General features: G+C 55.9%; 49 protein-coding genes, 1 pseudogene and 2 riboswitches. Of the genes and pseudogenes, 28 read left to right on the top strand and 22 right to left on the bottom strand.

What is annotated here, in order from left to right:
* Nucleotides 1–239: hypothetical protein (locus OS189_RS12175; RefSeq protein WP_267167597.1), on the bottom strand; the 239-nt coding region annotated here is incomplete at its 3' end.
* 724 nt (nt 240–963) lie between these two features.
* Here OS189_RS12175 and OS189_RS12180 point away from each other — a divergent pair.
* A complete protein-coding gene (locus OS189_RS12180; RefSeq protein ID WP_267167598.1) occupies nt 964–1,587 on the top strand; it encodes a hypothetical protein in 624 nt (207 codons plus the stop codon).
* Between the two features lie 371 nt (nt 1,588–1,958).
* Here OS189_RS12180 and cobF read toward each other — a convergent pair whose 3' ends face one another.
* From cobF to cbiE, 7 genes are all read right to left on the bottom strand, one after another.
* A complete protein-coding gene (gene cobF, locus OS189_RS12185) occupies nt 1,959–2,696 on the bottom strand; it encodes a precorrin-6A synthase (deacetylating) (protein ID WP_267167599.1) in 738 nt (245 codons plus the stop codon).
* Between the two features lie 57 nt (nt 2,697–2,753).
* Nucleotides 2,754–3,431, bottom strand: a complete 678-nt coding sequence (locus tag OS189_RS12190) for an energy-coupling factor ABC transporter permease (protein WP_267167600.1) — start codon at nt 3,429–3,431, stop codon at nt 2,754–2,756.
* 55 nt (nt 3,432–3,486) lie between these two features.
* Nucleotides 3,487–3,667, bottom strand: a riboswitch (cobalamin riboswitch).
* A gap of 22 nt (nt 3,668–3,689) precedes the next feature.
* On the bottom strand, nt 3,690–4,418 hold the full coding sequence (gene cobA / locus OS189_RS12195; protein ID WP_267167601.1) for a uroporphyrinogen-III C-methyltransferase: 729 nt from the start codon (nt 4,416–4,418) through the stop codon (nt 3,690–3,692).
* A complete protein-coding gene (locus OS189_RS12200) occupies nt 4,415–5,731 on the bottom strand; it encodes a cobyrinic acid a,c-diamide synthase CobB (protein WP_267167602.1) in 1,317 nt (438 codons plus the stop codon). The genes cobA and OS189_RS12200 overlap by 4 nt, the downstream gene beginning before the upstream one ends.
* Nucleotides 5,724–6,518, bottom strand: coding sequence for a precorrin-4 C(11)-methyltransferase (cobM, locus tag OS189_RS12205; RefSeq protein WP_267167603.1), 795 nt, complete (start codon nt 6,516–6,518; stop codon nt 5,724–5,726). The genes OS189_RS12200 and cobM overlap by 8 nt, the downstream gene beginning before the upstream one ends.
* Entirely contained in the window at nt 6,515–6,898 is a 384-nt protein-coding gene (locus OS189_RS12210) for a cobalamin biosynthesis protein (RefSeq protein ID WP_267167604.1), read from the bottom strand. Before OS189_RS12210 ends, cobM begins: the two co-directional genes overlap by 4 nt.
* Nucleotides 6,880–8,079 (bottom strand): precorrin-6y C5,15-methyltransferase (decarboxylating) subunit CbiE, encoded by a 1,200-nt coding sequence (cbiE, locus tag OS189_RS12215; RefSeq protein ID WP_267167605.1) that lies wholly within the window; start codon nt 8,077–8,079, stop codon nt 6,880–6,882. The genes OS189_RS12210 and cbiE overlap by 19 nt, the downstream gene beginning before the upstream one ends.
* Here cbiE and OS189_RS12220 point away from each other — a divergent pair.
* Nucleotides 8,078–8,833, top strand: a complete 756-nt coding sequence (locus tag OS189_RS12220; protein ID WP_267167606.1) for a cobalt-precorrin-6A reductase — start codon at nt 8,078–8,080, stop codon at nt 8,831–8,833. The genes cbiE and OS189_RS12220 overlap by 2 nt on opposite strands.
* Here the strand turns inward: OS189_RS12220 and cobJ are convergent.
* From cobJ to OS189_RS12255, 7 genes are read right to left on the bottom strand one after another with little or no spacing between them, the layout of a single operon-like run.
* Nucleotides 8,806–9,558: a precorrin-3B C(17)-methyltransferase gene (cobJ, locus tag OS189_RS12225; RefSeq protein WP_267167607.1), complete on the bottom strand. Its 753-nt coding sequence runs from the start codon at nt 9,556–9,558 to the stop codon at nt 8,806–8,808. The genes OS189_RS12220 and cobJ overlap by 28 nt on opposite strands.
* On the bottom strand, nt 9,555–10,286 hold the full coding sequence (locus tag OS189_RS12230; RefSeq protein WP_267167608.1) for a precorrin-2 C(20)-methyltransferase: 732 nt from the start codon (nt 10,284–10,286) through the stop codon (nt 9,555–9,557). Before OS189_RS12230 ends, cobJ begins: the two co-directional genes overlap by 4 nt.
* A complete protein-coding gene (locus OS189_RS12235) occupies nt 10,283–10,912 on the bottom strand; it encodes a precorrin-8X methylmutase (RefSeq protein ID WP_267167609.1) in 630 nt (209 codons plus the stop codon). Before OS189_RS12235 ends, OS189_RS12230 begins: the two co-directional genes overlap by 4 nt.
* Complete coding sequence (locus OS189_RS12240) at nt 10,909–12,042, bottom strand: ferredoxin-like domain-containing protein (RefSeq protein WP_267167610.1); 1,134 nt, start codon at nt 12,040–12,042, stop codon at nt 10,909–10,911. The genes OS189_RS12235 and OS189_RS12240 overlap by 4 nt, the downstream gene beginning before the upstream one ends.
* Nucleotides 12,039–15,344: a cobaltochelatase subunit CobN gene (gene cobN / locus OS189_RS12245; RefSeq protein WP_267167611.1), complete on the bottom strand. Its 3,306-nt coding sequence runs from the start codon at nt 15,342–15,344 to the stop codon at nt 12,039–12,041. The genes OS189_RS12240 and cobN overlap by 4 nt, the downstream gene beginning before the upstream one ends.
* Nucleotides 15,345–15,348: 4 nt before the next feature.
* Nucleotides 15,349–16,407 carry a cobalamin biosynthesis protein CobW gene (cobW, locus tag OS189_RS12250; protein ID WP_267167612.1) on the bottom strand — a complete coding sequence of 353 codons (1,059 nt, stop codon included), beginning with the start codon at nt 16,405–16,407 and terminating at the stop codon, nt 15,349–15,351.
* Between the two features lies 1 nt (nt 16,408).
* Entirely contained in the window at nt 16,409–16,792 is a 384-nt protein-coding gene (locus tag OS189_RS12255; RefSeq protein ID WP_267167613.1) for a DUF1636 family protein, read from the bottom strand.
* Nucleotides 16,793–16,894: 102 nt separating this feature from the next.
* A riboswitch (cobalamin riboswitch) is annotated at nt 16,895–17,105 on the bottom strand.
* Nucleotides 17,106–17,308: 203 nt separating this feature from the next.
* Here OS189_RS12255 and OS189_RS12260 point away from each other — a divergent pair.
* The 3 genes from OS189_RS12260 (at nt 17,309) to OS189_RS12270 (ending at nt 20,557) form a co-directional block, all read left to right on the top strand.
* Complete coding sequence (locus tag OS189_RS12260; RefSeq protein WP_267167614.1) at nt 17,309–17,599, top strand: hypothetical protein; 291 nt, start codon at nt 17,309–17,311, stop codon at nt 17,597–17,599.
* Nucleotides 17,600–17,914: 315 nt separating this feature from the next.
* The gene (locus OS189_RS12265) at nt 17,915–18,103 is read left to right on the top strand and encodes a hypothetical protein (protein WP_267167615.1); all 189 of its coding nucleotides are present in this window, start codon (nt 17,915–17,917) and stop codon (nt 18,101–18,103) included.
* A gap of 333 nt (nt 18,104–18,436) precedes the next feature.
* The gene (locus tag OS189_RS12270) at nt 18,437–20,557 is read left to right on the top strand and encodes an AAA family ATPase (RefSeq protein ID WP_267167616.1); all 2,121 of its coding nucleotides are present in this window, start codon (nt 18,437–18,439) and stop codon (nt 20,555–20,557) included.
* Between the two features lie 155 nt (nt 20,558–20,712).
* Here the strand turns inward: OS189_RS12270 and OS189_RS12275 are convergent, their stop codons facing one another.
* A complete protein-coding gene (locus OS189_RS12275; RefSeq protein WP_267167617.1) occupies nt 20,713–21,066 on the bottom strand; it encodes a hypothetical protein in 354 nt (117 codons plus the stop codon).
* Nucleotides 21,067–21,281: 215 nt separating this feature from the next.
* Between OS189_RS12275 and OS189_RS12280 the strand changes: the two genes are divergently transcribed.
* Genes OS189_RS12280 through OS189_RS12290 form a run of 3 tightly spaced genes read left to right on the top strand, consistent with a single transcriptional unit; the run spans nt 21,282 to nt 24,716 of the window.
* The gene (locus OS189_RS12280) at nt 21,282–21,890 is read left to right on the top strand and encodes a hypothetical protein (RefSeq protein WP_267167618.1); all 609 of its coding nucleotides are present in this window, start codon (nt 21,282–21,284) and stop codon (nt 21,888–21,890) included.
* Complete coding sequence (locus OS189_RS12285) at nt 21,887–23,659, top strand: phage terminase large subunit family protein (RefSeq protein ID WP_267167619.1); 1,773 nt, start codon at nt 21,887–21,889, stop codon at nt 23,657–23,659. Before OS189_RS12280 ends, OS189_RS12285 begins: the two co-directional genes overlap by 4 nt.
* 49 nt (nt 23,660–23,708) lie before the next feature.
* The gene (locus OS189_RS12290) at nt 23,709–24,716 is read left to right on the top strand and encodes a DUF2806 domain-containing protein (protein WP_267167620.1); all 1,008 of its coding nucleotides are present in this window, start codon (nt 23,709–23,711) and stop codon (nt 24,714–24,716) included.
* A 381-nt stretch (nt 24,717–25,097) separates the two neighbouring features.
* On the opposite strand, the gene OS189_RS12295 is transcribed toward OS189_RS12290, so the two are convergent.
* Both OS189_RS12295 and OS189_RS12300 read right to left on the bottom strand, forming a co-directional pair.
* The gene (locus OS189_RS12295; RefSeq protein ID WP_267167621.1) at nt 25,098–25,352 is read right to left on the bottom strand and encodes a hypothetical protein; all 255 of its coding nucleotides are present in this window, start codon (nt 25,350–25,352) and stop codon (nt 25,098–25,100) included.
* 94 nt (nt 25,353–25,446) lie between these two features.
* Complete coding sequence (locus OS189_RS12300) at nt 25,447–25,713, bottom strand: hypothetical protein (RefSeq protein ID WP_267167622.1); 267 nt, start codon at nt 25,711–25,713, stop codon at nt 25,447–25,449.
* Nucleotides 25,714–25,952: 239 nt separating this feature from the next.
* Between OS189_RS12300 and OS189_RS12305 the strand changes: the two genes are divergently transcribed.
* From OS189_RS12305 to OS189_RS12340, 8 genes are all read left to right on the top strand, one after another.
* A complete protein-coding gene (locus OS189_RS12305) occupies nt 25,953–26,441 on the top strand; it encodes a hypothetical protein (RefSeq protein ID WP_267167623.1) in 489 nt (162 codons plus the stop codon).
* A 2-nt stretch (nt 26,442–26,443) separates the two neighbouring features.
* Entirely contained in the window at nt 26,444–27,793 is a 1,350-nt protein-coding gene (locus OS189_RS12310; protein WP_267167624.1) for a phage portal protein, read from the top strand.
* Nucleotides 27,783–29,615 carry a prohead protease/major capsid protein fusion protein gene (locus tag OS189_RS12315; RefSeq protein WP_267167625.1) on the top strand — a complete coding sequence of 611 codons (1,833 nt, stop codon included), beginning with the start codon at nt 27,783–27,785 and terminating at the stop codon, nt 29,613–29,615. Before OS189_RS12310 ends, OS189_RS12315 begins: the two co-directional genes overlap by 11 nt.
* On the top strand, nt 29,616–29,840 hold the full coding sequence (gene gpW / locus OS189_RS12320) for a gpW family head-tail joining protein (protein WP_267167626.1): 225 nt from the start codon (nt 29,616–29,618) through the stop codon (nt 29,838–29,840). It abuts the gene before it with no gap.
* Nucleotides 29,837–30,163 (top strand): DUF2190 family protein, encoded by a 327-nt coding sequence (locus OS189_RS12325; protein ID WP_267167627.1) that lies wholly within the window; start codon nt 29,837–29,839, stop codon nt 30,161–30,163. The genes gpW and OS189_RS12325 overlap by 4 nt, the downstream gene beginning before the upstream one ends.
* A gap of 4 nt (nt 30,164–30,167) precedes the next feature.
* Nucleotides 30,168–30,413 carry a hypothetical protein gene (locus OS189_RS12330; RefSeq protein WP_267167628.1) on the top strand — a complete coding sequence of 82 codons (246 nt, stop codon included), beginning with the start codon at nt 30,168–30,170 and terminating at the stop codon, nt 30,411–30,413.
* Between the two features lie 6 nt (nt 30,414–30,419).
* A complete protein-coding gene (locus OS189_RS12335; protein ID WP_267167629.1) occupies nt 30,420–31,556 on the top strand; it encodes a tyrosine-type recombinase/integrase in 1,137 nt (378 codons plus the stop codon).
* A 265-nt stretch (nt 31,557–31,821) separates the two neighbouring features.
* Entirely contained in the window at nt 31,822–33,171 is a 1,350-nt protein-coding gene (locus tag OS189_RS12340; protein WP_267167630.1) for a tyrosine-type recombinase/integrase, read from the top strand.
* A gap of 432 nt (nt 33,172–33,603) precedes the next feature.
* On the opposite strand, the gene OS189_RS12345 is transcribed toward OS189_RS12340, so the two are convergent.
* Nucleotides 33,604–34,065, bottom strand: coding sequence for a hypothetical protein (locus OS189_RS12345; RefSeq protein ID WP_267167631.1), 462 nt, complete (start codon nt 34,063–34,065; stop codon nt 33,604–33,606).
* A gap of 7 nt (nt 34,066–34,072) precedes the next feature.
* Nucleotides 34,073–37,378, bottom strand: a complete 3,306-nt coding sequence (locus OS189_RS12350; RefSeq protein ID WP_267167632.1) for a DEAD/DEAH box helicase — start codon at nt 37,376–37,378, stop codon at nt 34,073–34,075.
* Between the two features lie 508 nt (nt 37,379–37,886).
* Here OS189_RS12350 and OS189_RS12355 point away from each other — a divergent pair.
* From OS189_RS12355 to OS189_RS18720, 11 genes and pseudogenes are all read left to right on the top strand, one after another.
* Nucleotides 37,887–38,621, top strand: coding sequence for an SEL1-like repeat protein (locus tag OS189_RS12355; protein ID WP_267167633.1), 735 nt, complete (start codon nt 37,887–37,889; stop codon nt 38,619–38,621).
* 60 nt (nt 38,622–38,681) lie between these two features.
* Nucleotides 38,682–39,533, top strand: coding sequence for a leucine-rich repeat domain-containing protein (locus OS189_RS12360; protein WP_267167634.1), 852 nt, complete (start codon nt 38,682–38,684; stop codon nt 39,531–39,533).
* Nucleotides 39,534–39,606: 73 nt separating this feature from the next.
* On the top strand, nt 39,607–40,233 hold the full coding sequence (locus tag OS189_RS12365; protein WP_267167635.1) for a hypothetical protein: 627 nt from the start codon (nt 39,607–39,609) through the stop codon (nt 40,231–40,233).
* Between the two features lie 522 nt (nt 40,234–40,755).
* Nucleotides 40,756–41,376, top strand: coding sequence for a DUF1819 family protein (locus OS189_RS12370; RefSeq protein ID WP_267167636.1), 621 nt, complete (start codon nt 40,756–40,758; stop codon nt 41,374–41,376).
* Entirely contained in the window at nt 41,373–41,975 is a 603-nt protein-coding gene (locus OS189_RS12375) for a DUF1788 domain-containing protein (RefSeq protein ID WP_267167637.1), read from the top strand. The genes OS189_RS12370 and OS189_RS12375 overlap by 4 nt, the downstream gene beginning before the upstream one ends.
* Nucleotides 41,976–41,978: 3 nt before the next feature.
* On the top strand, nt 41,979–45,500 hold the full coding sequence (brxC, locus tag OS189_RS12380; RefSeq protein ID WP_267167638.1) for a BREX system P-loop protein BrxC: 3,522 nt from the start codon (nt 41,979–41,981) through the stop codon (nt 45,498–45,500).
* Nucleotides 45,500–48,973, top strand: a complete 3,474-nt coding sequence (gene pglX / locus OS189_RS12385; protein ID WP_267167639.1) for a BREX-1 system adenine-specific DNA-methyltransferase PglX — start codon at nt 45,500–45,502, stop codon at nt 48,971–48,973. The genes brxC and pglX overlap by 1 nt, the downstream gene beginning before the upstream one ends.
* Entirely contained in the window at nt 48,973–51,483 is a 2,511-nt protein-coding gene (gene pglZ, locus OS189_RS12390) for a BREX-1 system phosphatase PglZ type A (RefSeq protein ID WP_267167843.1), read from the top strand. Before pglX ends, pglZ begins: the two co-directional genes overlap by 1 nt.
* Nucleotides 51,484–51,490: 7 nt before the next feature.
* Nucleotides 51,491–53,563, top strand: a complete 2,073-nt coding sequence (gene brxL, locus OS189_RS12395; protein WP_267167640.1) for a BREX system Lon protease-like protein BrxL — start codon at nt 51,491–51,493, stop codon at nt 53,561–53,563.
* 542 nt (nt 53,564–54,105) lie between these two features.
* Complete coding sequence (locus tag OS189_RS12400) at nt 54,106–54,441, top strand: hypothetical protein (protein WP_267167641.1); 336 nt, start codon at nt 54,106–54,108, stop codon at nt 54,439–54,441.
* Nucleotides 54,426–54,839, top strand: a pseudogene (locus OS189_RS18720) (relaxase/mobilization nuclease domain-containing protein); the annotation flags it as partial. The gene OS189_RS12400 and the pseudogene OS189_RS18720, both read left to right, overlap by 16 nt.
* 42 nt (nt 54,840–54,881) lie before the next feature.
* Here the strand turns inward: OS189_RS18720 and OS189_RS12405 are convergent.
* A complete protein-coding gene (locus tag OS189_RS12405) occupies nt 54,882–55,256 on the bottom strand; it encodes a hypothetical protein (RefSeq protein WP_267167642.1) in 375 nt (124 codons plus the stop codon).
* Between OS189_RS12405 and OS189_RS12410 the strand changes: the two genes are divergently transcribed.
* Complete coding sequence (locus OS189_RS12410) at nt 55,249–55,608, top strand: hypothetical protein (protein ID WP_267167643.1); 360 nt, start codon at nt 55,249–55,251, stop codon at nt 55,606–55,608. The genes OS189_RS12405 and OS189_RS12410 overlap by 8 nt on opposite strands.
* Before the next feature lie 504 nt (nt 55,609–56,112).
* Here OS189_RS12410 and OS189_RS12415 read toward each other — a convergent pair.
* Nucleotides 56,113–57,486, bottom strand: coding sequence for an MATE family Na+-driven efflux transporter (locus OS189_RS12415; protein ID WP_267167644.1), 1,374 nt, complete (start codon nt 57,484–57,486; stop codon nt 56,113–56,115).
* Nucleotides 57,487–57,671 lie beyond the last annotated feature (185 nt).

Genomic DNA, 57,671 nt, shown 5'->3' on the forward strand with positions numbered 1-57,671 from the left:
CCCTTCGTACCGCCAGAGCCGGAACCCTTCGTGCCACCAGAACCGGAGCCCTTCGTGCCACCAGAGCCGGAGCCATTCGTACCGCCGGATTCGGAACCATCATAGTGAGATGCGAGGAACGTGTCATACCACTTCGCAAAGCTGTCCCCCTCAACGCCGCCATTGTGATAGGATTTGGTGCTGCTTGCGCTTTCGACCCCAGTTTCAGCCGCATCAAACGAATTGTATTGCTTTCCCATATTTGCTCCAGTTCGATTTCACTTTACGGGAGAGGTCAGGCCGAATCGCGACACTGGCGGTTTATCCCATGATCAAGGTCACAAATTCGTCACATTGTGTCTATAGTTTCAACATAATCTCTAAAATTCGGTTAAATTGCCGATATCCGAGGCTCGCTGAGGAAACAATCGCAGACAAACCCGCCAACAGTATTCAATAAAGAAACGATCGTGAACATCTCGAATCGGAAAATGGACACAGATATGACACATGCGCAGCACATCTTCCGGTGCCGTTTCTGTTAGACTTTGACGAAGAATCAGAAGCAGGATGAACTTTTTCATGGGCAAAACTTCAAAACCAAGCGCACGGGAACAAATCGTCGCCGCCGCTGAAAAACATTTTGGTTTAACCGTAAGGAACGTATCGGCCCCCGGCGGGGAGGACCGCGCCAGCCTGTTGCTTGATCTTGGTGAACGGGACGTATTTGCAACTCTGCGGCCGAACTTTCGGCGCACTCATCTCGAAGCATTTGTACTAACGGAATTGGGCAAGCACTGTGATGACATCCCGCAATGTCTGGGCGTCGCGGGGGAAATCATGTTCCAGACCAATGTTGGCGACCGGCGTCTAAATATTGAAGTTGCCAAGGTTGGCGGTGCAAAACGCGCGGCGATGGCGCAGGACGCGGTATCCGCAATTTTCCGTATCCACAGCGCAGCACGACAGACCGATTTGCACACAATGCTGCCGCATCTTGGCAACAACAAAGAATGGATGGATAATTTTGTCGGGGCTGTCCATTTCTTCAGAGATATGCCCGGAGGAATTTCAAAACAGTTCGATGCGGCATCGGTATCTGAATATCTTTCCGGTCACACCCGCCAGTTCGTGAAGTGGGACTGTCGCTCCGGAAATGCTGCGATCGATGGCGAGGGCCGATTGCGCTGGTTTGACTTCGAATATTGCGGCATGCGCCATGGTGCAGAGGACTTCGCGTGGTTGATCGGGGATGAAGCGTGGCCACTGCGTCCTGATCACATGGTAGATGTGATTATCGATGCCTTCGACCCAACCTGTGGTCACACGATAGAAGAGTATCTGGACTACCTTTCTGTATATCTGACCTTCCATGTTATCCAGCGAATCAAGCTGATTTCAAAGGAGGCTCAAAAACGCGGCTGGCTGAGCAAAACACGCATTCGTAAATACGACGATGCGGGTGTTCACCCCGATTTTGCGGCGCAAGCCTGCAATGTGGGGGCCTATTTTTCGGCTCAATCCCCCCTCACCGCCCCGTTGACCGCGAATTTCTTGGCCGCTGAAAAGGGATTTTCTTCTATCGCACTCAATCGCAAATCGGCTTGAGCTATACGAAGATGACAGGCCATGTTGTAGGTTGGTGCTGCGATGGGCAACGTTTAGAACGGGGTATCTGTGTGAGAATCCCTAGCGAAGACCCTCGGCGTGAGCGATCAACGGCTTCTTAAAACCAAACAGCGGACGCGTTTCATCTGGCCCCCCACTATTGGGTCTTCACGCACATTTATCTGAGGCACATATTGACGCATAGCGTCCATAATAAAGTGTCTCATCGCAGCGATTCAGCGTAACCAAGACGGCTAAAAAACGGTGGCACCACCTTGCCGATACCACAGGTGAGTCGTCAAATATTCTAAAAACACCTTAGGGGCGTATTAGAAGTCACATCGCTCCTGAACTCACTGAGAATTTTGCCATTACGTCCGCCTAAGCAGATAAGTATCCATGATCCATCCATGCTCAGCTCTGGCAGTTTGACGAATAGCCTCGATTTGGTCGGCTGCCTCTGCGAGTGGCCCGTGAAACAACACCTGTTCTTCCATTCCAAGGAAAGCACCCCACCAGATCAGTAGGCCCTCAGGGTCGAGCGTACGAAAGCTGCACTCACTATCAAGCATCACGACGACCGTCTCGGCACGGGAAGGCCAGCCTTGCGCACGCAACTGCCGTCCGGTTGTGATCTGAACAGGCCCTCCCAGAGTGTTCAACGGGATCGCATGCGCCGCCGTAAGCGCCTGTATTGCAGTAATTCCCGGAACAATCCGGATTTTCGGTAAAGGGTCCAAACGCTCTGCAATCCGCATTGTACTATCATAGAGAGAGGGATCACCCCAAACCAGCAATGCAACAGGACCACCGACAATGGCGTCCTTCAAAGCGTGCTGCCAGCGCAGCGCAATCTCGTCATGCCATGCCGTAACACGCTCGATATAGGGAAGCGACGGATCACGGACGGGATACTCAAACGCAATCACCTTCGCATATGTGCCGCTCGCCGTGACAATCGCGTGCCGAAGCGCGGCCAAATCGTCTTTTCCTGCTCCTTTGGTCGGAACAAGAATAACGGCCGCGTCGCGCAGCGCCTGCATGCCTTCGCCCGTTACATGCAGCGGACTGCCTGTACCGATCCCGATCAACCAAAGGTTTTCAATCATAGTATCATTCCATGCATCTTCGGGCCTACTTATCGGCCCGAAGATGGGGTCAACGGCTCAAGCCGCGTTATAAAGACGATGTGTCAGGAACCCTGTTCCACGTCCGTCGCGCAGTGCTTTTGCGCCTGCCAGAACGGCAAGGTCAGCAATAGGTTCAATCAAAACTACCAACATGTAAGCGGCACCAAAGGTCAGAACCGCGCTCAGATTGTCTGCGCCAACGCCTTGACCATAGATGGCCCAGAACGCGACCCATCCAACAACCCCGCCTTGATAGACAGCTGACATCTTCAACACCTCCACATAACGCAGATCGACATAAGCCTGAGCCTGCGGGATCATACGGCGCGCCAAGGCATCAATGGCAAACAGCGGGACCAAGAGCGTCGTCACGTTGACGAAGAACATCGGCATATCAGAGGGTGCAAAAAACATGCCTTGCACCAAAAGACCCAGCGTCAAGCCAAGTGCGGCAGGCGCCGAGCCAAGTAATAAGAACAGCGTTGTCCCGAGGATGAAATGCACCTCCGACACGCCCACGGCGAAATGTGGCATGACCTCAAAGAAGATGAACACCCCGATGGTGGCCAAAACTGTTCGCGCTGCGAAAGAGACGACATCGTGCTGCCTCAGATCATCCGCGATCAGTTTGAACGAATAGCCCGCCGCAGCAGCAGCCGTGCCATAAGCAAAAACCATTTTTGCGCCATCCACGACGCCCGGTTCGATATGCATAGTAATAGTCCTTTCTCGTACCGCCCCACCGGCGGCGTTGGGTTGATGAAGGCAATAAACCTTCGGTTTCACGGCAGGTCTCCTGACTTGCGGATCAATGCGCGCGGGCCCTTCCCGGCTGTGAGGCCAGTGGTCTTGCCGTTGCACTCACCGCTTACAGTTGCGGGGGCAGTTCGGGCCTTTCACCCTATTCCCTTTCAAGCCACAGATGTGGCACCGTGTTTTCAGGTTACGCAGATGCAGTTCGCACTGCAAAAGCTAAACCATCTCTTCGTCCGCAAGCGGACCGTAAAGGATCAGCGCTGCCGCTTCCCCAATCTCGTTACCCAGCTGTTCGGCCAGCGCCGCAACACTCATGCGTGTGAGCCGCTGATCAGGCCCGCTGATGTCTTCGGCCAACAATGCGGGGGTATCTGCGGGTAAACCATGCGAATGCAACGCCGCATAGAGCTTCGGAAATGTACGCTTTCCCATAAAGACAACGGTCGATGCCGTCGGATCAGCCAGCGCAACCATGTTCATATCCTCTGGCAATTTGCCGCTGACGTCATGGCCAGTTACAAACTGCACGCGTCGCGCAGTTAGACGGCGGGTGAGCGGAATACCCGCAGCCGCCGCAGCCGCGATAGCCGAAGGCACACCGGGAATAATCTCGTAGGGAATGCCTGCGGCGCGCAAAGCGACCAACTCTTCCTCCAACCGTCCGAACAGCCCCCCGTCGCCGGATTTAAGCCGCACAACACGCTCGTTGATCTGCGCATGCTCTACCAGAAGGCGGCTCACGTGATCCTGCCTTGGAGAGGCCCGCCCCGCCCGTTTGCCTACTCCAATCAGATCCGCACCGCTGCGCGCATGGCTCAGGATCGGACCAGAGGAGAGATCGTCAAAGAGCACCGCATCGGCACGGCGCAATCTGTCCACAGCCTTGAGCGTGAGCAACTCGGGGTCGCCTGGACCAGAGCCTACGAAGCTGACAAAGCCGGTCATGCCTCCTCCGCCGTGATGAGGTGGAAGAACGTGCCTGACACGTTGCCGCGAATCGAGCCTGTCTCGGGCACAGGGTTGCCATCTGCATCACCCACGTCAGCAAGCGGCGCGTCGGGTTGCTCCAGAATGGTGGAATAGTGATATTCATGCCCCCGCAGGCGCGCGCCCGCCGGATGCCCACCCGCCAAGGGGGACAGAAGCCTTGCCTGACGGTAGCCCAGATGGAATTTCCGCTTCTCGAAGCTGGTCACAAGTCCCAAAAGCCCCGCCATTGCGTGGCGCTGCCCCGCTTTGTCAATTAGCGCATCGCCAAGCGCCATGTAGCCACCACACTCCCCATGTACGGGGCGCGTTTCAGCATGGTGTCGAAGACCAGCCATGAAGGTCTGCGCCGCCGCCAGCTTGCCCGCGTGCAATTCAGGATAGCCGCCGGGCAACCAGACGAGATCGGCACTCGGGTCGGGTGCCTCATCCGCCAGAGGCGAGAACGGGACAACTTCGGCCCCCGCATCGCGCCAGCCTTTGACAAGATGTGGATAGGTAAAGGAAAATGCCGCATCGCGCGCCAATGCGATCCGCTGTGCAGGGGGAGTTGGCAATGCACCGCCCGAAGGGAGCCCCCCGCCACCAGCCGCCGCCCTGAGCGCCGCCAGATCGACATGTTCGCGCAGGAATTCCGCGTAGCCCACGATTGCTGCCTCAAGGTCAGGATGCTCGACTGCCTGAACGAGACCCAGATGCCGCTCTGGCAATGCCAGATCACCACGCCGCGGCAGTGCGCCCAGCACGTTGATCCCCGCCTGCTCCATCCCCAGCGAGGCAAGCCGCGCATGTCGCGGGGAAGCCACACGGTTCAGGATCACGCCCGCAAAAGGTACATCCGGGTTATACATCTTGAAACCCAGCGCCACCGCCGCCGCAGATTGCGCCTGCCCGCTGACATCGACGACCAGAACCACGGGCCATCCCATACGCGCTGCTGTCTCGGCACTGGAGCCAAATCCACTCTGCCCGCGCGTGGCGACCCCGTCATACAGGCCCATCGATCCTTCAGCGATGCACAGATCGGCACCCTGTGCCTGCGACGCGATTGCGTTCAGTAAACCATCGCCCATCGCCCATGTATCAATGTTAAACGACGCACGCCCCGATGCCACCAAGTGAAACGCAGGATCGATGTAGTCAGGACCTGATTTGAACGGCTGCACGCACAATCCGTCATCTGCCAACGCCCGCAATAGGCCCAACATCACAGTCGTCTTGCCCGTACCTGACGAGGGCGCAGAGATCAAAAGACCCGGTATTTTATTCATCTTTATCACTCCAGTTTGCCCAAGGGCTGCCCGCAGTTTGCGGGCGGTAACGACGGTCATAATCGGTGGCATAGAGACAACTGTCGTCAAACCCCTCCGCTCCCAAAGCGGGCCCGACAAGGATCAGCGCTGTGCGCGTAATCGCGGCATCCAGACGCCCTTCGATATCTGCCAGCGTGCCGCGAATGATCTGCTCATCAGGCCAACTGGCGCGAAATACGATAGCGACAGGGCAATCCGCACCGTACGCAGGCGTCAAAGATTGCGTCACATGCGCCAGGTTCTGGACCGACAGGTGAATGGCCAAGGTCGCACCCGTGGCTGCAAAATTTGCCAACGTCTCGCCCTCGGGCATTGAGCTGGCCCGTCCTGGCGTGCGTGTCAGCACCACAGATTGCGACAACCCCGGCAAGGTCAGTTCGGAGCCCAAAGCAGCTGCGGCAGCGGCGAAAGATGGCACACCCGGCGTAACCGAGACGGGGATATCCAGCGCGCGCAGACGGCGCATCTGCTCCCCCATCGCAGACCACACCGAAAGATCGCCCGAGTGAAGCCGCGCAACATCGTGGCCCTCATCCTGTGCGCGCTGCATCTCAGAGATGATAGCATCCAAATCCATCGACGCTGTGTTTACAATACGCGCACCTGTCGGACAGTGGCCAAGGATCGCTTCGGGTACCAGCGACCCCGCGTATAGGCAAACAGGACAGGATGCGATCAGATCGCGGCCCCGCAGCGTCAAGAGATCCGGCGCACCCGGACCTGCACCAATAAAGTGAACCGTCATTTTCCATGTCCTTGTGCAAAAGCGCATGTTGCCATGCGATCAGGTGAGATGTGCCGCTGTCCCAGCAGGCGTCCGTTTGGGCCAACCGCTGCCAATGCCGCAGCTTCGGCCACGCTGCCAGTGCCGTAGGCGGCCTGAGATGTTGGCGAATGTGTTAAAGTGCTCTGGGCGCGCAATTGCGCAAGCGGCACAGCTGTTACCGACAACGCCAGCTCATCTGCCAAGGCACGCAAAGCGGCACTCTCTTCCTTGCCTGCTGCTGTCGCCAGAATGTCTGGCAACCTCTCTTGGCACGCCAGCAACAGCGCCGTGCGCAGACTGTTCAAATCCGCATCAACCCGAAACCCCAGCCCCGCCACGATCATAATACCGCACTCCATTGCACCAGGGGATAGCTGGATTTCCAGCCACGCAACTTGCCCAGCGGTGCCGCCTGCGCCAGTTCGATCCGCAGCAAATCCCCCCCTAAACGGGCATGGGTTTGGGCGAGCAGCGCCTCGCTTTCAAGCGTCACCGCATTGGCCACGATCCGCGTGCCAGCAGGCAAATGCACCTCAAGCCATTCCAAAAGCGCGAACGACAAACCACCCCCGACAAAAACCACATCAGGCGGCGTCAACCCTTCCAACGCGTCAGGCGCCACACCTTGCACGACGTGAAGCCTGTCCACCCCCAGCGTCGCGGCATTCTGCACAATCCTTGCGGCACGATCCGCGCGCGGCTCGATGCAGGTTGCCGATAAAGACATATCGGTCAAAAGCCATTCAATCCCAACGGAGCCAGACCCACCGCCGATGTCCCACAAATGCTCGAACGGGCGCGGCGCCAAGGCCGAAAGGGTCAGCGCGCGCACCGGACGCTTGGTCATCTGGCCATCGCTCTCGAACCATACGTCAGGTCGCCCGGAGGCACGCGGCAGCACGGCGCCCTGTCCCGTAACCTCAAGGGCCACACAAACAGGGTGGGCAAATTCCGTTTCGGGCAGCGTGCTTGCGATAGCGTTGGTTTGGCGCGCACGCGGCCCACCTACTGCCTCGAAAACTGTCAGAGAACTATCCCCGAAACCGCTCTCGCACAGGTAGGCGGCCAGCGCATGCACCGCCGCCCCCTCGCGCAGCAAGACGATCATGCGCACACCACAGGCCAATTCGGGGCGCAAGCGGGTCAAAGGCGCTGCATGAAGCCCGAAACATTCCGTCTGCTCCAGAGGCCACCCCATGCGCGCAGCAACCAGCGAAAAGGTAGAAGGGCCCGGCAGCGCCACCCATTCGTCCGGCTCAAGAAGCCGTGTAATGCTGCTGCCGGCCCCGAACCAGAACGGGTCACCCGACGCCAGCACCACCACACGCCGTCCGCGCAGTGCGATCAACCGCGCAATACCGTCGGCAAATGGCACCGGCCATGCGATCTGTTCCGCATCCACATCAGGCAGCAGCGACAGGTGCCTTGCAGGCCCCATCACGATTTCCGCCGTATCAAGCGCGGCAAGGCTTGCGCGCGAGAGGCCCTCCGGCGCATCTTCGCCCAACCCTACGATGGTCAACCAAGGAATCTCAGACATGGAGCCAAACCTTCTGGTGCTGGGCGGCACGACCGAAAGCTCCGCGCTGTGCCGCGCTCTGAGCGAGGCGGGCATCAGGGCCACTGTCTCTCTCGCCGGTCGTGTGGCGCGGCCCATCCGCCAGCCATTGCCCCAACGCGTAGGCGGCTTTGGCGGCGTTGCGGGTCTGACAGCATACCTGAAGGCCCATGCCATTACCCATGTTGTGGACGCGACCCATCCCTTCGCCGCACAGATGAGCACGAACGCCGTAGCTGCGTGCACGCAAACGGGCGTGCCCCTGATCGCGCTGACGCGTTCCCCTTGGAGCGCTGACAAGGGCGACAATTGGGCAACTGTCCCTGACATCGCCGGAGCAGTCGCCGCTCTTGACCGGCCTGCTGCCCGTGTAATGCTGGCCGTAGGCCGTATGCATCTGGCCCAATTCGCGCCGAACCGTCAGCACCTTTATCTGCTTCGGCTGATTGACGCACCTGATGCACCGCTGCCTTTTTTGAACTGCAATACTGTGCTGGATCGTGGCCCTTTCACCATTGAGGGTGATCTGGCGTTGATGCAAGAGCACCGCATCGATCTGGTCGTGTCCAAGAATTCCGGCGGCGGCGGTGCCTACGCAAAAATCGCGGCGGCGCGCCAACTGGCGCTGCCCGTGATCATGATAGACCGCCCCGCGATACCCGCGCGGCCCGTGGCGCATACGATACCCGAAATACTGAACTGGATCGCTCATTGCGGCACCGAGCGAGGCGTATAGACCAAGGGCGTGCCGTCACGTTCGATAAGACGGGTCGCGGATGTCCCGACCAGAACCATCGTGCGCATATCCGCCATTTCAGGACGTGCATCAGGCAAGGCCACAACGCGGATCACCTCCTCGGGCGTGCTGACTGCGCGGGCAAAGATGACGGGTCGTTTATCGGCGCAGGCCTCGTTCAACACTGTCAAAGCACGTGCAAATCCTTCCGGTCGCGCTTTGGACCTCGGGTTATAGAACGCCATTGCAAAATCCGCCTCCGCCGCAAGGCGCAGACGTTTTTCAATCAGCGCCCAGGGCTTGAGATTGTCGCTGAGGTTGATCGCACAAAAGTCATGACCCAAAGGCGCGCCAACCCGCGCCGCCGCAGCAAGCATGGCAGTGATCCCCGGCAACACGTCAATGGTGAGGGTGCGCCAGTGCTGTGGCCCTGCCTCGACCGCCTCAAACACGGCGGCAGCCATGGCGAATACGCCCGGATCACCGGAGGAAACGACAACAACATGTCGCCCCTCGGCGGCCATCTCGAGCGCATGGCGCGCGCGCTCGATCTCTACCCTGTTGTCGCTGGCATGCAGCGTTAGACCTGCGCGCGCGGGGATGCGAGCCACGTAAGGGATGTAGCCGACAATATCCGTCGCGCGCCCAATCGCCTGCGTGACCTGCGGTGTCACCATATGGTCCGCACCCGGCCCCAAACCTGCAATGACCAATGACCCATTCATGGCCGCCGCCCGTTCCCGTGCACCAGCACGATGGAAAAGTAGGGTGTGATCCGTCCTTCCGCCTCTGACAGGCGCTGAACCGTCTGGCCCTCCATGCTGGCATATTCCACCAACCATGCAGCCTCATATCTGCCTGCTGCCTGCAATGCGCGGCGCACCTTTTCGATGTTGCGCCCGATCTTCATCACCACCAACGCGTCCGCCGCCGCCATATGACGCACCAAGGCCTCCTCGGGCAGCGTTGCCATCAACACGCTTAGAACATCATCGCCCCATGTGATCGGCTGCCCCGAAGCGGTCCACGCCGCAGACATGCCCGTGATCGCGGGCACCACTTGGACGGGCACATCATCCTTCAAACGCTCATAGAGATGCATAAAGGAGCCGTAGAAAAACGGATCGCCCTCGCACAGCACGACGACATCCTCACCAGCCTCGGCCAGCGCGCGTAAATGCGCGGTGCACTCGCTGTAGAACGCCGAAAGGACTGAATTATAATCTGGATGGGATACCGGAATTTCAGTCGTAACGGGGTACTCCATCGGGAACTCCACCGCATCATTGGGCAGCAGCCCTTCAACAATCCCACGGGCACGCCCCGATCGCCCCTCTTTGCGGAAATATGCCACGTGGCGCGCATTTTCCAACAGGCGGTGGGCGCGCAAGCTCATGAGGTCAACGTCTCCCGGCCCCAGCCCAACACCGTGGATTTTTCCCTGAGCACTCATTCTGCACGGCTCGCGATTGCGTTGATAGCCGCAACCGTGATTGCGCTACCGCCCAAGCGGCCCTCCACAATCAGGCACGGCACCGGCTGATCCGCCCACAGCGCATCCTTGCTTTCGCGTGCACCGACAAATCCGACAGGACAGCCGATGATCGCCGCCGGGCGCGGGCAATCAGGATCTTGCAGCATGTTGAGAAGATGAAACAAGGCTGTAGGAGCATTGCCAATCGCAACCAGCGCCCCTTGCAGATGGGGGCGCCAAAGCTCAAGCGCTGCGGCAGAACGGGTATTGCCCATCTCGGCTGCCCGCCCGGGTACAGACGGGTCGCGCAACGTGCAGATCACCTGATTTGCATTCGGCAACCGAGCAGGCGTCACCCCCTCGCTCACCATATGCGCATCGCACAAAACCGGCGCACCTGCGGCAAGTGCGGCGCGCGCAGCACTCGCAAAATCAGGTGACATGCGCACATGCTGCTCCAGCCCCACCATTCCGGCGGCATGTACCATGCGCACGGCAATCGGTTCTTCCTCCGGCGTAAACCGCGCAAGCGCCGCTTCGGCGCGGATCATGGCAAAAGACTGCTTGTAGATCGCAGCGCCATTCGTCTCATATGTGTATGTCATGTGAACCTGTATTCTCCGGTCTCTATGTCTTGGGGCGAAAGCCCGAATATCGTGGGCGTCGCGTCCGCTGTTCCATGGCGCACCACGTCAAACCGCCCCTGATTGCCCACCAACGTCAGGTCCGCCGCCCGCGCCCGTGCGCATCCTTTGGCGCAGCCCGAAACATGCAGGCTGCCCTTTGTCTTGGCCGCCAGTTTGCGGGCCAGATCGCGTGTTGGCACGCTGGCAGAAGGACAAAAAGGCGCACCGGTGCAGGCATCAACGCGCATCAATGGATCATGGGGATCAGTTATAAACACGGAAGCATCAGACAATGCGACCCCTTCCAGAAGCAGCATCCGCCACGGGGTGACACGCAGCGCCGACAGGTTTAGCCCCTTGATCACTTGCGTCAAAGCGACCGCATCAACCTGCCCGAACGCCGCACCAATCAACGCGCCTCCCTTCACCGCGCCGATCTGCGGCGGCAACGCGGCTGGCAGAGTGGCCGTATCGCACCAGATCGCAGGCAAGGCCGCAGCCGCGACAACTTCTGCCATGCGGCGGCGGTCAGGTGAAATCCGCGCGGCCAGCCACCAGGCCATCTCGATCAATGCAGGAATGGCAGTATCTTGTGTTACGCTGCGCCCTGCGACAGCACCATCCGCGCGCAAAACAAGACCATTTGCGCCCTGCTCGATCCGGATATCGGCACTGCCTTGCGTCAATACGGGCTGCCCGCAACAATCTACGGCAAAGCCGACTTTGGCAGGCAGTTCCGGTAACTGAGGCAGGGCGGCAAGGAGCGCCTGCGTCAAATTATAGACTTCATCGCCACTCTCCCAAAAGGGTGTGACAAGGATGTTGCGCCGCCCTTCCAGTGCAGGATCAGCATCCAACAGCCCAAGATCCCCAAGCGCTTGCAGTAGCGCTGCGCAATCCTTTTGTGCCACACCGCGAATTTGCAGATTGGCGCGATTGGTCAAATCCAGATAGCCATGGCCATAGCGCTGAGCCAGTTCGCACAGCCCCAAGGCCTGCACCGTACTGAGCCGCGCAAATCGGGGGCGGATACGCACCACCAGCCCGTCTGCCGCCATCATCGGACGGTGGGCGCCCGGACACCAGCCTTTGACCATTGGGCCACTCATGCCTTCATCTCCAGACCTGCGATGACCGAATTGCGCCGCGTGTGCCACAACCCCGCATCCAACAGCGCGGCGAAACGGTCTTGCATTGCTTGGTGCGCTTGTGGGTTGGCGTCTTGCAAGAACCCATCCGTTTCAGGATCACCCAGCGTCGCATCATGGTAGAGGTCGAACAAATGCGCAGGCACCACGCCCGCCAAATGTGCAAAACCGGCCAGATGCTCAAGCGTCGCTGCAATCTCCGCGGCGCCGCGAAATCCATGCTGTTTCATCCCGTCAATCCATGCGCTATTGGCCGCACGGGCGCGCACGACGCGGGCGATCTCCTCGGACAGGCCCCGCGCACGCGGGTTGGCAGGGTCCGTGTTGTCCAGATGATAAAGAGCCGCCTTGCCGCCTGTGATCTTCTGTGCAGCGGCAAATCCTGCCTCGTGGGCGGCATAATCGCTGGCCAGCAGCAGGTCGGTTTCCGGCAAGTCCTGCGGATGCACAAAGCTGTCGGCTTTTGCCACACGCGCACGAATTCCGTGTGCATCTTTGGTGGCCTGCTCCCCGTCGAGCGCCCATGCGCTGGCGTTGAGCCATGCCAGCCCTGCCTTCTCGCGCCCCGCGTAGCTGTACTCCTCAAGCGAAGCCCCCATACCAATGCCAAACTGACCGGGTGCCGGGCCATAGACACGCGCCAGATCCTCGCGGCCCGCATAGGGGTTCCAGTCGGCCGCCTCATGGCGCCCAGCCAAGGCGCGCACCGCTTGGCCAAACAGCGCAGAAAGAGTTGGAAATACATCGCGGAACAGGCCCGAGACACGCAAGGTGACGTCGATACGCGGGCGGTCCATTTCGGCCAGTGGCAGCACTTCGATGCCGGACACCCGTTCGGAGCCCGCATCCCAGACCGGACGCACGCCCAGCAAATGCAGAGCCATCGCGAATTCTTCGCCCGCTGTGCGCATAGTGGCCGACCCCCAAAGATCAACGATCAAGCCGCGCGGCCAGTCGCCCTCATCCTGCAAGTGGCGGCGGATCAGCTCATCCGCCAGCCGCACACCCTGCGCATAGGCTGCACGGGTCGGAACAGCACGCGGATCGGTGGTGAACAGATTGCGCCCTGTCGGCAGTACATCGCGCCGCCCCCGATAGGGCGAGCCGGAGGGACCCGCAGCGATGCGGCGACCGTCCAGCGCATCCAACAGGGCGCGGGCCTCTCCCCTCACCGACTGTGTAGTAGCGAACGGAACCGTTCCCTTGTGCGCACGACCCCAGATATGGAGCCCCACGCCAAACTGGCTTTCCTTGATATCGCAGACAAAACTATCAATCCGCGTGATCGCTTCCGCGCTGCATCCCGCGCGATCAAGACCCAGATCATCCTCGAGCCCCTGCGCCTGCGCCTCTGTGCGGATATCGCTCTGAAGGCGGTCGCGGCGGCGCGGGTCAAGGCCGTCTGCGTTGGAGAATTCGTCCAGCAATGCTTCCAGCCGTGCGAGCCGGTCGGGTGTGCCACTGGCGCGCATCGGCGGCGGGATATGACCCAACGTGACCGCGCCGATGCGCCGCTTTGCCTGTGCAGCTTCGCCAGGGTCGTTCACAATGAAGGGGTATATCACAGGCATGGCGCCTGTCAGTACTTCGGGCCAGCAGGTATCCGAGAGCGCGACCGATTTTCCGGGCAACCATTCCAGCGTGCCATGCGCACCGATATGCACCAGCGCATCGGTTTCATTTTGTAGCCAGAGGTAAAAAGCAACATAGGCATGGCGCGGCGTGCGCGACAAATCGTGGTAACTGTCCTCGCGGCCCTGCGGGGTTGCACGCTCGGGCTGGAGGGCGATCCACACCTTCCCGCGCAGGATTGCGGCAAAGTGGAACATGCCATCCCGCGCATCGGGATCATCCTCGGGCGCGCCCCAGACCTCGGCAAGCGTTTCGCGCAATTCCTCGGGTAACTGCGCCAGTGCCAGCTTATACTCCTCAATTGGCCAAGCTGTGCTACGCGCCAACAATGCGTCCTGCAAGGCAATGTCGTCTATCGCGACGTCATAGCCTGCGGTGTCCAAATCGCTCAGGATCGCCTCAGCGGATTGCGGCGCATCAAGGCCCACGGCATGCCCCATGTTCCAATCCTTGCCCGGATAGGTCGACATTACGAGTGCGACCCGCCGCTGCGCCACAGGCAAAGCCGCCAACCGCGTCCACCCTTGGACACGGTCTGCAATCGCCTCAATCCGGTCTGCATCGACGCGGTGGGCAAAGCGAGAATACTGTAGATCCGGATCACGCTTGCTCGGATCCTTGAAGCTGGCGACGCCACCCATAATGCGGCCATCGACTTCCGGCAGTACAACATGCATAGCGAGGTCAGCAGGCGACAGGCCGCGTTCCGCACCCGCCCACGCCTTGCGCGTAGAGGTCGCGAGCGCGACTTGAAAAACCGGAACTCCGCCCGCGTCCAGCGGGGAGGTGCCATCGGCCCCTTTACCTGAAAATGCCGTCGCGTTCACAATCGCTGCGGGAGCCAGATGGGCAACCTGACGGCGCAGCCAACCCGCTGCATCCCGCGATTTGAGCGAAGGCGCAAACACCGATGACACATCATATCCGCGAGCGCGGAAGGCCTCAAACAGCGCCGTGATCGGAGCAAGATCTGCGGCGACCAGATAGGACCGATAGAAAACGATCAATATTCGCGGCTTGCCTGCAAGGGCCGCATCGGACCCCACCGACACCAACGGACAGCATGCACCGTCCTCGGGTGTCCATGCCCCAACAGAGGGTAGTGATTTCACCCCCCGTACCGGACCTGCATAAAGCCCTGCCGCCAGCGCCATCTGCGCCAGCGCCGCCTGCGCCGCAACGATGCCGCCCGTGTCACACAAGTGCGCCAGCCGCCGCAGCGTAGATTTTGGCACCGTCGAAAGCGCGTCAAGGCGTGCATCGACCCGCCCGTCCGCAGGCAGCACAGCCAGAGCAATCCCGTTGTCCCGAGCCAGCGCGTAAATTTGCTGCAAGCCATACGGCCAATACGGCACGCCGCCGATCAGACGAACCAAGATACCCTTGGCCCCGCTTAAGGTCTGTTCGACATATGTATCAACCGACAGCGGATGCTTCAGCGCGACGATATTGGCCAGCCGTAGGGACGGCAAACGCCCGTCAGTCCCGCCGCCGCGGTGCCACGCTTCCGCAAAAGCACCAAGGTCGGAATCCGACAGCGACAATACCACAAGATCTGCAGGCGTTTGTCCCACATCGAAGGGTGTCTCTGTCTCCTCCAGCCCGTGGCTTTCGCGGAAAACGACATGCATGGCGTTACTCGGCCGCTTGAGCGCGCACAGCACCCAATGCCGCGTGGATCACCGATGCATCAATGTCATGATGCTCAGCAATGACCACAAGCCGACCTATGCGCGCTTCATTCGCGCCCCAAGGGCGGTCAAACTGGTGACGCACCCGCGCGCCCACGGCCTGCACCAACAAGCGCATGGGCTTACCCGCCACGGCGGCATATCCTTTGATTCTCAGGATATTATGCGCGTTCGCAAGATTCTCGATTGCGCGCACCAGATCGGCGGGCTCCGTGACCTCGGGAATTTGGACAACGATGCCTTCGAAATCATCATGCTCGTGATCATCAGCCCCATCGTGATGGGACGGGCGTGCGTCAATGTCATCTTCGGCGGCGGCCTCAAGCCCCAGAATGATACGCGGATCAATCATACCTTCTGCCACTTCAACCACTGGAACGGTGCGGGTAGATTGCGCTGCAATCATCTCTTTCGCACGGGCGACCCCTTCGACGCCCGCGAGGTCGGGTTTGGTCAGCAGAATAATATCGGCACAGGAAATCTGGTCCTCGAATACTTCTGACAGAGGGGTGTCGTGGTCAATGCTCTCATCCGCTAAGCGTTGCGCATCAACACGGGCCACATCGGTGGCAAAACGACCCGCGGCGACTGCTTCGGCATCTGCAAGGGCAATCACACCGTCAACGGTGATTTTGGAACGGATATCGGGCCAGTCGAACGCTTTGAGAAGTGGTTTGGGCAGTGCCAGACCTGACGTCTCGATCAGGATATGATCGGGGCGTGGTTCAAGCGCCATCAGCGCCTCGATTGTCGGTATAAAATCATCGGCCACGGTGCAACAGATGCAGCCATTGGCCAACTCCATAATATTTTCAGCCGGACAATCAGGAATGGCACAGGATTTGAGGATTTCCCCATCAACGCCCACATCCCCGAATTCATTGACGATAATGGCCAGCCGCTTGCCGCCCGGATTCTGCATCAGCTGACGCACCAGCGTGGTTTTACCGGAGCCGAGAAAGCCGGTGATGACGGTGACAGGCAGTTTTGCGAGATTTGACATGTTAACTCTCCATTGGGGGGATACGGGCAACGCAGTTGCGTTTGAAGTGCTCGGGACGCGTCCGCCACGGGATCAATCCGTCGGCTGTTGCGTGATACAGGGCAGCGCCATCAAGGATCATATCAGGGTCCGCGACCTCATCCACATTGGCGAAAACATAGGTCCAGCGCGCGCCACCGCGCAGCGCAACAGTGCATCCATGGTCGCAGTTTTGCAGGCAATCCACAGGCGTCACGCGCACGCCGTCGGGCAACGCCAATGCATCGAGCGCATCAAAAAGCGCTTGCCCCGGACGGCGACCTTCCTCAGGTATCTCGCGCCCGCGTCTGCATTTTACACAAACCAGCAATTCTGTTGGATTTGAAGGTGTCGCCTGATCTCTCAATGTCCTCTGCCCCAAATTGTGATGGGACGCAGGCACAGGTGACGAGGACAGATTCCCCATGAACAGGACGGAATTGCCCCGACACCGGCACACCCCGTCCGGTTTAGTCGTTTTGTATCGGCAGGTCTCCCGGCTCACGGATTTAGGGCTTGTAACCCTGCGGCTGATCTACCTTCCCGGCTGTTGCCAGTGGCGTTGATCGGCCTGATCCGTTCACGGTCGCGGGGGCGGCTGAGCTTGACCACGTGAAAATACGCGGCTGCTTATTCCCTTTTCACCTGCCGAAGCAGGCACCAGTACAGCCCAATCGTGTAATCAATTGCAGCGAGCTGTCAAGGAGTTACCTGAATCAATCGGCACGAATGAGCCCGTGCATACGCACGGGCACAAATTGATCCATCACCTCAGGCAAGGCGACTAGGCAGGAACTTTGCGTTCAACAGCAACTGGTAACACTGTTTCGCAGCCAAATGACTTTAATACAGCACTGCGGCGAACGTCTGCTTTCTGGACACCATGACGCCGAAGGACGCAGCCGAAACAATGCTGTTCACCCAGATGGCGGCAATTCACCAATCAACTAAGATGCTGGCGCGCCGGTTGAATCACGTCGATAATATCCGGCAGCAGGACGCAGCAGAACGCGCCCTGAACAAGCTGGCGCGGACCTATAGCGCGCAGATGGACACGTTAAAGCGATATCGCAGCAAAGGGCAGACTGTCCGCGTTGAGCGTGTGACTGTCGAGAGCGGCGGGCAAGCCATTGTTGGCAATGTCTCAAAAGGGGGGGCGCATGATGAAAAGTGACGTTAACCCCATGCACTCTGCGCCCAGATGCACCGCGAAATCAAAACGCAGTGGAGAACCATGCAAAAGCCCGGCGGTGCGCGGCTGGAAAGTATGCCGGATGCACGGCGCAGGCGGCGGTGCTGGATCTGGGCGCGAGCATCCGAATTATCGGCATGGGACTCGAAGTAGCGAAGCCGTTGAACTAAGGGCCGCAATCGCTAGGTTGATATCACTACATGGGAAAACATAGCATTTATCAATACACGCTGAATCGGCGTTTTTAAAAAGGTTGTTCACTCAATGATGGCTCCAAAGTACAGCGAATTGCAAAATATGTCTGACAAGGAACTGATTAAGAGGCTGGAGGCGATGGAGGGCAGCGTTCAGGTAGGAATCAATTTCATTTATGATGAGTTACGGGATCGAAGGCTAACCCGGCTTACAAAAGTAGTGTTGTGGCTGACCGCTGTTGTTACCGTAGCTACGATTATCAATGTCTGGCTGGTATTCATGACGATTTAAGCAAGCAACGCTCAAAAGGTAGATAATTAGGGGGATAAAGCAATCTCAACTGAGTAATTAACCTATAAAAATCAATGACTTGTGATAATTAAATGGTGCCCAGGGGCGGGGTCAACTTACCGTTTAATTTCATCTAGTTATCAAAAAGTGGGACAGTGATCCTTCCCATAGTTTTACTAGGTTTTTCGGCATTAATGTCCCACGTCGTTGGCAAAATAGCCGCCCGGAATCACACCACCTCATAGATCAAAATCGCAATGAAAAACGCCGCCCCCAAGCCAAGGGACGGCGTTCTGGCGCGATGACGCCCACAAACATCAAATGAGGAATAAGATGCAGGAAAAACATAGCACTAAAGCCCAAACCGTGCAAGCCGAGTCCGCTTTGGACCGGCCTTTGGACGTGGCAGAGTTTGGCGACCGCCGCGCAATCAAAATGCGGAGTCGAACCCTGTCCCTGCGTGACCTGTCCACCGGTCTACCCGCCGCCGTCAGCAAGGACTCCATGCGTCATATCAAGCTGGGCCGGTTCACTGGGGAGACCACGGCGAAAGGCAGCTACCGGCACAACGCAGCGCACGACTCCGTTTCTGGAATCGAGGGCGATTACGACGCCGGGACGATGACCGTTAAACAAGCCGCCGCCGCGCTGGAGTATGCCGGAGTCGCGGCGATGATCTACACCACGCCAAGCCACCAGCAGGACGGCAAGGGACACCGCTGGCGCGTCCTCTGCCCTCTGTCTGCCGACACCACACCGGCAAACCGGCAAGCCCTACTGGCCCGCGTAAACGGCGTGCTGGGCGGGACGTTGAGCGCGGAGTCGTTCACCCCTGCGCAGTCCTATGCGTTCGGCGCGGTCAAAGGTGAACCGGCCCCCAAGGTGCAGCTGGTGGAAGGCCGGTTCCTCGATCACTGCGCAGACCTCGACGCCAATGCAATCGGGAAGCCTGCCCCCGACCGTGGCGAACCGCAGCAAGCCGCCGATCTGTCGCACGACGCACACCGCGTAGAGCGGGCAGCGGCGATGCTGGAGGCATCCGCGCAGCGTCTCGCCGATACCACCGTTGCCCGCAACGAAGCCCTCTGCCGGGAAGCCTTCCTTATGGGCGGTCTGGTGGCAAACTGCCTGCTGGACCGCGAACAAGTGATGGAAGCCTTGCTGCCGGTGATGATCGAAAACGGATTCTTGGATGACCACGCCAAGGGCGACGTGGCAGAGGTGGAAAGGATCATAGATGCCCAACTGCTGACTGGCGCGCGCGAACCCTTTGACCCTGCCCCGATCAACGCCGATGACTTTGACGATGACGGCGATGACGAACCGGAGGAATCCACGGGCCGCTTCGACATCTATGACCTGCTTGGACCGCCGCCTGACGATGCCGCACAAATCTACGGGCTGCCCTATCTGACTCCGGGCCAGTGTGCCGACCTGCCCGCCCGTGATTATGTAGTGAAACGGCTTATCGCGCCCCGGCAAATCGGCTGCATCTTTGGGGAACCCGGCGCGGGTAAATCCCTCATTGCTCCCCGCATGGCTTACGAGATTGCCATAGGTGAATCCACGTTCGGGCTGCGCACCAAAGCCGGACCCGTGTTCTACGTCGCTTGTGAGGATCAAGACGGCATGGCAGGCCGCGTGGCCGCGCTGCACATGGAACTGGGGGACGCTGACACCTTCCACCTGTTCAACACCGTCAGCGATCTTTTCAGCCCCGGCACGATCAAGGGCAAAGGCAGCCCCGATCTGGAGGCACTGCGCAAAGCGGCCAAAACGATCCGCCCCAAGCTAATCGTGATCGACACGCTGGCAATGGCGATGCCCGGTTTAGAGGAAAACGATGCCGCCGGAATGAATCGCGTGGTGCAGATTGGCAAACGGCTGGCCCATTGCGGCGCGGCTGTTGTGTTCGTCCATCACGGCACAAAGGCAGAGGGCAACACGCCACGCGGTCACTCTGTATTTAACGGCGCGCTGGACTTCTCTATCATGGTCAAGGCAGCGGACAAGGCGGGCATTGTGCGCGGCGTGATCCGCAAGAACCGCAACGGCCCGCCCGATCTGGACATCGCGTTCAAGATTGGCAGCCACCGCGTCGGGATTGACGTGGACGGCGAACCAGTGGACGCGCCTATCTGCCTGCCGTGTGATCCGGGCCAAGCGGACGCCACCGAGTCCAAGCTGACAGAGACAGAGGAAGCCGCGTTCAATCTGTTCCTCGAAATGGAAGCGACCGGCCCGGTGGACGAAACGGAATGGCGCAAACGCGCAACGGATGAATACCACGTCTCTGCCAGTGATGACCGTGACAATAGACGCCGGACAGTCACACGCGCGTTGAAAGGTCTAATCGGAAAACGGAAAGTCATCATCGAAAACGGGCAAATGGGCTTTCCACATTCCGTTGAAAGTAGCGACTGGGATGACGATTCAGAGGAGGCAGACCAGTGATGACGCTACCCCAAGGACACCGGACAGACCGGACGAGTCCGGTTATTGTCCTGTCCGTCCGCCCCGTTGCCCCTCACCCGGACACCGGACGGACCGGACTCCCCCCTTTAGGGGGGTCCGGCTGTCCGGTCCGGTCTGGCAACCCGGTAGATGGTTTAGCCACCAGCACGGCGATTAAAGAGCGTTCCGTTAGGGCGCATGCCGAACCTAGCAATATCATCGCGTTCTGCCTGCCGAGCGTCATCGTCATCTTCAAACAAATCAAAGCTGATGCCCAGCCAACCAATAGGTTGGTTCATCACATATTCGTAGAACGGCTTATTGACGATCAGTTTTCCCAGCGGACCTACCCGCTTGTCATCCTTTTGGAGGTGCGACTTGATCCGAGATGGGGCTTTGGCTGTCCCAACGTAGACTGGCATAGTCTCAAGCCTGTTCCAAAGAACATAGCGTGCATTGATACTCAACGGCAGCGCGGCAAGTTTGGAGCGGGTTTGTTCGGCGTTCATAATCATATCGCTTCGTTATCCCTAAATCTTGGCGAGATCGTGACACCATCTTGGCTACAGGTTGACGCAGTCATCCTTTCGCAGAGTCTGCGGGTCCCTCTCGATAATCGGGCTGATGCGGGGAGCGCGGAGCGCATCCTTTCAACCGATTTGAGAATTTTGAATCAGCCTTCCCCCGATGACACCGTTTCAACGAAAACAAGAAAGCCGTGCAAATGAATGATCTTTCGATTGCTGACCTTTTGGGACCCAGTCCCAGCGTGGAAATTTCCGATGACCGTGCTGACCTCGCCACCTCTGCCGAGATTGCCGATTGGCTTGGGCTGACCTCCAGCCGCGTGAACCAGCTTGCACGGGACTCGATCCTGCCCCGCGTGGATGCCCCCGGCGGTTTTGCCTTTCCGCTCAAGCAATCCGTGCAGGCCTACGCCGAGCATTTGCGGAACCGCTCTGTCCGGTCCAGTGATCCCCGCCTTGCCGATGAAAAACTGCGCGTGGCTGCTGGGCAGGCGGACAAGCTGGACATCCAGAACCAAAAGAGCCGGGCCGAATTGATCCCCGCTGCTGCTGTCCGTGCGGAGTGGCTGGCCGTGGCTGCTGACCTGCGCGCCCGCCTGCTGGCCGTGCCGTCACGGGTTGCCGCCAAGCTGTCGCTGGACCGGCCTGCCACGGCTGCTTTGGACGTGGAATTGCGCCGAGCGATGGAGACTCTGGCCGAAACCGCAAACGAGGGGGCCAAGGGGGCCACCCGCAGCGCAGACCCGGCCCATTCCGCCAGACCTACCGCCGCCGACACCGAAACGCCTCTGGAGGGCCAAAAATGACCCATGCCGCTTTGACCCAAATCCGCGCCGAAACATACGCCGCGTTGCGCCCGCCGCCGCCGGTCAATCTGCCCGATTGGATCGAGTCGCATGTCCGGCTGCCGTCCGAAGTATCCGCCCAGACCGGCCCAATGATCCTGACGCCAGTGCAGCGCGGAATTGCAGAGGCAATGGGCGACTCTGAAATCGAGCGCGTGACTGTCGTGAAGCCGGTTCGCCTTGGCTATACGTCCCTGCTGACGGCGCTGGTCGGGTACTATTGCGATTCAAATCCTAGCCCTATCCTTGCCGTGCATCCAACCGAAGGTGACGCCCGTGGCTGGATCGTGGATGACGTGGACCCCATTTTTACAGCATCGCCCGAATTGCGCGGCCTGCTCACGCTGGAGGCAGACCCCACGGGCCGGTCCACATTGCTGTCCCGAAAATTCCCCGGCGGTTCACTAAAGGTCATCGCGGCCAAGTCGCCCCGCAACCTTAGACGCCATAACGCCAAGGTTCTCATTCTCGACGAAATTGATGGCATGGAGAGCGGAGCAGAAGGTAGCCCGATCACTTTGGCAGAACGGCGCACACTCTCATTCCCCGACCGCAAGATTGTAGCCGGATCGACTCCGACTTGGGAGGACACCAGCCACGTCCTGCGACTCTACGCCCAAAGCGACAAGCGGCTGTTTGAAATCCGCTGTCTCGATTGCGACGACTACACCGCGCCGCGCTGGGAACATATCGAATGGGATTCAGGTAAGCCGGAAACCGCCGCGTTCGTCTGTCCGCATTGCGGCGCGGTGCAGCCGGAGAACCGCAAGGCCGAAATGGTCCAGCATGGTCGCTGGATCATCACCGCGCCGGACGTGAAGAACCACGCCGGATTCCGCACAAACGTCCTAGTGTCCACTCTGCCCGCCGCAAGCTGGGGCAACATCGCCCGCGAGTTTTTGGCTGCCAAAGATCATCCCGACTTGCTGCAATCGTGGACCAACACGCTAATGGCAGAGGGCTGGAAACAAGCCGGGGAAGAATTGGACGAGTCCGCGCTGGCAAACCGCCGCGAGTCCTTTTCGCTTGAGGACCTGCCGGACGAAACGCTGGTACTCACTTGCGGCGTGGATGTGCAGCATGACCGCCTTGAATCCGTTACCTTGGCACACAGCCGGACAGATACCTTTGTTGTGGATGCACGCGTGTTCTGGGGTCCTGTAAATGATTCAGATGTTCCTTGGGCTGAATTGGACGCCTTCCTTGCGCAGACCTACATCCACCCCGGAGGCGGTATCCTACGGATGGACGCCGTGGCCGTCGACTCGTCCGATGGTCAAACGATGGACCGCGTGTTGGCGTTTTGCCAACCCAAGCTATCGCGCCGCATTGTGCCGATCAAAGGGGCAGACGGGCAACGCCCCGCAATCCGTGCAAGCGCCACGAAAGGGCAGCGGCTGTTTATTGTCGGCGTGGACGGTATCAAGGCAAACCTGACGGAAAGACTCATGCGCGGCACGTCCATCCGGTTCTCTGACACACTGGACGCGCGGTTCTTTGAGGAACTCGCCAGTGAACGCCGTGTCGTTAAATACAGTCGGGGCGCGCCAAAGGCTTCATGGGAGCGCATTCCGGGCAAACGAGCCGAAGCATTGGACTGCGTGGTCTATGCCTTGGCCGTGCGGAATTTGGTTGGCGTGAATCTGGATATTCGGGAAATGGAACTTGCGGACCGTGGCACCACAGCGCCACGGCGGACCGTTGTGAAATCGAAATGGCTAAGTCGTTAGGGCCAATTAGTCAAAGCAACGGGTCCAAAAATTTTAGCAATACTTCTTGATGTTCCAAGCTGTACCAGAGACTGTGAAATCCTATGGCGAGGGCATGATGTCAGATATTGATGATAATTCCGAAAAAGGCTGGCTAACAACCGCAATCGAAGGGGGATTGCCACAAATACTTGCGGGACCTGCAGGTAAAGCCATAAGCCGCTTAATCGGCGCCGCAGTTGAGATTCCGGCCGTTGCGTTGGAGGGGGTCGTTCAAGGTATTCGAGATAAATCCGACGCCCGATCTCAAATCTCCCAAGCCATAGCAAGTAGGGCGGCCGAAACCGCTGCTAATGATCCGGATATAATGGATCGAGCCATACAAACCATGCTGGCTCGATCTTATCGCGTTCAAAAAAATAAGGACGCTGTCGCCACCATTGCGATTGAAGAATTAAGTGAAAATCCACCACCTGCAAATAGCGAAGGCCCTTCGGACGATTGGCTTAATAAGTTTGAAAGACACGCAGAGGATGCTTCAAGTGATGATCTTCGGATCATGTTTGGAAAACTATTGGCTGGAGAAGTCCGAAGGCCCGGCGATGTTTCAGCTGCCACACTGACTTTCATATCAAATTTGGACAGCGATACGGCAAAGCTAATCCAACGAGTCATGCCTTGTTGTACAAACGATGGAGCCGCTTATCTAGAAGCATTAGATACAGAACTAACTACCCCTGAGAATGCGTACCTTGAATTGGCTGGGTTTTGGTCTGCCGACAAGCATTTAAAGATGACATTCGATGCTAATGGAACCGCGATCCGAAAACTTACAGAAACCGGAATGGGAATTGCCATAATAGGCGATACTGAAAAGTACATAAGCCTTAGAGGTGCAATTCTTTCACGAGCTGGAAGAGATTTAGTAAATGTCGTTGGTCCCGACTTTGACTATCAGAAGCTCGCAAACTACGCGCTAAAAAATGAGTTCGTAAAAAAATTCTACTATGGTGAGTTAGTTTCTTCTGGGATCAACGTGAGTATGCCGAATCCGATAGAACTTTTCATTGAAATGTAGATTCTTAGAGCAACTCAATGTTAATCGTCCTAGTTTAAACGCAAAATAGAAGTTGCCGACCGTGGCACCGCAGCGCCACGGCAGACCATTGCTAGGTCTAAACTTGTGGGGGGGCAGTATAGGCTATTATCTCTCCAGTCTCTTGATCCTTCTTTTCCAGCTTCGCCAAAGATTCTGCGATGAATTGCTGAATCTCGGGCAGGGCCGCCAGTGATCTTTGCATGTGTAGCCTGCTTTTCTTTCTGTTTCGGCTTCCCCTACTGCGCGCCTGCGCTGCCTCTGGGTCTCGGTCGTAGTAGGCAGCATTACTGCAACTCTTACAGCAATATTTTGCGTGACTGCGTTTCGGAGAAAAGTCAATTCCACAAGCCTTGCATTTTATCATTCCGCACCGCTGGATTCAGCTATCTGAAATGCGGCGTTTTCTGCACTCTCAATATCGGAATGCGGAATAGGCGACATAACTGGCTCTCCTTCTCCAAACGGCGCGGCAGCCGCGTAAAATGATCCATTTTTTTCATAGACAAGAGCCATCCAAAGGTCATCGCCAACAGCACCGCAAGTTTTCACAAGTTGGCAGTCTGGATCGGGTGTTGCCCAGTCTAATTTAGACTTTAGATATTCGAAAGATTTCATGCTTTAGTCCTCATTCAACAAACGATATCAGCTACGAAGCTGAAAATTTTGTCATTTCTATGTTGGGTGTTTAGACGGATCGTCTGTGGCAGCTTTACTGAACTGTGAACTGCGCGGGACTGTCATCAAGCAACTTTCGGAAATCAGGATAGACCGCCTGAAAGACGTCTGGGCGACACCTTTGCAAGATTGCCATACGCCTGAAATCTAATTCGTCCTTGGCAATCTGGGGCAGCTGACTTTCCCCAAAAACTAGATAATGCACAAGGTAACGCCGCAACAGGCCTTCCTCCTCTGCCAAGCCCGCCGCCGCTCGTTCCGCGTGACCGGGAATGTTTCTGCTGTTGGCCGTTTTCCTCATAATCCTAATCCTCAATGTTTGTTTGTGATGTGCAAAGGGGCCAGCTTTCGCCAGCCCCTCTACGTTTTGCGTCCGGCACCCCTGCCGGGAGAAAGGTCAACTTTGCCCGACTCGACACCGGGCAAGGCCAACATAGGGCAACTAGTTTTATAAACGCAAGTAAATATTGAATAAATACTAGCTTGTTTTATTAACGCGAATCAGGCTACACAGGGCTGGAGAAATCAGAGGAGCGAACAATGAGCGACACAATTTTTTCCGTAGGGCAAGCCGCCGAATGGCTGGCAGACAGCCCTGAAACCCAAGAACATGCGGCGAACCAGCTACGTCGGTTCCGCGCTAAAGGTTATGTGCAAACCCAAGGACAATTCGGGTCCGGGCCAACAGCCGCACACAAATTCAATGTCCACGACCTCGCAACAGCGAAACTGTGCCAAGGCGTCATGCGGTTTGGTATCAAAAAGGAAGCAATCCTGCGGGCAGTTTCGGATGCCTGTTACACGCTGCCGGTAATGGGTGGTGATATCACCGGCATTGAAGCCGCGTTCAGCGATCCGCGCGCCGCGTGGTGCATGATTGTGTTCTTCCACGCCAACGCTGACGGGACAGAATCTATCAACGCTCAAATGTGTTTGGGCATGGACGGGCTGGAGCGCCTAGGCGGTCAAATGATTGTGCTGACCCTGACCGACTGGCTGCCCGCTCTTGCCGAAATGCAGGGAGCATAAATATGGCTTTCCCGTTCGCCAGTTTCTTCAAACGCGACATCGCGCAGCCTGTCCAGACTCGCAGCTTTGATGCGGCGTCTGGCGGACGTCGGGCCAGCGGGTTTATGTCCTACGGGTCCAACGCGACCGAAACCCTTGCCGCCGCTGCCCCTCTGCGCAGCCGCGCCCGCCATGCCTACGCCAACAATGGCTATATCCAGAACGGCGTGAACGCGATTGTCGCTGAATCCGTTGGCGCGGGCATTGAACCCGCGAGTGCAAATCCTGACATCGGGCTGCGCGATCCACTGAATCAGCAATGGCTGACGTTCGCCGAGTCTGCCGATGTAGAGGGCCGGACCGATCTGCGCGGGCTGATGGCTCAAATGGTTCTGGCCTGCGTGGTGGATGGTGAATCTTTCGCCGTTATTGAGGAAGACTCGGACGGCGTGCAGGTCCGCTTGATCCCGGCAGAGATGGTAGAGGAGTCCAAGACTGCCGATCTGGGGCAAGGCCGCTATATTGCCGCCGGTATCGAGTTTGATGCCCGTGGCCGCCGCGTGGCGTATCACATCCAACCCCAGCGCCCGACCGATCTGTTCCCGACCAGCAGGACGCCTATCCGCGTTCCGGCAAAGGACGTGCTGCACCTTATGCGTCCGCTGGGGCCGGGGCAGGTTCGCGGCGTGTCTTGGCTGGCCCCTATCCTGCTGACAGTGAACGAACTGGACCAGCTACAGGACGCCCTGCTGGTCGGCGCAAAGATTGCCGCAATGCACGCGGGCTTTGTCACAGACAATAACAATATCGGAGGCAGCGGCGCATACCCCGAAGCGGACAGCCTGACAGACATTAGCCTAGAGCCGGGAGTCGTGCGTATCCTGCCTGCCGGGACTGACATCAAATTTAACTCCCCAGCCGAAGCCAAGGACAGCATCTCTTTCGCCAAGCTGACCTTGGGCCAGATTGCCGCCGGACTCGGTATTCCCCAGTTTTGGCTGGACGGCGATCTGACAGGCGCGAACTACTCCAGCCTGCGCGCCGGATTGATCCCTGCCCGCGCCAAGCTGGAGCAATACCAGTATCACCAGATTATTCCGCAAGTGCTTGCCCCGCTTTGGCGTCGCGTTCAAACCCGCGCATACCTGTCCGGCAGCGTGGACATTCCCGACCTTGCGCCCGCGTTGAAAGCTGAATGGCTGCCCCCGCGCTTTATGCAGGTTGATCCTGCCAAGGATACCGCCGCGCTTATCGCTCAAATTGACGCCCGCCTCACATCCCGCACGAAAGCCGTGGCGTCCTTGGGCTGGAATATCGCGGACCTCGACAAAGAGATTGCCGCCGAAACTGCTGGAGTCACCGATGACGCTTGAAACCCTTATCCGCCAAGCCACGACCGCCAACAGCTATGACGCTGCCACGCGGACCTTTGAAGCCGTGATTGCCACGATGACGCCCGTGGTGCGCAGCGATGCCCAAGGCCCGTTTAACGAGATTCTGGACCCTGCCACGCTGGGGGCCAGCGCCGGTATGCCGCTGCTGGACAGCCACCGGACGGACTCGGTGCGCGATCTGCTGGGCCGCGTACTGTCCACGCGTATTGAAGGCCAGCAGGTCATCGCAAAGCTGCAACTGTCCACCGCGTCCGACACAGACCCGATTGCCCAGCGTATCGCTGACGGGTCCCTGACCGGCGTTTCCATCGGCTACCGCGTTGCGGGCTGGAGCGTGTCCACCGCGCAGAACGGCACCCGCCAAAAGACACCGACCGCGTGGACCCTCACAGAGGTCACTTTGACAACGAACCCGGCAGACCCGCACGCGCGCGTCCGCCACCAAGAAGCCCTAGGCGCAACGGCGCGGCCTAGCGAGACGACCCCGACCAATCGCGCCGCCAACCCTACCCCCTCTCACACTGGAGCAAATATGCCCGATCCTGTAATTGAACACCCCGTCACACCGGAGTCCGCAGAACGGACCCGCCGGTCCACGATCCGCACGTTGGTCCGGTCTGCTGGCCTGACCGCCGAAACCGCCGATGACCTGATCGACCAAGACTCGACCGTGGATCAAGCCAAGGCCGCTGTTTGGGATGCCACGCAGACCCGCACCGCGCTTGTCATCCGCACCCACGTGCCCCAGAACGATGATCCTGCTGTCATCACGCGCCGCATGTCCGACGCCGTGGCTGTCCGCATGGCTGGTGGCGAATGTCCCGATGACGCACGGCAGTATATGGGCGACTCGTTGCTCGACTTGGCCCGCGATACCCTGACCCGTTCCGGCGTGTCTGTCCGTGGCTTGGCTGCTGACGAAGTATTCACCCGCGCAGCACACGGCACGTCCGACTTCCCGCTTGTCGTGTCCAACGCGATGGGCAAGGTCGCGGCTGACAGCTACAAGGCCGCCGAAACTGTCCTGAAACAGCTTGGCCGTCAGCGCGTGCTGCGCGACTTCAAACCGTCCACCAGCATCCGCGTGGGTGAAATGGGCAAGCTGGAGGAAATCGCGGAGTCCGGTGAAATCAAAGCCACCAGCCGCGCAGAGACAGGCGAGTCCATGTCGCTGAAAACCTTTGCCCGTGCGATCAACGTCAGCCGCAATCTGCTGGTGAATGATGACCTCAACCTGCTGGGCGATATGACAGCAGCGTTCGGGGAAGCCGCCGCGCAGACAGAGGCAGAGGAAATGCTGTCCCTGCTGACCAGTAACCCGAACCTTTCCGACGGCACGCCGGTATTTGACGCCAGCCGGGGCAACCTGTCCGGCGCGGGCGCTGACCCGTCATCGGCAGAACTCGACATCGTGCGAAAGGCAATGCGGTCCACCACTGGGACCGACGGGAAAACGCTTATCAGCGTGACCCCCAAATTCCTGCTGGTAGGTCCGGAACTCGAAAATCAGGCCGAAAAACTGCTGTCGAGCATTTACGCCACAACGGTCGGCGATGTGAACGCATGGTCCGGTAAACTGTCGCTGTTGGTAGAGCCGCGCCTGACGGGCAATCAATGGTACGTCTTTGCCGATCCTGCCCGCGTGGCAAGCATCGTCTACGGCTACCTTGCATCCGCCCAAGGCGTCCAAATCCAGCGCGCAGAGGCTTGGGACACGCTGGGCATCAAGTACCGCGCGTTCCTCGACTTTGGCACGGGCTGGAGCGATTGGCGTGGCGCGCATAAGAACCCCGGCAGCTAAATGGCTACCGTCGCGGAAATGCTGACCCAAGCTAGAGCGGCCTATCACGCCCTCCAGCTTGGGGAACTGGCAGTCAGCTTCAAAGACAGCAACGGGGAAACCGTGGAATACAACCGCGCCTCACTGCCCCGGCTGGCCGCTTACATCAATGACCTAGAACGGCAAGCGATGGGCGCGGCCCGCCCCCACGCCGTTCAATTCCAGACCTCGAAAGGACTGACATGAAAAACTTTATCCAACGTGGTGACAACATCACCCTCGACTCCCCTGATGACGTGCTGTCCGGCGCAGGCGTCAAAATCGGCGCAATCTTTGGCGTGGCAAATGGTGACGCAGCAACGGGCCAGCCTGTTGTCCTGTCCACGGTAGGCGTCTTTGATCTGCCCAAAACCACGGCAAACGATGTGACCGCAGGAGCGGCGCTGTTCTGGAATGACACCGCGAAAGAAGTCACCACAACGGCGTCCGGCAACACCCGTATCGGCGTGGCTATCGCAGCCAAATCCGGCGCGGGTACTGTCGCAACCCGTCTTAACGGCTCTTTCTGATCCGATGACACAACTCCGCACGCCCCAGCACTCACTCTGTCCAGCGCCCGTTCGGCGCGGATTGAGCCGTGCAGAGGCGGCGGAGTACATCGGTATAGGCACGACCAAATTTGACGCTTTAGTGATGGATGGACGGATGCCAAAACCGAAGCGAATTGACGGACGCACAATTTGGGACCGCGTGGCCGTGGACCGCGCATTTGACGAACTGGACGCACCGGGCCACGCTGACGCGAATCCTTGGGACTGATCTGTAATGAAAATGCGCCTCAAATACATCGTGGAGGACACCGACCGCCACGGAACCGTTCGCCTCTACTACCGCCGCCCCGGCGAACCTAAAATCCGACTGCGTGGACCTATAGGGTCAGCAGAGTTTTTGACAGACTACCGCCGCGCAGCCGCTGGACCTGCCAAACCCCGCACCGCCCCAAAAATTGGCAGCGTGGTAAAAGGGTCAATCAAGGGTCTCTGCGTGGACTACTACAAATCCGCCATGTTCCGCGAACTGGACCCACGCACCCAAAAAGTGCGGCGTGGAATCCTAGAGCGATTTTGCCAGCATAAATCTGACGGGGATAAACCCTACCGGATGCTGCTGCCCCGTCACATCCGCGCCCGCCGCGACGAAATGATGGACCGCCCCGAAGCCGCTAACGGCATGGTGATAGCCCTACGCCAAGTGTTCAAGTTTGCCATGCGTTACGACTTACACGACACTAACCCTGCGCTGGGAATTGAATACCTGTCCGGCAATGCTGACGGATTCCATTCGTGGACGCTGGACGAAATCGAGCAATTCGAGAACACCCACGCCGTTGGAACCTCTGCCCGCCTTGCCCTGTCGCTTGCCCTCTACACCGGACAGCGCCGTGCCGATCTGGTGACGTTTGGAAAACAGCACGTTCGGGATGGGTGGCTGTCCTTCACACAGCACAAGAACCGCAACAGCAAACCCGTGCGGATGGAAATTCCGATCATCCCCGTTTTGCAGCGCACGATTGACGCCAGCCCTACCGGCGATCTGACGTTTCTGGTGACGGCATTTAATCGCCCCTTCACATCAAACGGATTCGGAAATCGGTTCCGCAAATGGTGCGACGAAGCAGGGCTGGAAAACTGTTCTATCCACGGGCTGCGCAAAGCCGCCGCCGCGCGACTCGCGGAGTTGGGCTGCACCGAACAAGAGATAATGGCGATCACCGGACACCGTACGTCTAAAGAGGTTACGCGGTACACCCGTGCAGCAAGTCAAAAGACCCGCGCAGAAAGCGCCTTGCGGCGCATGTCAGACGGTCAAAACGGGAACAAAAGTGTCCCACTTTTAGACGTCGTGGTAGAGGGTGGGACAATTTCCGACCCTAACAAACTGAAAGGAAACGGAAAAATATAATAGTGGTGCCCAGGGGCGGAATCGAACCACCGACACGAGGATTTTCAAGCCAGTAAGGGCTGATTTTCTGCGATTCTCTGCGCGTTACCGTGAACAGAATTCGGATAATTAATTTCGATTATCCATCTGATTTAAATAGACAAATGATTTCCGCAGACTACTCATGCCAGTTTATCTGGCTTCGAGGTAGCACGCACCCTCTGTCCCACCATTGTCCCACTGGAACGCGGCCCGCATATCATTCCAAGCACAGGAGGAAGACATCATGGCAAGAGTAGAATTGACAGACAAATTCATTAAAGGCCGTAAGGTTGAGACGCGGACCGACTTTACAGACGCGAAGTCAGCCGGCTTGATCCTTAACGTATATCCGTCGGGACAAAAAACCTTCTCATTCCGGTTGCGCGGCCCGGACGGAAATCGTCAGAGGGCGAACATTGGGCACTACGGGAATATAAGCCTGTCTGAAGCCCGGGTTTCGGCAGCTGATCTTCGGAAGCGATTGAAGGCTGGCGAAAACATCACGGCTGCGGCACAGAAAGCCGCTGAAGCCAAAGCCGCTGCGTTGCTTGCCGAAATACCTACGCTCCAGCTGCTCGTGGAAGAATATGAGGAAATCATGGCCCCGAAGCGAAAAACGTGGAAGCCCACCGTGAATGGTAAAGCGAGTGAAGCAAGACGCCGCATTGAGCGCGTATTTCAATCGCACCTACTATCGCCAGTAACCGAAATTGGTCTGGAAGACCTGGCCCATTCAATGAACACTTATGTTCCTCGATCCGGAAAGGGCACCGCGAATGGCCAGGTATCACGAGCAAGATCATATCTGATGACAATGTTCGATTGGGCCGCTCATCGTAATAAATTTCACAAGATCGGCTTGGGAAGACGCCGTAAGCTCGATCTTGTGGACGTGCGTCAAACATATGATCCGTCTATCGACGATCATTCTATCACGGGTGAGCGTGACCGCGCGCTCGACCATCTTGAGCTCGCGCGTGTGTTACCGCTGCTTGTCTGGCCTGCTCCAGAATGTCTGGGCCTCAAAACACTCCCGATATACGATCTGCGAGCCGTCTCCCTGAAATTCCTCCTGCTCACCGCTGCCCGTTTGTCTGAAATGGTCGACATGAAGTGGAAGGACTACCGAGAGCAGGTTGGAATCTGGCACAAGCCCTACGTCAAGACGATATCCGGCCCTCCAAAACAGCAAAGTTTGCCGCTTTCGGACGCGGCCATCGCCTTGCTGCAAGGGCTGCCAAATTACGACACTCGCAAACCCGATGATCTTGTGTTTCCGAACTCCGAAGGTGGGGGGCTGGACAACTGGCAGCGCATCAACAGCGCGATCCACCGAGAGAGCCAAACCAGCGACTGGCATCGTCACGACCTGCGAAGGACTGGCGCAACGATCATGAAATTGTTGGGGGTATCACCCCGTGTGATAGATGAGATTCTGGCGCACAACGCGTCAAGTAAGGATGATGGAAATTCGCAGGCGTTGGAGAATTACTTTGCTTCGACCCACCTCCTTAAGCATGTAGAGCATCCGCAAAAGGTGGCATTAGACAAGCTGGCGGACGCACTGGCTTATATTGAAAGTGATTCACAATAGTAAGTCGATCAATTGAAAAATTGTTGGGGTGACGTCGACACCCAAAGCAATAGAATTTCCGTCATTCTATCCAAATAACGTAATTGGAGCTTGATAATGTTTACCGATTGCACATGTTGCGCGTTGATATACGGTGAACGCAAATCTGATTTTCAAATGGTTGAAAGTTCCTCGGTTTGCTTCGAATCTGGAGGGGGATGCGCGGCCGGAAGATGACCCCCGGGGGTTCTTCCAGTTGAGGTTGGCGATCCATTACTTTGCGAGTTCACATGGAGCGGCAACACGGCGATATCTTTTCACCGCGTCGATATTACCTTGTCCGACGGTCGGCACATTTAGATTACGGGTCCCACTGCACTTTCGGCGGCTCTGGGTGTGGTGCAGCGATTACCCCGCAATCAATACCCGAACCACGGCCGGAGCAACCGGTGTTCAGCGCCCCTTACGCCCAAGCAGAGTGCGCGGCATTTCAGCGATGATGTCTTTTCGGATCACGTCAAGCTTTGCGTCGCTCTTGCCTGAGTTGATCTCCATAGATTCCCGCAGCGTGGTGCGCGTGTCTTTCAACTCGTCGCGCAGCCGCTCGGACAGGCGCGCTTCCATCTGTGCGGCGATTTCTGTGAGCTTTTGCTCAACAATCGCCTCTACCAATGCGGGCAAATCCCGGGTCAGGGTTTCCATGGCCCCGCTCTGCTCGGACAGGTTTTTTGCCGATGACTCTAGCGTGGAAAAAGCCGTTTTAGCCTGATCCAGCATTGACTCAACACCGGCCAGAGCTTCGCCAAGCTCAACGAGTTGCTCCTCGAGCGCCTCGATCCGCGCGATCGCGTCACTGAGTTTCTGACCAGATGCTTTTACCTTTTCAATCGCGTCGAAACCTTCTTTGAATGACATCAATGCCTCATATTGCCAGGGCCAGCTCACTGGCCATTTCATTTAACAGCGCCGCTTCAACCGAGCGCGCTGGAATCGCCTCGTGGATTTCAAGCAACTGCTGCCGTTCGGGTTTGCCCTCGACTAACCACGCCCCGATGATGTCGCTGGCGGCTGTGCTACTTGATGCTACTTTTGCAAGCAGGTCCCGGCCCGGACCGTTCCAGAGAAACAACGCCCCCTTTGGCACTGCAGCGCGAAATCGCATCGTCGCCTCGGAGCCGGGTGTTCTCTCTGTTATCAGATGGAGAAAGGCACTTGCAAGATTGAGCCCCGGACTTTCCTGCGTGCCTTCAAGCAAGCGCGACAACTGCGCGGACAGTTTGCGTAGTGCGGAGTGATCCTTGAGCATTTGCTGTCCGGGCAATGTGATCAGATCACTGATCACCGCTGTCACCTCGTCAATTGACATGTCGCGCAACGCGGCCAGTTGAAACGCATTGCTGTCGACCTTGAAGAACGCTTCGAGCCCCTCGCGGAATTCAACCGCGCGCTCAGGTGTGAAGGCATGACTCTCACGATAGAGATTCCATGTCGATTCCAGACGACTGCCAAGTTGCTTTCGCCGCACCCAGTTCAGAAGCTGTCGATAAAGTTCGGTCCAGTTGTCGCGGCCGGTCTTCAGGGCGTTTAGGTGTTCGACCGTCGCGGATTCAGCTCCCTTTCCGTCAACGGCTTGAATCCTCGATATGATCGCGGTGCAGGCATCTGCAAACGACGTATTCAGCCGACGCACCTCGACCGCCTGCACCGAAAGGTCATCGCCAGCCCCGCGCCCCCAGTCTGTCACGGCCCAAGGCGTGATCAGCCCCATTTGATACAGCCGGTAAAGTGTGATCTGGAAGCGCTGCCCAGAATGCGCGACATCTCCCATCTGGCCGGCACGAATCATCAGTGTTTCGGTTGTGCAGTTCCGCACGATCTCGTGCAGCCGGGCAACAAGCGCCAGTTCTTCTTCTTGTGAAATCAACCCCTGGGCAAGAAACCAGAGTTGCGAACGAAAATCGCCCCTTACCGGCTTACGACCACCATCCTTACCTTCCAACTCCGCTTTGATCGCGTTCGGGTTCAGATTGGCAGACAGCCTGAGATAAATCTGCTCGGCCTCGTCTTCCTCAGGGCGGAACAACATATGGCAATCCGCGTGCTCACGGTCCCGCCCCGCCCGGCCTGCTTCCTGATAGAAAGCTTCCATCGAACCGGGCATTCCAGCATGCAATGTGTGGCGCACATCGGGTTTGTTAACCCCCATGCCGAATGCCTTGGTTGTAACGATCGTGTCAAGGTGGCCCGATTTCCAGAGGTTCTGAACGGTCTGTTTGTAATCTTCAAAAGTCTTGGGGATCGGCAGGTTCGGATTGCGCAAACGCTCGAACGCCTTCTCGACATCGAATGTTTTTGGCGCAGAGCCGGAGAAGAGCCCGACACGCAACCCAAGCCCTGCATTCGCCAGCATCGTTGAAAGGCGTTCCACGCCAGCAGGTCCGTTGACATAGCGCGAAAAGATATGCACCTGTGGAGGCGCGTTTCCCTCTGTTTTGGTGAATATCCGATTTATCTCTCTCGCAACCTGTTCGGGTGTGCTCAATTCCTTTCGGATCGAGAAATTCAGTTCGGTCCGGCTGCGGTGCATCTCATAAGCAACCAATTCGTCAGGGATCTGGAATTCGCTTTGAATATCTCGCAAAACGTTGACGCTTGCGGTTGCTGTCAGACCCAGAACGGGGACATCATCAGCAAGACTTCGGAGTGTTCCCGGCAGTGTCAGATAGGATGGGCGGAAGTCATGGCCCCATTCGCTCATGCAGTGGACCTCGTCGATGACAAACATACGCAATCGGTCTTTTTCTCGCAGTCGCCGGACAATATGGCGGAATTTTTCGGTTTGGAACCGCTCGGGTGAGACAAAGACAAATCGCATCTCGCCGCGCAATATCCGCTCGCCGTAAACTTCATCGCGCAGACGTGCGGGCATGTCGCCGTCAATGTTGACGACCCGGCCTGAAAACCCTGCCGCTTCAAGTTCGGCAACGTGATCGCGGCCAAGCGCCTTGATCGGAACCACCACGATCGCTGTGCCTGGCCCCAAAAGCGCAGGAACTTGGAAACACAGTGATTTGCCACCCCCAGTTGGCATCAGACCAAGTGATTTCTGCCCCGAGATCGCATTGAGGATAAGCGTGTCCTGACCAGGGCGAAAGTTCTCGTGACCAAACACGCGCCGACTTAGCTCCGTCAGGTCGGCAACCGAGGGAGGGGTGTCTGACAGCTCTGTGGTATCCTCAGTGGCGAGATAGGAAACCCCAAAATTGCGCAGGCGCGCCTTGCGCCCAGGCGTGATTGTGAAGGGATGATCCTGAACCGCGCCTGTGCAAATGACGATACCTTCCACACGGCATGTTTCGTCATCGGCACGCGAGAACAACCGCATGTCGAAATGCAGCCCCGTGTTGTCAAATTTGATCTCGGGCGGTGTAAACTCCGTATAGTTCAAACGCGCGAAAAGGCCAAACCAGTCGAACAGTTCTTCAATGGCCGAGGCCGCCCAGTTGTGCTCCGAGCGTGTCGCGAAATCTTGTGATATGTTCAATCGCCATTCTGGCTGATTCAGGTCTAGTTGACGGTGGGAGATGGCCAGCATGATCGCAATCTGAAGCCGGATCACAGCCGTCAGGTCGAACCGAAGCGATGGCGCGGCAGCCTGCCGGTCGGCAGTAAATTTGCGATAGGCTTTCAAACGCGTTGAGGCGTCACAACGGTCCCGCAAGCTGGCGATGAATGACACAAAATCTGCGTTTCTTTTGCGCAGGTCCTCTGTTTTCAAGCGCAGGGTAACAATGCCAAGCTTTTCAAGAAAGCGATCACGGGCGCGATCCTTCCAGGCCTGCCGTTGCTCCCCGTGCTGTCCGCCGTCAATCTCGATCACCAAATCCGCTTGAGGAAGATAAAAATCAACCTGCTCGTCATTAGGCCCGTCAATCAGATTTGACGGCGCACCGAGCCGCCGGAAAAGCGGATATTCCGGCACCAACAGTGCCTGAATGAAGGCCCATGGGCCAAGCTCTAAAGGAACGATACTTTCAATGAACTCATATGCAGGATTATATCCATCCCGTGCGCCACGGATCGTTTCATCCCAGACCGGAGGCCGGTCAGACATCAGCACCAAAGGTTCTTGCGACACTTTCCCCAAATCAAAGCTAAACAGTTCCTGAAGCTGCGGGGACGGCCGCGTTGGCGCACCACGCGTCAGAACAGCAAAGGTGTTCGCCACAAATCTCGCGCAAAGCCCGGGCGCACCTTGAAGTCCCGAGACATCGAACAGCATATCACCATCGAAATATCCAGCGCAGACCGGAACACGAGGGTTTCCTGATTGATGACCAGACGACACTCTAAGCATAAGTCCTTAATTTTGTTAACTTTGATTTCAGCTCGAGTAGATATTGTTTTCAAGGCAAAATTATGATTGGTCCCGCTGCGAAACAAAAGAGCCTCTCATGTGGGGCGATTTCGCAACATGAACAAATCAGGCCGTGTCATCAAGGTCGAGAAACAAACCACCCTTGTGGTCAGAGCCTCAACGCTCTGCCGTCCGCGGTCAGCCGCACGCTGGATCAGAAAGCACAGTGGCACTCGATAGCAAGAATCCATCAACTTCGATTGACGATGACATGCCGTTTTGATGTGTCACGGCACAATCTTGATCGTGGCTTGTTAATGCCTCAGAGAAGTCAAATTTAAAATACATATCAACTATATAATTAGCGCAGGAGAACGATGTGGCCTTGTTTCGAAAACCTTTTTTCAAGAGTGAAAACGCGGGTGTTGAAGATGAATACGTCACTGGCGTGAGGCATCTCCAACGAGGGGACATGAATGCAGCCAGTCGGCACTTGGTGAAAGCTGCTGAAGGTGGCCATGCTTCCGCATTCTATAATCTTTCAATCTTATGGGGCAGTGGTGCCGCAAGCCCTTATGATTTTGATGCGGCAGCTGACTGCTGGTATAAGGCAGCCGCCGCTGGCCACCCAAAAGCCCAAGAATCTTTGTGGCTTCTAGAGGCTGCTGACCGTGGCGGTTTCGGAACAGAAAACCTGATCGATATGGCATTGAAACAAGGGAAGAATGGCGCACTACTGAATTCCAATGTGATGATCTGTGCCGCCAGATTCTTTGATGTGACTTGCAAGAAATTCGGGGCGACAAATGACGTCATCGCGTATGAACTGGACGGCGCCGCATCGAGCGATTGGAAGTTTATCCACGCCTTCATTGAGCGAATGGGGATTGACCGTTCGTTTTATGAAGGTGGATTAAACCGCCTGTCAGAAGGGTCCGCTGCTGATCAAGTGACGGATGGACTGAATGAACTCGCAGTGGCAATGGGGCAGATTGGCTATGACCCGAACCTCATTGTGATGGCCCGGTGCTCAATCGTTGGATATATCATTCTGAAATCACCTTACGGACAGCACGCAGAACCTCTTCGAGGTTTGGACACATTTTTCAATTAGTTCAGTTGTGTAGAGACAATCAACCAAAGACAGGCCACTCGGCCCGTTCGAAATATTGCTGTGAGTGAAAATATGTGGCCCTTCTCGAAAACGAAGTCCAACTGTGAAACACACCCCCTGATCGAACAGTTCAGCGCACTGATGGAAAGTTCCAAATCTCTGGAATGGTTTGAAAATGTAGTTGGCGGTTGGAATATGGGGCTACCCCTTGATGTCGCATTCGATGTCCAAGAAGCCATCAATCTGTCATATACAATTACTTCTATGGCGGGGGTGAGTTCAACGGCGCTTGTAGATGCTGCCAAGAGCGGGGACTTCAAGGCAATCAATAAACAAATGCATCGTAGTAATAACGCGTTAAACGAGCGCGCAGCTGATACCTCCCGTAATTTCAGCCGCATCATTGAGTGGGCAAATGACCATGATTTACCGCAACTCCAAAGATGGGACGCAACCTTCTACAAACAAGCGGGTGTTCCTAGAAATATTCGCGGTCTTAACAATCTGCGTTTTTTGTTGGTGACCGAAGACCATGGGATCACGGAGATCCCGACCGAGATTTCGAAGCTTCCCTTACTCCAAGGAATCGCCATTACCAGCAACAAGATCACATCGATTCCGACTGAGATCTATCAGTGCGCATCCCTGCAGAGGCTCGACCTCGAGAATAATGACCTCACTCGTGTTGAAGATGGCATTCATGGGCTTGCAAACGTCCATGCGATTGACCTGAGCGGCAACAAGCTGGTTCATGTCACGCCCGATATCGCTCGTATGCCATCTCTTACCAAACTCGACATCCGAAAACAGAAGACCTCGATCGACATGATGCGCGCGAACGACACCCCGCTATCTGATGCAAGCCTCACAGCTTTGCATAATCTGGTAAGAAGTATCGATGTGAAGTATTGAGACTAAAACCTTCTCACTGGTGACGCGATATCGCCAAATGGTGAAATGTAAACAATGAATTGGAGGAATATTTATGTTTGGATTTGGAAAGTCGAAAAATGATTACCAAAAGATCTGCCAAGATCCGAAGGCGGTATACAATTTGCTTTATGCAAATCGAACAAAGACATCAGATATCTTGGGTGATGGCGATTTCATTAGTGCATGGCTCGATGGCGAAAAGCAGCAAGAAATCACCATGATAATCCGGCGGGAGGCCATTAACGGTGACGTGCCCTCTTTGAAGCAGATGGTATGGTTCCTCGGGATAATGCACCAAGAGATCACGGCGGCCAGCATTGAAAAGCAACAAAAACTGGAGGCCACAATAGGGATCCTTGGAGAAAGAGTCAATTATTGCAATCAATTGACCTCAAAAGGAAATCCGCAACACTACTATGCAATGGTTTCGTTGCAAAACTTATACAAAGCAATGCGCGAACTTAACAAGCCAGGGACACTGGTAAAGACGCGAGATACCCTAAATGAGATGGTCGAGCATGCTCAAGCCGTTATAAAAATGGGCAAAAATCATCCAGCGTTCGACGGCGACGCTGGGTTCATTGCTGATGCAGAAACTATTCTTCGCGAAGGTGAAGATTTAAGGATGGTTTTAAATGCAATGGGGGATAGCGTTTCGACACTTGACAAGGGGCGATAGTGCTCAGTGGAAGCCGGCCCAAACCTTACGTCAAGACGATCTCAAGTCCTCCAAAGCAACAACGCTTGTCGTTCTCGGACGCGGCCATCGAATTGTTTAATGGACCTCTGAATTTCGACGCATGCAGGCCCGATGATCTCGCTTTTCGATCTCCGAAGATGGACGCAGCCATCAGGTCGAAATAATCTGCTCAAAATAGCATACTTTACCTCATCCTCGCTGATCCGCCCACCATTCTCGTCGAAGAGATTCCGTTCGCACTTGATCTGCTCAAGCATCTACATCGTCAACAATGTCTGGTCACATATTACTTCTGCAAGCCCGACAAAGTGTTTGATCGCTTCGACTTAAACGTCGACCGTTCCGTCGGGACTTTAGAGTAAACACTTGAGGCGCTCGGAAAATGCTACAGGTCAGCTTTCTCCGTTCCGAGTTGCAAAGAGTAATAAACACTGTGATTATTGCCGCAAAACAAAAATGAGCGGCCGTAAAACGGGCTCACAAGCAGGCTGAGGAGCGGCGATGAGTAGTCGCAACGATAAAAAATACAGGATGTCGTTCTCAACCGGGGGCCTCTTCGTGAACGAAAGCGTCGAAGTTGCTCGGCACTTTCAGACAGGAGAAGCTTGGGCAGTGGCGCGGGAACGTTTGCTCGCTGAGAGCATCGCCAATCTGCCAAAACTCGCCTCTCAAACGCGAAGCTTGCGAGAAATTTATGATCGCGTTTCGCACCTGTCAGATGAAGAGCGCACCTACCTGTTAGAGGATGCCGACAGGCAGCAACAGCAGGCTGTTTTGTGGCTTGCGGTTTGTCGCACATACCGTTTCATTCAGGAATTCGCAGTCGAGGTCGTTCAGGACCGATACCAGTCTTGGCGATTGGACTTGGGGCACGAGACATTTGATCGATTTTTGGCAGAAAAGTCTGAATGGAATGAACATCTTGCCCAATTGTCGCCATCTACATGCGCCAAGTTGCGCCAAGTGCTATTCCGGGTAATGCGAGAGGCTGGCGTTTTGAACGACGACAATAAAATACAGGCAATGTGGCTTTCGCCGCGATTGACAGCTCTTGTCCGCGACGCAGACCCGAGTGAGTTACGAGTCTTCCCGGGCGTCACTAAAGACGGGTCCCAAGAATGAACGGCGTAATAGATCGCCGGACCCGAGCGGAACATCTCTTCAAGGTGGTATCCAGCAGTCGATTTCTTAACAAGCAAGGTCTCGGCAATGAGGTCCCGTTCTTCATCTGTCCCTTTGGCGCTGAAGACGGTCTGACGATGGTCGATGATCGTAAGGACCTGATTAACCGACTTGGACACGAGAGCGTTACTGTTTTGGATATAGATCTATATGACCTCTCTATGGAAATCCTTGCCGAACGGGAAATCCTCGACCAACTGCTCGACATTGAGCCCGACACCGAGAAAGCTGAACTGAAAGAAATGCTACAAGGGGTTTTGGATCCACAGGATCATCTTATTCCCAAAATAGCCGAGCGGATTGAAAATTCCGGCCATGACGTGATTTTCCTGTCTGGTGTGGGCGAGGTTTATCCGTATTTGAGATCCCATAATATCCTGAACAATCTACAAAGCACAGCAAAGGACAAACCAACTGTCCTGTTCTTTCCGGGCAATTACACTCATGCGCTGGCGACGGGAGCTTCTCTGGACCTGTTCGGCCTTTTACATGACGATAAATACTACCGCGCTTTTAATATTATGAATTACGAGGTTTGATCGATGGCTACTCAACTGCGTGAAATTTTTGCAATGCCGGTCGACAGATCAATTGATGGCGTAATCAAAGCTGATGACATGGCGAGCCTGCTCACCGAATTGGATGAATATGTCATCACAAATGAAATCGGCGCGCGGCTTGAACAGTTTCTCGAAGCTTACAATAACTATGATACAGCGAATGGAGTTTGGATTTCCGGTTTCTTCGGATCTGGAAAATCCCACCTCCTGAAGATGTTGGCGCTACTGCTTGAGAATGGCGAAATTGACGGACAAACCCCGATAGATATTTTCGAACGCAAACTTGAGGATCAACCCATGCTTGCGGGCGCACTTCGCAAAGCAGTGGGCGTCCCTTCGAAATCTATCTTGTTCAATATCGACCAGAAGGCTGATGTCATCTCCAAGACGGACGTTGATGCACTTTTGGCGGTGTTTCAAAAGGTCTTTGACGACATGTGCGGCTATTATGGAAAGCTGCCCCATATTGCGCAATTTGAACGAGACCTTGATAGCCGTGACCAGTTCGGTGCGTTCAAAGAAGCCTTCGAGCGTTCGGCCAATAAGGCGTGGGAACGAGGGCGCGAGCAGGCCCTGATGGAAGGGCGGCACATCTCAGCTGCGTTTGCAGAAGTAACCGGTGATGATGGCAAAGATATTTTGGGTCAATACCGCAAAGACACAAAGATATCCATCGAGGACTTTGCTGGAAAGGTTAAGGATTGGATTGACACGCAAGGCCCCCAATTCCGATTGAATTTCTTTGTCGATGAGGTGGGTCAGTATATCGCCGACAACGTCAAATTGATGACAAACATGCAGACCATCGCGGAAAGCCTTAATACCAAGTGTAAGGGGCAAGCATGGATTATCGTGACCGCGCAGCAAGACATGGGGTCGGTGATCGGCGATATGACGTCGCAGCAGGAAAACGATTTTTCAAAAATCCAGGCCCGCTTCGCCAACCGCATGCCTTTGAACTCTCAGGATGTGGCGGAAGTAATCCAGAAGCGCCTGCTTTCCAAAACCGAGGCCGGACAGATCACGTTGAGCAATTTACATGATCAAGAAGAAAATAACCTGCGCACGCTGTTTGACTTTGGCGACGGCTCCTTCCGGTTTAAAAACTTCTCGAGCAAGGAACAGTTCGTCGGCAGTTACCCTTTTCCAAACTATCAGTATGATCTTTTCCAGCGTGCGATCATGGGGCTATCACAACACAATGCATTCGAAGGCAAGCATAGTTCTGTCGGTGAACGTTCTATGCTGGGTGTTTTTCAGGAGGTTGCAAAAAACCTGGCGGACGCTGAAATTGGTGGGCTCGCCACTTTTGATCTTATGTTTGAAGGGATTCGCACGGCTCTCAAATCTACTGTCCAACAGTCGGTCCAACTGGCAGAGCGCAATCTCGAGGATGAATTTGCAGTAAAGGTTCTGAAATCACTATTCCTTGTGAAATACGTCAAGGAATTCAAACCTACTGTTCGAAACATCTCAATTTTGCTCTTGTCACGTTTTGACGCTGATCAAACCGAACACCTTAGCAAAATCAAAAAAGCACTGTCCCTGCTGGAACGTCAGACGTTGATTCAACGCAACGATGACGTCTACGAATTCCTGACCAATGAAGAAAAGGATGTTGAAGCCGAGATCAAAAATATCCCTGTCGACCCATCGGAGGTCGAGAAGCACATGGATGAATTGGCTTTCTCAACTATTCTGCGTCATTCAAAAATTAAACACGGTGCGACAGGGTTTGATTATCCCTTCACCCGCAAGCTCGACGGACATGGGCTTAACCGCGAATATGAATTGGGCGTCAATGTTATCACGCCCTTCAGTGACGAAGCTGACACCCCTGAAACCGTGCGGATGAACAGTATGACGCGCGACGAACTTTCCGTCGTGTTGGCGCGTGATATCCGGTTTACGACTGATCTGTATCTGTGGATCCAGACGATCAAATTTGTTAAGCAGGCGCGTAGTGGTTCTGAACAACCAGGCCGTGACCGAATTATTGCAGAAAAAGGCGACCAGAACAGCCGCCGTGAGAAAGGCCTTGAGTCCCGGCTGCGGTCCTTGATGGGAGAAGCACGGCTCTTTGTGCGTGGCAGCGAACTCGAAATCGGTGGCGAAGACCCGCAAGATCGGTTGATCAAAGGCTTTCAGGTCTTGGTCGACAAGGTCTACACAAACCTGCCAATGCTTCGCGGCGTAACCTATACGGAGGCCGACCTCGCCAAGGCAGGTCGCGTGGACAGTGGCCTCTTCGGCGGTGAGGACAGTGGGTTAACAGAGGCTGAGCAAGAGGTTTTAAACCACGCTCAAGCGCAAATGCGGCTTGGTGTGAAAGTGTCGGTAAAGGCCTTGGGGGAAAAGTTTGGTGGCAAGCCTTATGGTTGGCCCTCAATTGCAGTGCTTTGTCTCACCGCCAGCCTCGTTGCGCGCGGCAAGATCGAAGCTCGCGTAGATAGCACACCGCTTGAAGGCGATGCCTTACTCCAAGCCCTGCGTAACAGTCACGCGGCAGGGAACATCTTATTGTCTCCGCAGATCGAGTTCACGGGGGCACAACTTCGTAAGTCCCGCGAAATATTTAAAGAACTGTTCGACATTCCTGCGTCAGGTGCCGACGCGCGCAGCCTTGGGGCTGAATGGATTGCACAGATCCGCACCCTCGCAGCGGAACTCGACACGCTGAGCCGTCAAGAAGCAAACTACCCCTTCATGAAGGCGCTGGATCCACTACAGCGACGCGTCGAAACCATGCGCGATCAATCCGCGACGTGGTTCATAGAAGGACCGGCAGAGGCTGAGGATGATCTGCTTGATGCCAAACAGGACATCCTCGACAAAATTCGCAGCTTCATGGGGGGCCAACAGCGCACCATCTATGACGACGTCCACGGCTTTTTGATAAAGCAGGAAGTTAACCTGTCCTACGCCGATGCCCCCGCCGGTGAAAAGCTGCGCACTGCGCTCTCCGATCCGGAGTGTTACAAGGGCACCGCCGTTCAATCGCTCAAGACTGATTTCTATGCGTTGAAAGAACGGATCGAACAGGCGGTCTTGACTGAGCGTAGCAATGTCGAAACAGCCATCGACGAGGTCGGGACCAAGATTGCGCAAACGTCGGAGTTTCAGGCCCTTACCCCCGAACATCAGGATAACATCCGCCAAGGGCTTGCGGCGCATAAGGCGCGCTTGGATAGCCAGACGCATATTGCCGTCCTGCGGGACCGCGCGACCGGTGTGCGCAACGACCTTATGGCCCAAACGCTGAACCAGATCGCCGCCTTGCAACCGCCTCAGAAACCGTTCACCCAGACGGAAACCCCTCCGGGCGGCTGTGCCGAACCACCTGCTGCAACTGCGCCAACGCCGGATTACCCGCAGGCCCGCTCAATCCCCGTGCCGTTCGACAAGCCCTACCTTGAAGACGCCACCGATGTGAACCGCTATCTCGATGAAATGAAAAAGACCCTGCTGGCTGAAATCAGCGCGGGTAAAAAGGTGCTTGTCTGATGGATACCAACGCGCTCAAAAAGTTCGCCCAAGGCGCACGCAACCTGCTGATTGATCAGGTCACAGCCAAGCTGGACTTGGTGCTGGACGATGCGGCACCCGCACGCCGTGAACACCCCGCAGCGATCAAAGCGCTGGAGGGGGCCATTCGCAGCACCAGCCAGCAGCAGGTCATCGAGCAGGTAGCCTATACGTGGTTCAACCGCTTTACCGCGCTTCGGTATATGGATGCCAGCGGGCTGACCAACCCGCGCGTTGTGTCCCCCGCCGATGGTGCCACGCGGCCCGAGATATTGTCAGAGGCGATGGCGGGCAACTTGCCGGACAATGCAACGCCGCAGATCACCGAACTGCTGCAAGGCACGCGTCAGGCCCATGATCCGCAGGCCGAAGCATATCGCCTTCTGCTGATCCACGCTGGCAACGAATGGCACGCCTATATGCCGTGGCTGTTTGCGCCGCTGGATGATTACACCGAACTGATGATGCCCGACGATCTGCTGTCGCCCGCGTCCATCCTTGCCCACCTGCGTGATGTGATGACCGAGGACGCCTGCAAGGACGTCGAGATCATCGGCTGGCTCTACCAGTTCTACATCTCCGAGAAGAAGGATCAGGTCTTTGCGGGCCTCAAGAAGAACGTCAAGATCACGGCAGAAAACATCCCCGCCGCGACGCAGCTGTTCACGCCGCACTGGATCGTCCGCTATCTGGTGGAAAACTCGCTGGGGCGGCTCTGGCTGCTGAACCGGCCCCAAAGCCGCCTGGCCGAGCGGATGGACTACTACATCGCACCGGAAGAGCCCGAGACGGACTTCCTGCGCATCACCCGCCCCGAAGATATCCGCATCTGCGATCCCGCTGCCGGGTCGGGGCACATGCTGACCTATGCCTTCGACCTGCTCTACGCCATCTACGAGGAAGAGGGATATGATCCGACCGAGATCCCCGCGCTGATCCTGACGCACAACCTGACCGGGGTGGAGATTGACGACCGCGCAGGCGCGCTTGGCGCATTTGCGCTGGCGATGAAGGCGGCGGGCAAGCTGGGGCGGCGGCGGTTTTTGCGGATGGAGGCAAAGCCAGACATCTGCGTGTTGCAGAACGTGGCCTTTACCGAGGCCGAGATGCAGGACGTGGCCGCCGTGGTGGGCAAGGATCTGTTCACCGATGAATTGCGCGAGACCCTGCTGCAATTCGAGCAGGCCAAGAACTTCGGCTCGCTGATCATGCCGAAACTGCGCGACCCGGCCGAGACGCTGCGGGTGGTGGAGGCGCGGGATTTTGCGGGTGATCTGCTGCTGAAAGACGTGCAGGCGCGCGTCATCGCCGTGCTGCGCATGGCCGAGGCGCTGTCGTCGAAGTATCACGTGGTGGTGGCCAACCCGCCTTATATGGGCGGGAAGGGGATGAATGGGCAACTGGCTCAATGGGTCGGCATGTCGTTTCCAGATGGCAAATCCGACTTGTTTGCGGCTTTTATCTCCCGCGGTTTGGAACTTGTCGTAAAACGAGGTTTTGCGGCGATGGTGACGATGGAAAGCTGGATGTTTCTGTCCTCACTTGAAAAGCTACGAACCAAAATTATTGGCTCAACCAACATTCAATCGCTCGTCCATATGCCTTACCTTGGCAAAGGAGGCACAAGCATGGGGATTAGTTTTGGGACGGCAGCATTCGTATTGGAAGCAAGCTTTGATCCGCTGCGAACAGGTGAATATCTTTGCATCCGATATTTTGAGACTGACGGCAATGGTGTGCCATTTGAATTCCCTACTCATAACGAGAGAAGATCCCAAGCCTCAGCTAATGACTTCTGCAAAATCCCTGGCAGCCCGATAGCATACTGGCTCAGATCTGAAACATATGACGTATTTGAGCGAGGCGACAAACTAAAGGAGATCGCGGAGGTCAAACACGGCTTAACAACTGGCAATAATGAATCGGTCATGCGTGCTTGGCACGAGGTCAACTACGCTGGGATAGGGACAGGTTACCAAGAGCATGATAAGGCCGTTGATGGTGGCCACAAATGGTTCCCTTACAACAAAGGAGGGCAGTTTAGGAAGTGGTTTGGAAATGCCGAGTTTGTATTGCACTACAATGAAGAGGGCATTTCCAAGATGCAGACTTTCTCTGGCCACAGGCACGATGGAAAAAGTCATTACTTCAAGCCGGGGGTGACCTGGACGCTCCTTTCAAGCTCCTACTTTGGAAGTCGCTTCACACCCTGCGGCTTCGTATTCGATGTAAATGGTTCATCCCTTTTCTCAGAAAGAAACGAGGAAGTTACGGCTTTCCTTTGCAGCAATGTGGGCTATGAGATGTTGAAAGTCCTCAATCCAACGCTCGCCTTTCAAGTTGGAAATTTGAAGAACTTGCCGGTTCTCGAGTTGCCAGATAACAATAAATCTACCATCTTATCGAATGCTAAGACGGCCATATATCTTGGTCAATCCGACTGGGACGCCTACGAAACCTCCTGGGATTTCACCACGCTCCAGCTGCTCTCGCCCGATCATCGCGGCGCCACGTTGGAGGACAGTTACGCCACCCTTCGCGCCCATTGGCAGTCCATGACGGACGAGATGCAGCGGCTGGAGGAAGAGAACAACCGCATCTTCATCGACGCCTATGGTCTGCAAGACGAGCTGACCCCCGAGATGCCGCTGAACGAGATCACCCTCAACTGCAACCCCGCCTATCGCTATGGCATCAAGAATGACGCCGCCGCGAACGAGACCCGCCTGCGCGCCGACACCGTGGCCGAATTCCTCTCCTACGCCGTGGGTTGTATGTTCGGCCGCTACAGCCTCGACGCGCCCGGCCTGATCCTCGCCAATCAGGGCGAGACGCTGGCCGACTACCTCGCCCGCGTCCCAGAGCCGCAATTCATGCCCGACGAGGATAACGTGATCCCCGTGCTGGATGGCGATTGGTTCCCCGATGACATCACGGAACGCTTCCGCTCCTTCCTGCGCGTGACGTTCGGCGATGACAAATTCCGCGAAAACCTGAGCTTTATCGAGGACGCCTTGGGCAAGGACATCCGCAAGTATTTCACCAAAGATTTCTACACCGACCATGTGAAGCGCTATAAGAAGCGCCCGATCTACTGGATGTTCTCGTCGCCCAAGGGCAGTTTTAACGCGCTGGTCTATATGCACCGCTATCGCCCAGACACGGTGTCGGTTGTGCTGAACGAATACCTGCGCGAATTCATCACCAAGCTGACGGCGGAACGTGCCTCGCTGGAAAAGCTGGCCGATGATCCAACCGCCACGCAAAGCCAGCGCACCAAGGCGATGAAGGCAGTTGGCGCGGTGATCAAGCAGATCGATGAGCTGACCGATTGGGAACGCGACGTGGTGTTCCCGATGGCACAGGCCAAGATCGACATTGATCTGGATGACGGGGTGAAAGCGAATTACCCCAAGTTCGCCGGTGCTGTGAAGAAGATCGTGGGCCTATGATGAACGACCGCATCAAAGCGGGCCTGCTGCGGCTCTATGAGGATCAGGGCCACCGGATCGTGTTCTGGTATGATACGCAGCGCGAGTTGCGTGAGGCGTTTGAGGCGCTTGAGTTGGAGGGTGTCGAGAAGGTCGAGATCGCCAACAACCAGTTCGGGTTGAAATACCGGATGCTGCGCCAAGAACCCAAAGCGCGGTTTCTGGTGTTCCACGACGGGCCGGAACCCGAGATGGCGGACAACTGGCTGTTGGATCTGCAACTGGCCACCGCAATTTTCCGCGCCGATCAAGCCGCGATTTGGGTTGCTGAACTGGGCATCCCCGCCCAATACGAAGCCGCCGTGCGCGACCACCCCGAATTTTACAAATCAGGCAAGCGTTTGGCAGCCCTGCGTGCGTTGGAGCAAGAGAAGCCCTCACAAAGCGCAAACGACATCCGCCGCAAGATGCTGGCCATCTGCGCCGGGGCCGATGGTGATCTGGATATGGTGATAGAGGCGCTGCTGGGGGAGTTGGCTGAAAAGGCCGACGACACCCTGCGCCTGATAGAGCGCGCTCATCTGACCGAATTTTTCTGGAAGGAGGTCGCGACCCGTTATGGCTATACCGCAACAGAACCGGACTTCCAAGATTTCGCGATCTCGCTGTTTGACAGCGCATGGGCCCGCGCCATGGGCGATACCGCCCGCCTGAACACCGAAGCCGCATTGATGTTCAAACGCTGGACCAACGCCCGCCGCTCAGGCGAGGCGTTCGAGGCCTTGTCAGCGGAATACCAGGGTGTATTGAACATCGAAGATACGCTTCGAGACCGTGATTTCCGTGACCTGATCCCCCATGATCATTTCGAAGCCATCGACCGCCAGATCATTGTGGCGATCGTCGATGCAATGGCCAATCAAACCGTCCCAGCTGGTGATGTCTTAAAATGGGTCCGTGAGCGGAGGCAAACCCATTGGTATCAGCGCTACGAAGACATCTATCAAGCCATCGGGTTCGCCACAGAATTTCAACAGGCGTTGGCGGAAGCCAATCTGACGATGACCAGCGTTTCAGATGGCGTGAAGCGATATGCCGCGAGTTGGTTCCGGATCGACCAATTGTATCGTAAATTCATCTATCACATGCAGAAGAGCGGTCAGGCGGGGCTGTTGGCGGCGCTCTATGAAAACGTCGAAAACCGCTACACCACAAATTTCGTGCTGGCCTTGAACGATGCTTGGCAGGATCAGGTGAACCGACTGAGCAATTGGTCGGTTCCTGGCGTCTCGAACCAGACTGGGTTCTATTCCGAGCAGGCAGCTGAATATCGGCGCAAAGATCAAAAGGTCGTTGTGATCATATCTGACGCGCTTCGCTATGAGGTCGCTGAAGAGACTTTGCGCGAGATCCGAAAACTGAACCGCTTTGATGCAGAATTGAAGCCGATGATCTCGTCACTGCCAAGCTACACCCAGTTGGGAATGGCATCGTTGCTACCGCACAAATCGCTTTCTTTCAAAGAAGGAACTGATCTGGTTCTCGCTGACGGTAAGAGCACTCAAGGAGGGCCTGCGCGAGAGAAGGTTCTGGCACAAGGCCGTGTAGGAGATCGAGCCAAAGTCATGAAGGCCGACGAGTTCATGAACTTGACGGGGACCGATGGCAAAGACCTGTTCCGCGATCATGATATTGTCTATCTCTATCACAATAAGATCGACGCGGCGGGCGATAAGATTGCAACCGAAGAAAGCGTTCCCACTGCTGTTCAGTCGACGATTGATGACTTGGTGAAACTGGTGCGCAAACTGACGTCTGCCAACTTTTCAAACATCCTGATCACCGCAGATCATGGGTTTTTGTGGCAGCATCGGGCCCTGGATGATAGTGATTTCTCGTTGGCCGACCCAAGCGGAAAAAATATTACCTGCCGCAATCGAAGGTTCGTAATTGGCCATGGGCTTGGCGAAAATGTTGGGATGAAAAACTTTAGCGCCGCGCAAATCGGAATGGCGGGAAGCGAGGAAATATTAATTCCAAACTCCATCAATCGCCTACGGGTTAAAGGCTCAGGCAGCAGATACGTTCATGGCGGGGCAAGCCTACAGGAAATTGTGGTTCCTGTTTTAAGGGTTGGGAAGCAACGCAAGGAAGATGTCGCGCACGTTGAGGTTCAGATCATCCCACCTCAAAGAGCTCAGATTACCACTGGTCAAATCCAGATCACCTTTTGGCAGGTAGACCCTGTCACTGAAAAACTGCAATCCAGATCACTCAAAGCCGGCATCTACGCAGGAGATGGCACCGCCATATCTGACGAAGTCGAGTTAGAATTCGATTTCGCATCGGAAAATCCTCGTGAACGAGAAATGCCGCGAAGTTTCCTGCTGACACGCGCCGCTGACAACTACAACAACGAGACCGTTTTTCTTCGATTGAGCGCGCGGATTGGCAAGACAACCCGATATGAAGAACATGCCAGCCAACCTTTACAACTGAAGCGCGCCAATGGCGCCGAATTAGATTTCTGAGGCCCAAATGAGCACTTTAGATGACAAAATAAATGAACATTTCGCAGGCTATGTGGTCCGCAAGGATCTGGTGAAAGCCGTAAAGGGCAATGCAATCGTGCCCACCTATGTGCTGGAATATTTGCTCGGCCAATATTGCGCAACTGATGATGAAGATTCGATCGCTACGGGAATCGAAACCGTCAAGGATATCCTACGCAAACACTACGTCCATCGATCAGAAGCAGGTTTGGTCCAATCAACCATCAAAGAAAAAGGTCGCTACAAGGTCATTGACCAAGTCAGCGTTGCATTAAACGAAAAGACTGACTGTTATGAGGCCGTCTTTGAAAACCTCGGCATAAAGAAAGTTGCCGTCGATAGCACGACGGTAAAGACCCATCCTAAACTTCTTGTAACGGGGATTTGGTGCATCGCTGACGTGCAATATGAATTCACCGACGATAATCGTATTTCACCGTGGATTATTGAAAGCATAAAGCCGATTCAAATCGCGCGTGTTGACTATGAGCAATATCGCACCACTCGAGATGAATTCACGACAGAGGAGTGGATTGATCTACTGATGCAAAGCATTGGCTTTGATCCGGAGGCATTTGGTCGGCGTAGCAAGCTTTTGCAACTCATGCGGCTTGTCCCGTTTGTAGAGCGGAACTACAATATCATCGAGTTGGGCCCGAAAGGCACGGGTAAGTCGCATATCTACTCTGAATTCTCGCCCCACGGTCAGCTGATATCCGGCGGGGAAGTCTCTGTGCCAAAGCTGTTTGTGAACAACTCCAATGGTAAAATTGGCTTGGTTGGCTATTGGGATGTCGTAGCGTTTGACGAGTTCGCAGGACGTGAGAAGAAGGCGAACAAAGCACTCGTTGATATCATGAAAAACTATATGGCCAACAAGCAGTTTTCGCGCGGGGTCAATCCCATGGGTGCCGAGGCAAGTTTTGCTTTTGTCGGGAACACTGATCACAATGTGCCCTACATGCTGAAAAATAGCGATCTATTCGAAGCATTGCCCGCCCAATTTCACGACAGCGCGTTCATCGACCGCCTTCATGCCTATCTGCCCGGCTGGGAGATTGATGTGATCCGAAGCGAGATGTTCACGTCGAACTACGGATTCATCGTCGATTACCTGGCTGAAATCTTACGCCATCTGCGCTCTGAAGATTTTTCGCACCTTCCTGACAAACATTTCACGCTGTGCGCAGAGGCCTCAACCCGTGACCGAGATGGCATCTATAAGACAATGTCGGGACTGCTTAAGCTTCTATTCCCCAATGGTGGGGAGACCGAAGCAGAGGTTGAAGAGCTCTTCCGTTTGGCCATCGAAAGTCGGAAACGCGTAAAAGACCAACTGCTACGCATTGATGATACCTATCCTTCCGTAGACTTTCATTACACAGGATCGGACGGGAAAAAACGACCGGTTCGAACTGTCGAGGAAGAAGAGTTTCCCCAGTTCTACCACAAGCCCACAGGCGTCGAGGTTAGCCAGGACGATGACATAATTGACAACGGCGATGCCGGCTTGCGAGGAGGCAATGTAGCGACCACTACCCCCCCCCAACCAGAGGCGAAACCAGCACTTGCAGCGGGTCATTTCGACTTCGCTGAGAACCGTAAAGGCATCAGTTTCGACCAACTGTTCGGACCTTATATTGATGGCGCAAGTCGAATTGATGTGGTCGATCCATATGTCCGCATATTCTACCAGATCCGGAACATGATGGAATTTGTCGAAATGGTTATTCGACGTAAAGCTCCAGAAGATCAGGTTACCGTCCATCTTGTCACAGGGCCCGATGACGGAAATATCTCCGCGCAAAGAGAGCTCCTCGAATCTGTCTCTGAAGCATGTATTGGAAGTGGTGTCGATTTCACCTGGGCCTTTGACGGAACAGGAACCGCCCACGCTCGATCAATTACGACCGACACTGGTTGGAAGCTTGTTCTTGATCGGGGGCTTGATATATTCCAACCCCCAATACGTAAGCCCGGCGGGTTCTCCTTGGGTGACAGGCTACAGGAACACCGGATGGCCAAAGGCTTTTACGTCACATACGTGCGCGAAGCCTGAGACCCGAATACATGGCTTACGACAGCCATAAACCGTTTCCAAATTGATAAACCGGATGTTCTGTTCTTGGGGTGAGAGCGGCAGTTATGCCCGACGATAAAGTAACGGCTCAAAGGTATGCGGACTTTCTCGATGAGCTGGCTGGGCAAAATAATCGGACCCTGCGAAAATCGGTAAAACGTAAAAACGGGCCCCCTCTCTAGGTGCTTGTCCCGTAAAACTAATTTATCGGTCGTAGATAAACCCGTATCGCCCCCGCAGCCACACTGAACCGCAAAGCCGGACTTTTTAGAAATCGACGATCTTCATCAAAGTTGAAAATCAGACTTCGTGCGTTATCCACAGAATAGTGATGCCAACCGAGTGTTTCTATCGCCTGAGCTGATGACAGACGGTTTGATCTCCTTATCTCCAGTCCATCGAGGTGAAAACAAGGGATTCAGGTATGTGCGTCATCATTGTGATCTTTTGGTCAAATAGAAGATCGTCCGAGCATAGCCTGCCTGCCACGATTTCACCGTCATTTTTGATGGAGAAAAGAAATGAATAAACGAACTGAAGAAATTAAATTCAAAGTGTCTGTCGCTGAGAAGGCCGAGCTCGAACAAATTTGGAAAGAAGCGCGGTATCAGACCCGTGCGTCGTATGTGCGGGATAGTGCTCTTCTCGGCACCCCCTTGGAACTAACGAAGATCGCCTTACGAATCGGTCAACTCTCTCTCCTGTGCAACGAGCTGCTGTGTGACACGGACGAAAGCACCTCCGGTAGTCGCAGGTTGACAGGGCCGGCTGCGAAGAAGGCCGTCAAAAAAATTATGGAGGCATGCGATGAGGTGAGAGACGAGCTGCGGGAGATCACGTCATGCGTCCGCACTTAACCAGGCACGGCGATCCCAATAGGCTGAACCGCTATGTAAACAGACCTGATGCAGAAGCGCTCGGCGGCACGATACCGAACTTCTCAGACCGCGATCTGTTTCAGCGTTTCCGGACGTGCATAGCGGACGATCCACGGCCGGAACCCATCATGCATATGACCCTGTCGCTTCCCAAAGGTATCAGAGCAACACGTAAAGTCTGGTTGAAGATCATTAAAGCGGCCATGAAGATCATCGGCCTCGATCCGGAGATGACGCCCTGGTTTTCGAAGCGCCATCAAGACACCGATTGCGATCACGTTCACACTGCCGTCGTCTTACGCGATTTCGCTGGACGTCCTCTCCATGTCTCCGGATCAGACGCCAAGGCCGAAGAAGTCCACAGACATTTGTGTGAAATGCTTGGACTACCGCAACCGCAGTATTTCAATGAATCTGGCTCACCGCGGCTTGACCCCATCACGCCAAAGCGTCGGTTGGTCGACGCAAATACCAAGCTGCTGCACACAGATCTGCAAAAGGTGCTTCTCCTTCAGCAACCGGAAACGCTGGCTGACCTCAGCGCCGCACTTTCGCAGCAGCCAGGCGGTTTCAATGTCGAGATGGCTCAGAACCAGCATGGTGTTCCCGCTTTCAAGTTCACCAACAGTGCCGGCGAAAATTTTGGCGGCGCGCTCGGCAAGGGTTGGCAGCCACGGCATCTGCAAAACCTGCTTCACTTCACCCGCAAACTCCGTCGCCTTCGCGACCGCCTTGAACTGGATCATCTGGTTCAGGTCTTTAAAAATCCCAACGTGGAGAATATCGTTGACCAAATCATCGCCCGACCAAACCCCGCTCGAACTGCCCTCCAACCTGCAGATCATCCAGAACCAACTCAAGACGATGGACAGGCACGTCCTCGCTCTGCACGCGCTGCTGGATCTTCTGGACCGGCCGGACGACCAGCGGGAGTCGCTCAGCGAGATGCTGGCCAATTTGTTGAAAGACCTGTCGGATCGACAAGCGCAATATCAGGTGGAGCTGGCCAAGTTGACGGCACAAATGACGGCAACGGAGAACCTGATCAACGGCATGGCAGAGAACTCCGAGGAGAACCAGCGGCAGCAGAGCAAGAAACTGGACCGGATTCTTTCAATCTTGAACGCGCCCCTCGACCCACAATAGGGTCGCTTCTGGCCAAGGTCTGTAGGCTCGCCGCCAAACGGCTGCCTGGCTGGAAAGTAAGGGTGCTGCCAAACTCTCAAAGGATCGGCATTGCTTTTGCAGATCGGAGTGCGGCCATCGTTGATCAATATTCTGCGGCAGTCGTGAAAGACGGTGAAGAAGCACTGATGTTCCAAGCCGAATATACAGCAACTTTGAAGCCGCCTGAGGGGGACACAGAACTCGAATCGGGACCCGGATTCTGACCTCACCTAATCCGTTGCTGCACCTTGTTCGGGCGAACGGAACTCGCGCGAAGTAGTCTTTCTAAAGCTTCTGAGGCATGGTGGGAGCCCACCGTTGCAATCAGTGCTATTGCCCGGACCGATGAAATAGCTGCGTTTTTCGTCTCCCAGCAGATCAGGCTCGGCTGAGCGATCGACAGCAGTTGAAGATCGCTTGAGTCTGGTCAAGGTCATAGGTTGATCGTTTCGGGTAGTGGCATCTTTATCAGATTGGAGTTTCTTATCTTGATGAAGCGGTCTGGAGTTCAAGTTGTTCGCCAGCACGTTCGAAATAACCATGGCGTCTGAACTGCCAAAGCGTAACGATGGAGTCGATCACGATACCACCACCAAACAACAAGGCGATACCCTGAAGGTCGGGAACAAAATACCCAGCCTGATAGGCTACAAATGTTATGCCATAATAAAATATGCTCACAAAAAGCGACTGGTAGAGCATCAGATCCGTGCGGCCGACCCCATAAAAATAACTGTCAAGCACATGATTAAACGCAAATACCACATAAAAAAAGAGCATCAGCAAGGCCAGATCAACAACGCGTTCGGCTTCAGGAGAGCCCATGGCTCCAGATACAAACCAAACCCACCCAGGCACAGTGAACAGCCAGACCAAAATGATCAATCCGGTCGCCACGAAATACCCGACGAACCGCCTCCCGAGCTTTCCGTCGTTATTGCCGGCATCTTGGCGCATCAGCGTTCCAAGCGTCAGAACCGGAAGCAGAAGCCATCCCCAGATGAAGCCATTTGTCACCCAGAAAAGCCCAGCCTCCTGCACTTCGTTCACCAGTCGCAAGATCATCAACGAGAAGGCGAGGTTTCGAACGCCAGACTCAAGTCCTGACCGAAGGGCGACCCGAAACCAAATGCGCATCCATGCCTCGCGCCCCACCCCTCGCGGCATGGTAATCACTCGAAGACGGTTAAGAATAAGAAGGGATGGGATCAGTATGACTGCGCCGACAACAATGTTCGTCAGCGCTACGCCCGTCACTGCGAGATCCAAAGACCACGAAAACTGCCCAACGAAGAGGGCATCGAAGGCAATTGTGAAACAGGCACGCAACATGACCAGGAACAGCACAAGCCGAGGCATTCCGAGTGCCACAAGAACCACAATACAGATATCGTTGAAGACCCCGATCATGATCGCAATGGCCTCCAGCCTAATGTAGCGAGCCGTGAGGGTCTGAAGCTCGGCCTGTTGAGCCATCAGCTTTGTCAACTGATCTGCCCCAAGCAATACGAGGACCGTCAGGACCAAATAGGCGGAAAGCGTCACTAAGAATGCCAGAGACACCCGCTCTCTGAGTGAAGGAAGGTCACGGATCACCTGTCCGAACAGGAAATAAAGCGGAACCAATACCGCTTCCTGAGCTACTTCATAGGAAAGATGAAGCCACATCGATTGGGCGGCGATGCTGACACTCCAAGTGTCCGGGATGCTGTTGATGAAATAAATTCGGACGGTTGAATAAAGCGTCGGAAAGAAGGCAACAACAAAGATCGCGCCCCAGAGGCGATAATTCAATTGAAACAAATTGGAGATGTCCTTTGGTAACGAAAGCATGCGTTGTCTTGATTTGGAGGACATTTGCCGCACATAGCAAGTTAAATCAAGAAGTGGTTTAGCGTGGAATCGCACGCTTCACTCAACAATCACACCAACGATGTTGAGGCGTATAAAAGCGTCTCAAGTGGGGTAGAACTACGCACAAACCATCACAAATAGCGGCAGCTTTACGGCTGAACGAGGCAGCGAAAGTGGTGGCATGTAGG

This window comes from Sulfitobacter sp. F26169L, from assembly GCF_026410285.1.
GTDB lineage: Bacteria > Pseudomonadota > Alphaproteobacteria > Rhodobacterales > Rhodobacteraceae > Sulfitobacter.

Coding starts and splice junctions, on each gene's coding strand:
- OS189_RS12210 (WP_267167604.1), bottom strand. CDS start 6,898: ATGGAGTGCGGTATTATGATCGTGGCGGGGCTGGGGTTTCGGGTTGAT.
- OS189_RS12240 (WP_267167610.1), bottom strand. CDS start 12,042: ATGAGTGGCCCAATGGTCAAAGGCTGGTGTCCGGGCGCCCACCGTCCG.
- OS189_RS12330 (WP_267167628.1), top strand. CDS start 30,168: ATGACACAACTCCGCACGCCCCAGCACTCACTCTGTCCAGCGCCCGTT.
- OS189_RS12280 (WP_267167618.1), top strand. CDS start 21,282: ATGAATGATCTTTCGATTGCTGACCTTTTGGGACCCAGTCCCAGCGTG.
- cbiE (WP_267167605.1), bottom strand. CDS start 8,079: ATGTCTGAGATTCCTTGGTTGACCATCGTAGGGTTGGGCGAAGATGCG.
- pglX (WP_267167639.1), top strand. CDS start 45,500: ATGGATACCAACGCGCTCAAAAAGTTCGCCCAAGGCGCACGCAACCTG.
- OS189_RS12260 (WP_267167614.1), top strand. CDS start 17,309: ATGACGCCGAAGGACGCAGCCGAAACAATGCTGTTCACCCAGATGGCG.
- OS189_RS12295 (WP_267167621.1), bottom strand. CDS start 25,352: ATGAAATCTTTCGAATATCTAAAGTCTAAATTAGACTGGGCAACACCC.
- OS189_RS12365 (WP_267167635.1), top strand. CDS start 39,607: ATGTTTGGATTTGGAAAGTCGAAAAATGATTACCAAAAGATCTGCCAA.
- OS189_RS12200 (WP_267167602.1), bottom strand. CDS start 5,731: ATGAATAAAATACCGGGTCTTTTGATCTCTGCGCCCTCGTCAGGTACG.
- OS189_RS12400 (WP_267167641.1), top strand. CDS start 54,106: ATGAATAAACGAACTGAAGAAATTAAATTCAAAGTGTCTGTCGCTGAG.
- OS189_RS12270 (WP_267167616.1), top strand. CDS start 18,437: ATGCAGGAAAAACATAGCACTAAAGCCCAAACCGTGCAAGCCGAGTCC.
- OS189_RS12220 (WP_267167606.1), top strand. CDS start 8,078: ATGGAGCCAAACCTTCTGGTGCTGGGCGGCACGACCGAAAGCTCCGCG.
- OS189_RS12190 (WP_267167600.1), bottom strand. CDS start 3,431: ATGCATATCGAACCGGGCGTCGTGGATGGCGCAAAAATGGTTTTTGCT.
- OS189_RS12415 (WP_267167644.1), bottom strand. CDS start 57,486: ATGTCCTCCAAATCAAGACAACGCATGCTTTCGTTACCAAAGGACATC.
- brxC (WP_267167638.1), top strand. CDS start 41,979: ATGGCTACTCAACTGCGTGAAATTTTTGCAATGCCGGTCGACAGATCA.
- OS189_RS12265 (WP_267167615.1), top strand. CDS start 17,915: ATGTCTGACAAGGAACTGATTAAGAGGCTGGAGGCGATGGAGGGCAGC.
- OS189_RS12325 (WP_267167627.1), top strand. CDS start 29,837: ATGAAAAACTTTATCCAACGTGGTGACAACATCACCCTCGACTCCCCT.
- pglZ (WP_267167843.1), top strand. CDS start 48,973: ATGAACGACCGCATCAAAGCGGGCCTGCTGCGGCTCTATGAGGATCAG.
- OS189_RS12300 (WP_267167622.1), bottom strand. CDS start 25,713: ATGAGGAAAACGGCCAACAGCAGAAACATTCCCGGTCACGCGGAACGA.
- OS189_RS12340 (WP_267167630.1), top strand. CDS start 31,822: ATGGCAAGAGTAGAATTGACAGACAAATTCATTAAAGGCCGTAAGGTT.
- cobN (WP_267167611.1), bottom strand. CDS start 15,344: ATGCATGTCGTTTTCCGCGAAAGCCACGGGCTGGAGGAGACAGAGACA.
- cobJ (WP_267167607.1), bottom strand. CDS start 9,558: ATGAATGGGTCATTGGTCATTGCAGGTTTGGGGCCGGGTGCGGACCAT.
- OS189_RS12370 (WP_267167636.1), top strand. CDS start 40,756: ATGAGTAGTCGCAACGATAAAAAATACAGGATGTCGTTCTCAACCGGG.
- OS189_RS12345 (WP_267167631.1), bottom strand. CDS start 34,065: ATGTCATTCAAAGAAGGTTTCGACGCGATTGAAAAGGTAAAAGCATCT.
- OS189_RS12235 (WP_267167609.1), bottom strand. CDS start 10,912: ATGACATACACATATGAGACGAATGGCGCTGCGATCTACAAGCAGTCT.
- OS189_RS12290 (WP_267167620.1), top strand. CDS start 23,709: ATGTTCCAAGCTGTACCAGAGACTGTGAAATCCTATGGCGAGGGCATG.
- OS189_RS12375 (WP_267167637.1), top strand. CDS start 41,373: ATGAACGGCGTAATAGATCGCCGGACCCGAGCGGAACATCTCTTCAAG.
- cobA (WP_267167601.1), bottom strand. CDS start 4,418: ATGACCGGCTTTGTCAGCTTCGTAGGCTCTGGTCCAGGCGACCCCGAG.
- OS189_RS12180 (WP_267167598.1), top strand. CDS start 964: ATGCTGCCGCATCTTGGCAACAACAAAGAATGGATGGATAATTTTGTC.
- OS189_RS12285 (WP_267167619.1), top strand. CDS start 21,887: ATGACCCATGCCGCTTTGACCCAAATCCGCGCCGAAACATACGCCGCG.
- OS189_RS12275 (WP_267167617.1), bottom strand. CDS start 21,066: ATGAACGCCGAACAAACCCGCTCCAAACTTGCCGCGCTGCCGTTGAGT.
- OS189_RS12305 (WP_267167623.1), top strand. CDS start 25,953: ATGAGCGACACAATTTTTTCCGTAGGGCAAGCCGCCGAATGGCTGGCA.
- OS189_RS12315 (WP_267167625.1), top strand. CDS start 27,783: ATGACGCTTGAAACCCTTATCCGCCAAGCCACGACCGCCAACAGCTAT.
- brxL (WP_267167640.1), top strand. CDS start 51,491: ATGAGCACTTTAGATGACAAAATAAATGAACATTTCGCAGGCTATGTG.
- OS189_RS12310 (WP_267167624.1), top strand. CDS start 26,444: ATGGCTTTCCCGTTCGCCAGTTTCTTCAAACGCGACATCGCGCAGCCT.
- gpW (WP_267167626.1), top strand. CDS start 29,616: ATGGCTACCGTCGCGGAAATGCTGACCCAAGCTAGAGCGGCCTATCAC.
- cobM (WP_267167603.1), bottom strand. CDS start 6,518: ATGACGGTTCACTTTATTGGTGCAGGTCCGGGTGCGCCGGATCTCTTG.
- cobF (WP_267167599.1), bottom strand. CDS start 2,696: ATGATTGAAAACCTTTGGTTGATCGGGATCGGTACAGGCAGTCCGCTG.
- OS189_RS12335 (WP_267167629.1), top strand. CDS start 30,420: ATGAAAATGCGCCTCAAATACATCGTGGAGGACACCGACCGCCACGGA.
- cobW (WP_267167612.1), bottom strand. CDS start 16,407: ATGTCAAATCTCGCAAAACTGCCTGTCACCGTCATCACCGGCTTTCTC.
- OS189_RS12230 (WP_267167608.1), bottom strand. CDS start 10,286: ATGAGTGCTCAGGGAAAAATCCACGGTGTTGGGCTGGGGCCGGGAGAC.